Source organism: Stenotrophomonas chelatiphaga, from assembly GCF_001431535.1.
In the GTDB taxonomy this organism is placed as follows: domain Bacteria; phylum Pseudomonadota; class Gammaproteobacteria; order Xanthomonadales; family Xanthomonadaceae; genus Stenotrophomonas; species Stenotrophomonas chelatiphaga.
On record NZ_LDJK01000008.1, the window covers coordinates 57,023 to 114,693 of the forward strand.

47 protein-coding genes and 2 pseudogenes (2 of these 49 running past the window's edge) are annotated in these 57,671 nt (G+C 64.9%); 28 read left to right on the top strand and 21 right to left on the bottom strand.

All coding sequences use genetic code 11. From position 1 onward, the window contains the following. From ABB28_RS03090 to ABB28_RS03095, 3 genes and pseudogenes are all read left to right on the top strand, one after another. On the top strand, nt 1-506 hold the 3' portion of the coding sequence (locus ABB28_RS03090) for an FAD-containing oxidoreductase (RefSeq protein WP_245625259.1). It extends 913 nt beyond the left edge of the window; only the last 506 of its 1,419 coding nucleotides appear in the window; its start codon lies off the left edge, out of view; its stop codon occupies nt 504-506. Nucleotides 507-870: 364 nt separating this feature from the next. Then, a pseudogene (locus ABB28_RS18330) lies at nt 871-981 on the top strand (oxidoreductase); the annotation flags it as partial. Between the two features lie 120 nt (nt 982-1,101). After that, nucleotides 1,102-2,394, top strand: a complete 1,293-nt coding sequence (locus ABB28_RS03095; protein WP_152983369.1) for a retropepsin-like aspartic protease family protein — start codon at nt 1,102-1,104, stop codon at nt 2,392-2,394. A gap of 186 nt (nt 2,395-2,580) precedes the next feature. On the opposite strand, the gene ABB28_RS03100 is transcribed toward ABB28_RS03095, so the two are convergent. Both ABB28_RS03100 and ABB28_RS03105 read right to left on the bottom strand, forming a co-directional pair. Further along, the gene (locus ABB28_RS03100; protein WP_083491885.1) at nt 2,581-2,883 is read right to left on the bottom strand and encodes an EthD family reductase; all 303 of its coding nucleotides are present in this window, start codon (nt 2,881-2,883) and stop codon (nt 2,581-2,583) included. 84 nt (nt 2,884-2,967) lie between these two features. Then, the gene (locus ABB28_RS03105) at nt 2,968-3,720 is read right to left on the bottom strand and encodes an SDR family oxidoreductase (protein WP_057507217.1); all 753 of its coding nucleotides are present in this window, start codon (nt 3,718-3,720) and stop codon (nt 2,968-2,970) included. Nucleotides 3,721-3,831: 111 nt separating this feature from the next. Here ABB28_RS03105 and ABB28_RS03110 point away from each other — a divergent pair, with 111 nt between their 5' ends. The 8 genes from ABB28_RS03110 to ABB28_RS03135 all read left to right on the top strand — a co-directional run bounded on the left by ABB28_RS03110 (nt 3,832) and on the right by ABB28_RS03135 (nt 16,103). Beyond that, entirely contained in the window at nt 3,832-4,473 is a 642-nt protein-coding gene (locus tag ABB28_RS03110; protein WP_057507218.1) for a TetR/AcrR family transcriptional regulator, read from the top strand. Nucleotides 4,474-5,002: 529 nt separating this feature from the next. Further along, nucleotides 5,003-6,499 carry a recombinase family protein gene (locus tag ABB28_RS03115; RefSeq protein WP_275452886.1) on the top strand — a complete coding sequence of 499 codons (1,497 nt, stop codon included), beginning with the start codon at nt 5,003-5,005 and terminating at the stop codon, nt 6,497-6,499. After that, complete coding sequence (locus tag ABB28_RS03120) at nt 6,496-7,413, top strand: plasmid partitioning protein RepB C-terminal domain-containing protein (RefSeq protein ID WP_057507220.1); 918 nt, start codon at nt 6,496-6,498, stop codon at nt 7,411-7,413. Before ABB28_RS03115 ends, ABB28_RS03120 begins: the two co-directional genes overlap by 4 nt. Further along, a complete protein-coding gene (locus ABB28_RS03125; RefSeq protein WP_057507221.1) occupies nt 7,410-8,306 on the top strand; it encodes a plasmid partitioning protein RepB C-terminal domain-containing protein in 897 nt (298 codons plus the stop codon). Before ABB28_RS03120 ends, ABB28_RS03125 begins: the two co-directional genes overlap by 4 nt. Nucleotides 8,307-10,063: 1,757 nt before the next feature. Beyond that, nucleotides 10,064-11,836 (top strand): Mu transposase C-terminal domain-containing protein, encoded by a 1,773-nt coding sequence (locus tag ABB28_RS17655; RefSeq protein ID WP_083491888.1) that lies wholly within the window; start codon nt 10,064-10,066, stop codon nt 11,834-11,836. 9 nt (nt 11,837-11,845) lie between these two features. Continuing rightward, on the top strand, nt 11,846-12,760 hold the full coding sequence (locus tag ABB28_RS17660; RefSeq protein WP_083491889.1) for a TniB family NTP-binding protein: 915 nt from the start codon (nt 11,846-11,848) through the stop codon (nt 12,758-12,760). Next, entirely contained in the window at nt 12,757-13,638 is an 882-nt protein-coding gene (locus tag ABB28_RS18515; protein WP_425479502.1) for a TniQ family protein, read from the top strand. The genes ABB28_RS17660 and ABB28_RS18515 overlap by 4 nt, the downstream gene beginning before the upstream one ends. A gap of 596 nt (nt 13,639-14,234) precedes the next feature. Further along, nucleotides 14,235-16,103: a P-loop NTPase fold protein gene (locus tag ABB28_RS03135; RefSeq protein WP_057507223.1), complete on the top strand. Its 1,869-nt coding sequence runs from the start codon at nt 14,235-14,237 to the stop codon at nt 16,101-16,103. 175 nt (nt 16,104-16,278) lie between these two features. Here the strand turns inward: ABB28_RS03135 and ABB28_RS03140 are convergent, their stop codons facing one another. The 3 genes and pseudogenes from ABB28_RS03140 to ABB28_RS03150 all read right to left on the bottom strand — a co-directional run bounded on the left by ABB28_RS03140 (nt 16,279) and on the right by ABB28_RS03150 (nt 20,002). Beyond that, nucleotides 16,279-17,082, bottom strand: a complete 804-nt coding sequence (locus tag ABB28_RS03140) for an SDR family NAD(P)-dependent oxidoreductase (RefSeq protein WP_057507224.1) — start codon at nt 17,080-17,082, stop codon at nt 16,279-16,281. Nucleotides 17,083-17,132: 50 nt separating this feature from the next. After that, nucleotides 17,133-18,665 (bottom strand): annotated as a pseudogene (locus tag ABB28_RS03145) (GMC family oxidoreductase); the annotation flags it as partial. Next, a complete protein-coding gene (locus ABB28_RS03150) occupies nt 18,659-20,002 on the bottom strand; it encodes an alpha/beta hydrolase (protein ID WP_057507226.1) in 1,344 nt (447 codons plus the stop codon). The gene ABB28_RS03150 and the pseudogene ABB28_RS03145, both read right to left, overlap by 7 nt. A 221-nt stretch (nt 20,003-20,223) precedes the next feature. Here ABB28_RS03150 and ABB28_RS03155 point away from each other — a divergent pair, with 221 nt between their 5' ends. The 9 genes from ABB28_RS03155 to ABB28_RS03195 all read left to right on the top strand — a co-directional run bounded on the left by ABB28_RS03155 (nt 20,224) and on the right by ABB28_RS03195 (nt 30,763). Further along, on the top strand, nt 20,224-22,065 hold the full coding sequence (locus ABB28_RS03155; RefSeq protein WP_083491891.1) for a glycoside hydrolase family 15 protein: 1,842 nt from the start codon (nt 20,224-20,226) through the stop codon (nt 22,063-22,065). A gap of 39 nt (nt 22,066-22,104) precedes the next feature. After that, nucleotides 22,105-22,998 (top strand): SDR family oxidoreductase, encoded by an 894-nt coding sequence (locus tag ABB28_RS03160; protein WP_057507227.1) that lies wholly within the window; start codon nt 22,105-22,107, stop codon nt 22,996-22,998. Between the two features lie 370 nt (nt 22,999-23,368). Beyond that, nucleotides 23,369-24,010 (top strand): 2Fe-2S iron-sulfur cluster-binding protein, encoded by a 642-nt coding sequence (locus ABB28_RS03165; RefSeq protein WP_057507228.1) that lies wholly within the window; start codon nt 23,369-23,371, stop codon nt 24,008-24,010. A gap of 1 nt (nt 24,011) precedes the next feature. Beyond that, a complete protein-coding gene (locus ABB28_RS03170; protein WP_057507229.1) occupies nt 24,012-24,959 on the top strand; it encodes an FAD binding domain-containing protein in 948 nt (315 codons plus the stop codon). Between the two features lie 31 nt (nt 24,960-24,990). After that, nucleotides 24,991-27,177 carry a xanthine dehydrogenase family protein molybdopterin-binding subunit gene (locus ABB28_RS03175; RefSeq protein WP_057507230.1) on the top strand — a complete coding sequence of 729 codons (2,187 nt, stop codon included), beginning with the start codon at nt 24,991-24,993 and terminating at the stop codon, nt 27,175-27,177. A gap of 48 nt (nt 27,178-27,225) precedes the next feature. Continuing rightward, a complete protein-coding gene (locus ABB28_RS03180) occupies nt 27,226-28,308 on the top strand; it encodes an alpha/beta hydrolase (RefSeq protein ID WP_057507231.1) in 1,083 nt (360 codons plus the stop codon). Then, nucleotides 28,305-28,781: a (R)-mandelonitrile lyase gene (locus ABB28_RS03185; RefSeq protein ID WP_083491892.1), complete on the top strand. Its 477-nt coding sequence runs from the start codon at nt 28,305-28,307 to the stop codon at nt 28,779-28,781. The genes ABB28_RS03180 and ABB28_RS03185 overlap by 4 nt, the downstream gene beginning before the upstream one ends. A 94-nt stretch (nt 28,782-28,875) precedes the next feature. Then, a complete protein-coding gene (locus tag ABB28_RS03190) occupies nt 28,876-29,535 on the top strand; it encodes a carboxymuconolactone decarboxylase family protein (RefSeq protein ID WP_211260350.1) in 660 nt (219 codons plus the stop codon). Nucleotides 29,536-29,596: 61 nt separating this feature from the next. Next, entirely contained in the window at nt 29,597-30,763 is a 1,167-nt protein-coding gene (locus ABB28_RS03195; protein ID WP_057507233.1) for an aldo/keto reductase, read from the top strand. 31 nt (nt 30,764-30,794) lie between these two features. Here the strand turns inward: ABB28_RS03195 and ABB28_RS03200 are convergent, their stop codons facing one another. Beyond that, nucleotides 30,795-31,688 (bottom strand): LysR family transcriptional regulator, encoded by an 894-nt coding sequence (locus ABB28_RS03200; protein ID WP_057507234.1) that lies wholly within the window; start codon nt 31,686-31,688, stop codon nt 30,795-30,797. A 209-nt stretch (nt 31,689-31,897) separates the two neighbouring features. Between ABB28_RS03200 and ABB28_RS03205 the strand changes: the two genes are divergently transcribed. From ABB28_RS03205 to ABB28_RS03215, 3 genes are read left to right on the top strand one after another with little or no spacing between them, the layout of a single operon-like run. Next, on the top strand, nt 31,898-32,359 hold the full coding sequence (locus ABB28_RS03205) for a flavodoxin (RefSeq protein WP_245625260.1): 462 nt from the start codon (nt 31,898-31,900) through the stop codon (nt 32,357-32,359). 19 nt (nt 32,360-32,378) lie between these two features. Continuing rightward, complete coding sequence (locus ABB28_RS03210; protein ID WP_057507236.1) at nt 32,379-33,371, top strand: aldo/keto reductase; 993 nt, start codon at nt 32,379-32,381, stop codon at nt 33,369-33,371. A 20-nt stretch (nt 33,372-33,391) separates the two neighbouring features. Next, the gene (locus ABB28_RS03215; RefSeq protein WP_057507237.1) at nt 33,392-34,807 is read left to right on the top strand and encodes an MFS transporter; all 1,416 of its coding nucleotides are present in this window, start codon (nt 33,392-33,394) and stop codon (nt 34,805-34,807) included. A 27-nt stretch (nt 34,808-34,834) separates the two neighbouring features. On the opposite strand, the gene ABB28_RS03220 is transcribed toward ABB28_RS03215, so the two are convergent. Both ABB28_RS03220 and ABB28_RS03225 read right to left on the bottom strand, forming a co-directional pair. Further along, a complete protein-coding gene (locus ABB28_RS03220; RefSeq protein WP_057507238.1) occupies nt 34,835-35,383 on the bottom strand; it encodes a TetR/AcrR family transcriptional regulator in 549 nt (182 codons plus the stop codon). A gap of 4 nt (nt 35,384-35,387) precedes the next feature. After that, entirely contained in the window at nt 35,388-36,917 is a 1,530-nt protein-coding gene (locus ABB28_RS03225) for an MFS transporter (RefSeq protein ID WP_057507239.1), read from the bottom strand. Between the two features lie 159 nt (nt 36,918-37,076). Here ABB28_RS03225 and ABB28_RS03230 point away from each other — a divergent pair, with 159 nt between their 5' ends. Genes ABB28_RS03230 through ABB28_RS03245 form a run of 4 tightly spaced genes read left to right on the top strand, consistent with a single transcriptional unit; the run spans nt 37,077 to nt 40,863 of the window. Further along, nucleotides 37,077-37,799, top strand: a complete 723-nt coding sequence (locus tag ABB28_RS03230) for a DUF3348 family protein (RefSeq protein ID WP_083491893.1) — start codon at nt 37,077-37,079, stop codon at nt 37,797-37,799. Then, nucleotides 37,789-39,876 (top strand): hypothetical protein, encoded by a 2,088-nt coding sequence (locus ABB28_RS03235; protein ID WP_057507241.1) that lies wholly within the window; start codon nt 37,789-37,791, stop codon nt 39,874-39,876. The genes ABB28_RS03230 and ABB28_RS03235 overlap by 11 nt, the downstream gene beginning before the upstream one ends. Next, nucleotides 39,873-40,511 (top strand): OmpA family protein, encoded by a 639-nt coding sequence (locus ABB28_RS03240; protein ID WP_057507242.1) that lies wholly within the window; start codon nt 39,873-39,875, stop codon nt 40,509-40,511. Before ABB28_RS03235 ends, ABB28_RS03240 begins: the two co-directional genes overlap by 4 nt. After that, nucleotides 40,501-40,863 (top strand): DUF2894 domain-containing protein, encoded by a 363-nt coding sequence (locus ABB28_RS03245; RefSeq protein WP_057507243.1) that lies wholly within the window; start codon nt 40,501-40,503, stop codon nt 40,861-40,863. Before ABB28_RS03240 ends, ABB28_RS03245 begins: the two co-directional genes overlap by 11 nt. Before the next feature lie 97 nt (nt 40,864-40,960). Here ABB28_RS03245 and ABB28_RS03250 read toward each other — a convergent pair whose 3' ends face one another. Beyond that, nucleotides 40,961-41,704 carry a SapC family protein gene (locus ABB28_RS03250; protein ID WP_057507244.1) on the bottom strand — a complete coding sequence of 248 codons (744 nt, stop codon included), beginning with the start codon at nt 41,702-41,704 and terminating at the stop codon, nt 40,961-40,963. Between the two features lie 113 nt (nt 41,705-41,817). Then, nucleotides 41,818-42,090 carry a hypothetical protein gene (locus ABB28_RS03255; protein WP_057507245.1) on the bottom strand — a complete coding sequence of 91 codons (273 nt, stop codon included), beginning with the start codon at nt 42,088-42,090 and terminating at the stop codon, nt 41,818-41,820. Between the two features lie 274 nt (nt 42,091-42,364). On the opposite strand from ABB28_RS03255, the gene ABB28_RS03260 reads away from it, so the two are divergent. Then, nucleotides 42,365-44,566, top strand: coding sequence for a TonB-dependent siderophore receptor (locus ABB28_RS03260; RefSeq protein WP_083491894.1), 2,202 nt, complete (start codon nt 42,365-42,367; stop codon nt 44,564-44,566). 292 nt (nt 44,567-44,858) lie between these two features. Here the strand turns inward: ABB28_RS03260 and fusA are convergent, their stop codons facing one another. The 11 genes from fusA to ABB28_RS03315 all read right to left on the bottom strand — a co-directional run. Beyond that, complete coding sequence (gene fusA / locus ABB28_RS03265) at nt 44,859-46,886, bottom strand: elongation factor G (protein ID WP_057507246.1); 2,028 nt, start codon at nt 46,884-46,886, stop codon at nt 44,859-44,861. 379 nt (nt 46,887-47,265) lie between these two features. Then, a complete protein-coding gene (locus ABB28_RS03270; RefSeq protein WP_057507247.1) occupies nt 47,266-48,030 on the bottom strand; it encodes a heme ABC transporter ATP-binding protein in 765 nt (254 codons plus the stop codon). After that, nucleotides 48,027-49,031, bottom strand: a complete 1,005-nt coding sequence (locus ABB28_RS03275) for a FecCD family ABC transporter permease (RefSeq protein WP_057507281.1) — start codon at nt 49,029-49,031, stop codon at nt 48,027-48,029. The genes ABB28_RS03270 and ABB28_RS03275 overlap by 4 nt, the downstream gene beginning before the upstream one ends. 53 nt (nt 49,032-49,084) lie before the next feature. Next, the gene (locus tag ABB28_RS03280; RefSeq protein ID WP_057507248.1) at nt 49,085-50,143 is read right to left on the bottom strand and encodes a heme/hemin ABC transporter substrate-binding protein; all 1,059 of its coding nucleotides are present in this window, start codon (nt 50,141-50,143) and stop codon (nt 49,085-49,087) included. 56 nt (nt 50,144-50,199) lie between these two features. After that, the gene (locus ABB28_RS03285) at nt 50,200-51,576 is read right to left on the bottom strand and encodes a YncE family protein (RefSeq protein WP_057507249.1); all 1,377 of its coding nucleotides are present in this window, start codon (nt 51,574-51,576) and stop codon (nt 50,200-50,202) included. A 118-nt stretch (nt 51,577-51,694) separates the two neighbouring features. Then, entirely contained in the window at nt 51,695-52,669 is a 975-nt protein-coding gene (locus ABB28_RS03290; protein WP_245625261.1) for an alpha/beta hydrolase, read from the bottom strand. A gap of 115 nt (nt 52,670-52,784) precedes the next feature. Beyond that, entirely contained in the window at nt 52,785-53,177 is a 393-nt protein-coding gene (gene crcB / locus ABB28_RS03295; protein ID WP_057507251.1) for a fluoride efflux transporter CrcB, read from the bottom strand. Further along, nucleotides 53,177-54,466, bottom strand: a complete 1,290-nt coding sequence (locus ABB28_RS03300; protein WP_245625262.1) for a replication-associated recombination protein A — start codon at nt 54,464-54,466, stop codon at nt 53,177-53,179. The genes crcB and ABB28_RS03300 overlap by 1 nt, the downstream gene beginning before the upstream one ends. A 111-nt stretch (nt 54,467-54,577) precedes the next feature. Beyond that, nucleotides 54,578-55,216: an outer membrane lipoprotein periplasmic chaperone LolA gene (gene lolA / locus ABB28_RS03305; protein WP_057507253.1), complete on the bottom strand. Its 639-nt coding sequence runs from the start codon at nt 55,214-55,216 to the stop codon at nt 54,578-54,580. 87 nt (nt 55,217-55,303) lie between these two features. Continuing rightward, nucleotides 55,304-57,241, bottom strand: a complete 1,938-nt coding sequence (locus ABB28_RS03310) for a DUF3857 domain-containing protein (RefSeq protein WP_057507254.1) — start codon at nt 57,239-57,241, stop codon at nt 55,304-55,306. Between the two features lie 237 nt (nt 57,242-57,478). Continuing rightward, nucleotides 57,479-57,671: the 3' portion of a DNA translocase FtsK gene (locus ABB28_RS03315; protein ID WP_057507282.1), read on the bottom strand. The gene runs 2,162 nt beyond the window's last position; 193 of the gene's 2,355 nt are visible here — the last part of the coding sequence; its start codon lies off the right edge, out of view; it ends in the stop codon at nt 57,479-57,481.

The window sequence follows — 57,671 nt, forward strand, 5'->3', positions numbered from 1 at the left end:
AGCGACTTCAAACCACGGTCGACGGCGTCTACGCATTGGGAGACTGCAATGGCCAAGGCACGTTTACTCACACCGCTTATAACGACTTCGAGATCGTGGCTGCCAACTTGCTCGATGGCGACGATCGGCACGTCAGTAGCCGAGTGTCGAGCTACGCGCTATTTATCGACCCTCCCCTTGCACGCGTTGGCCTCACTCAGGCTCAGGCGGTCGCCACGGGCCGTCCCCTCCTCTACTCCAAGCGCGAGATGACCAGGGTCGGACGCGCCGTCGAAAAGGGGGAGACCAAGGGATTCATGACGGTGATCGCTGATGCCGAAACCAGGCAAGTCCTGGGCGCCGCAATCCTGGGAACGGGGGGCGACGAGGCGATCCACGGGTTGCTCAACATGATGAATGCAGAGCGGACCATCGATGAAATCCGCTGGGCGGTTCCAATTCATCCGACGGTTGCAGAGTTCTTCCCCACGATGATGCTTGATCTGAAAGCACAAGCCCAAGCTTGAGATCGCGAGCCGCGGCATTGGCCCTGGAAGCGCTGGGGAGATACGACCTGCTCGCCGCTCAAAGCAACGTTGCACTTGTTGCTGGCGCATTTTTTGAGGACTGGTTTGAAGCGGTCCATATTTGAACCGCCAGGGCTGGTCGCGTGGGAGAGGCAGAGGAACCTGCAGCTACCGCCGGCCGTGGGACTCGTCGCAAGACGATGGCTTTTCGATAGCGCATGGTTATTACGGTTGCCGTAGCTAGCAGGACGATCCGTGTCTGACCAGCCAAGAGCGCAAGTCAGCCCGATCCTTCGCCGGCTTGGCAAGCGATCGGGCAATTGCATCGCTTGCCAAACCGGCAGTCATCGACAGACCGAATCAAGGAGTACTCGACGTGCATGTGGTGGATGCTGGCATCGCAATCTCGGGTGACGCGCTCGAACAGGATCCCGACGAGATCGATCGCTTGCTGAGGATCAATATCCACGCGCCCTGCGCACACCATCGACGGGGCTTTCGGCGCCTGAGGTGATCTCGATGCCGGACGAATGAATCAGATCGCATTCGTCCGGCTCCGACGCTGATCTGCGTCATTTCCAGAAGGGTTCTACTCTTGAAAAGCCGTTATCACCTGCGTCTCCTGGCCATGCTGGCCTATGCGGGCTTTCCCGGCGCCATGGCGAGCCAGACCGATCCCGTCACCCATACCGGGGCGGCGCTGGACGCCTGGCGCATGGATGAGGCGATCGCAATGTTGCCGACGCTGCCTGGCACGGCCGAGGGCGACTATGTGCGGGGCCTCGTGGCCAATCGCCTGAACGATGTCGATGCCTCAACGCGCGCCCTTCTGCATGCGCTGCCCGAGCTGGAGCGACGGCATTCGCCGCGGGCGGCAGACGCCCTGCTGACTCTCTCCGATGATTACCAGAAAAGCTCGTTGTACGCGGATCAGGCCAAGGCGCTGCGCGAAGTGCTGCAGCATCACGCGAAAGACATAGATCCCGACGCCGTACGGGGTGTAAGAGATGTCCTGGCACTGGCAAGCGCTCTCAGCGGTTCGCCACCCCAGTCCATAAGCTTTGCGGGGCCGTCCCGATTGCCCATCCGACGCAATCCTCTCGGCACGCTGGACGTCGAGGCGGTGGCCAACGGCATCGGCGGATCATGGATGTTGGACTCTGGCGCCAATTATTCTGTCGTCAGCGAGAGCTTCGCCAAGCGTCTCGGCCTCTCGGTCAAGGATGGAACAGGGGGCATCGCTTCCAGTACTGGCGTGACGGTTCAGAGCAAAGTGGCGATCATCAAGGAGATTCACCTGGGCAGTGCCACGCTCCGCAATGTAGCCGTGCTAGTGGTCAGCGACGCGCTGTTGCACATTAGACTGCCCGCCAAGGAACACCAGATTTCCGCTGCATTGGGCTTCCCCGTATTCCAGGCGCTTGGCCGGATCCGCTTCCACGGCGACAAGGCCATCTCGATCGGACCCGCTTCCGGTCCGCTCGAAGGTGGCACGCAAATCTATATGGACGGCCTGACGCCGACTGTTATGGTTTCTACCGAAGGAGAGATGGTGCCTCTCGTACTGGACACCGGTGCCAGCGCCACCGGCCTGTCTTCTGCCTATTGGATCAAGGTCAAGGATCGCGCGGGCGCCTGGCCCCGCTCCCAACAGCTTTCAGCAGGCATGGGCGGTGCGCGAAGTTTCGACACGGTCAACCAGCCCGAATGGAAGTTCGTTCTAGGCAAGCAAGAAATCACGCTCAAGAACGTGCGGATTCAAACGACAAGCAGGCCTGGCCCGGGCGGTCCGCCCATGTTCGGCACGCTTGGCCAAGACGCGTGGTCCGATGCGGCCGGTTTCACCCTGGATTTCCGATCGATGCGTTTCCGGATCGACCGGGATTAGTGGATGCTTGCAAGAGCGATCCGGACCGCACGCATCACCGGTATGAGCCGCTTGCGCTGCCGGTCCCGTCGCCCATTGCTTAGGCGTCGAACGTCGAAATCGTCGATGGCGACTATGTGTCGTCGCGATAGCGCAAGCTTCGTCCGCTGATCTTCGGACTTCCCGGCGTGGCGAAGAGCTGCTCGCTCATGATTCTGTAAACAAGCTTCGGAGCACGACGGTGGCGTCGGTAAAGTTTTTCACATCGTCCATCACTTGCTGCGTCCTCGGGTTTGCCAGTGCGGCACGCATCGCCTGCTCCGACGAGAAAGTGTATACGCCTACTGATAGCCAGTTGCCGGTCTCCGCGTATGGGAAGAAGGCTTCGGCAGATTGAAGACCATGCTCCTCCCAGCACGCCTTCGCTAGTTTGAAGTGGTCGTTCGCGTAATAGTCCCGATCAAATCGCACGCCGGCGTCACCCGCGCAAACCACCATCATCTTCGTCATGTTCTCTCTCTTTGGATTCACTGTGCTGAGTGGGTCGCCATTGGAAGCGCGAGCCGGATAGCCAGCGCCTTCACCGGCGGTTACTCATGCGCTGATGCCGCCATCAACGAGTATGCCGGAGCCGGTCACATAGGCGGCGCCGGGTCCGGCGAGGAAGGCGACAGCTTCGGCGACTTCACGAGTTTTTCCGTAGCGGGCGATGGACAGGCTCGGGAGGATGGAAGACGCAAGCGGGCCGTCGGCAGGGTTCATGTCAGTATCGATTGGGCCCGGGCGGACCAGATTGACGGTGATGGCACGAGGCCCCAACTCACGCGCGAGCCCGCGGGTGAAGCTCTCCATCGCCGATTTGGTAGCCGCATATACCGCGATGCCGGCGAACGGAACGGCCAGCCCCGCATTGCTGCCGATCGTGACGATGCGTCCGCCGTTCGGGATGTGTTTCAGCGCCGCCTGGGTCGTCACGAAAACCCCGCGTACGTTGACGTTCAACTGCAGGTCCATCTCTTCCAGCGACTGGTCAGGGAAAGAGCCTGCAATAAGAACGCCCGCGTTATTCACCAGGATGTCCAGGCCACCCAGATCGGCGGCGGTACGTTCGACGGCCGCGATCGAGGCTTCAGGGCTAGCCGCGTCGGCCCGAATTGCAACAGCGTTGCGGCCTAGGTCGCGAATCTCCGCGGCCAGCGTCTCGGCCTTTTCTGCAGACTTCTCATAGGTAATGGCGACATCGGCGCCGTCTTCGGCCAATTTCAACGCGATTGCTGCCCCGATGCCGCGCGCGGCACCGGTAACCAGGGCTCGCTTACCCGCCAAGGGGAGGGACAGATGGTTCATGGCAATTCTCCTGCGAATTAGTTCTGTATTGATCGACACATAAAACATACCTGCTGCATTTCGTAGGCGCAAGCGATTTATGTAATGATTGGCAAAAAAAGGATCAGTGACATGTCGCTCCCGTCCACTCCGGCCGCTTCCAGGCGGGGCCGCCCAGTCGGCTTCAATCGATCAGAGGTGCTGGACCGCGCGATGCGCGTGTTCTGGGCGAAGGGCTTTGCCCCCACCTCGATGAACGATCTGATCGCCGCAATGGGGATCGCTTCGCCGAGCATCTATGCGGCTTTCGGTTCCAAGGCGAGCCTTTATCGTGAAGCCCTCGATCATTACGTGTCGCTTCACCAGGACATGGTCCTGCGCGCCATGCAGCTACCGACGGCGCGGCAGAGTATCGAGGGCCTGTTGCGCAACGCCGTGACCGTCTTCTCCCGCACCGATTTCCCGAGCGGTTGCATGGTCGAACAGACGGCAGGAGAAGCCGGCGACCTTTCTGTCGAGCTCGTGACGAGACTGTTCGACATGCGCAAGGCCAATAGCGAAAACTTTTCGACGCGCCTCCGCAAAGGCCTCGAAGATGGCGATGTCCCCGCAGGGACCGACATCGATGCCGTGGCCTCCTTCTATGCCACCGTTCACAAGGGCCTGAGTCTGGCCGCGCGGGGTGGGAGCGGGACGGGCGAACTGAATTCGGTCATCGCCTCAGCCATGGCCGCCTGGCCGGAACTTACGAGCTCCAAAAAGTCGCAGCCCTGAACTGGTCCGGATCGCTTCCCAATGCGTCTTCCCTGCTGCCTTCTGAGCGAAAAGCTCAATCGGGCAGAGTCGCCTTATAGAGGCGACCTCTGGACTCTTATTAAAGTCGCGATCCCTTGATCGGACGACTCGTACCAGCCGGAAGCGGTTATCGGTCGTACTCCTGATAACGATCCCTAATCTTAAACTGGATGGCGGCACCAATCCCTTATTTGCTAGGCCCGGGGCCGTTCCGGACAATTTTCGGACGTGGGCCAGGTCCGTGTTACCGCGATGACTACCGCCTGTACTTGGTTCCCACTCCTCCATCAATCCTAAGGTTTTCCATCTCGGTTCTGATGAGGGCGCCAACGCCTCACGAACATGATTTATTCAGACAGGAGTTCAAAAGGTCATGGGACCGTCAGAAGACGTCGATAGCGTCTGATGACCACTTCAAACTGACTGGGAACTCTCGGTGTTATCGGAGCGTGAAGTGCCAAGTAGCTCGGCATATAAGTCAGCGGCCGGCCTTCGCGCAGCGCAGTATGTGCGGATGTCGACGGAGCATCAGCGCTACTCGACCGAGAACCAAGCCTCAGCAATTGCCGATTACGCCAAAGCCCATGGCATTGAGATTGTTCGAACTTACGAGGATGCCGGCAAGAGTGGCCTAACCTTGAAGGGACGGCCCGGCTTGCAGCGGCTACTTAACGATGTCCAAGCCCCTGGCCAGGACTTCGAGCTCATCCTGGTCTATGACGTGAGCCGCTGGGGCCGTTTTCCTGACCCGGATGAGGCTGCCAGCTATGTCCATGCCTGTAAGCGTCGGGGCGTAGCCATCGTCTACTGCGCGGAGCCGTTCCAGAACGACGGCTCCCTACCCTCCTCCATCATGATCGGCCTCAAGCGGGGCATGGCTGCCGAATACAGCCGCGAACTCTCAGTAAAGGTCTTCCGAGGCGCCTGCACGATAGTCCAGCACGGCTTCCGTCAGGGCGGCACGGCCGGCTATGGCCTCCGTCGGCAGCTTCTGGACGAACAGCGCAACCCGAAAGGGATACTGGCTCGTGGGCAGCAGAAGAGCATACAAACCGATCGTGTCGTCTTAGTGCCGGGCCCCATCGATGAGCGGCACGTAGTGCAGCGGATCTACGAGCTTTTTCTCAGAGGGAGCCCGGAGCGGGTAATTGCTGCCGTCCTCAATCGAGAGAACATCGCCTCGGAAACCGGTCGGCCATGGTCACGCGGGGTGGTCCACCAGATCTTGACCAACGAAAAATACATTGGCAACAACGTATACAACCGAACCTCTTTTAAACTGAAAGCCCAGCACGTCAGAAATCCCCCGGAGGAGTGGGTACGAAGAGCTGACGCCTTTGAAGCCATCGTGCCAGTGGAACAGTTCCTTCAGGTCAGGCAGATCATTGCCGAGCGCTGCCGCCACTACGACGATGACCAGCTTTTGTCCATGCTCCGACTGCTTCTGTCCAGGCACGGCGCCCTGTCCGGATTGATGATTGATGAAGAGGAAGCCCTGCCCTCCAGCTCGGCTTACCGCTCTCGCTTTGGCAGCCTCCTAAGGGCCTATAAGCTGGTCGGCTACACCCCAGCCCGTGACTACGCCTACCTGGAGATCAATCGCGCATTGCGCGAGATGTACCCAACCATCGTTGAACATATGAGCCGACAGATCCAAGCAAGCGGCGGGCACGTGCAGCCCCATGGCAACACTGGCCTCTTGTTGGTCAACGGTGAGTTCACTGCATCGCTGGTGGTCGCTCCCTGCAAGCCCACCCCTGCTGGGGGCATGCGCTGGCGCATTCGCTTCGACGCCGGGCTCCAGCCTGACGTGACTTTGGTCACTAGGCTCGACGCAGACAATCGGGTGCCTTACGACTACTACGTGTTCCCTGCGTTGGACTTTAGTCAGTCGGAACAGCCGCGCCATACCAACAACGGCCTTTGGCTGGATTTGTATCGCACCGATGACCTCCACAACTTCTACTACATGGCCGGCCGAGCGCCGCTGAAGGAGAGTGCATGAAGAAGTCCCCGCCTTCCAACCATGCGACTTCTTCCAAAGTGGTCATGGTGGACATCGACGACATTGCCATAGCCAACCCCCGAGCCCGCAATGAGCGGGCCCACAAACTTATCGTCAAAAGCATCGAACAGGTCGGGCTTAAGCGGCCTATTACTGTCCGCCGAACACCCGATGCGACGACTGGCCAGCCCTTCGCCCTGGTGTGCGGTCAGGGGCGCATGGAAGCCTGCCGTCTTCTAGGACATCGGGAGATCGCGGCGTTCATTGTTGAAGTGGACGAAAGCACTGCGCACATCATGAGTATCGTGGAGAACGTCGCTCGTCGAACGCCTCGCGCCGCTGAGACGCTTGAGCATGTGCGCCTCCTCCGGGAGCGCGGCTACTCAGACTCTCAGGTGGCAGAGAAGCTGGGGTGCTCTCCGTCCTGGGTTAACAATGTGACCACCCTTCTTCAGAAAGGAGAGAAGCGTCTTTTGGCCGCAGCGGAAGCAGGTCATATTCCGTTGCACCTCGCCGTGGGCATCGCTCGTGCAAGCGACGTTGAGACGCAGCAGCTGCTGCAAGAGGCGTATGAGAAAGGTGACCTCAGAGGAAAGCAGGTCTTTCGAATCCGGCAGATCCTTGAGCACCGGAATCGAAGCGGCAAAAAGACCAACAATGGGTTCGTGAAGAGTGGTCATCGAAAACCCATGACAAGGGAGGAGTTGGCCAAGCTGTACAAGCGAGACGTGGAGGCCCATCAACGCATCCAGATGAAGTCGGAGTATGTGCAGCAGTCCTTGCTTGTCGCAAGGCAGGTCTTCAAGGAACTCTATGCCGACGAAGAGTTCGTGGCGCTGCTCAGATCGCAGAAACTGACCTCCATTCCTCGGCCGCTCGCAGACCTGGTACCGCCTAAGGGGGCGCGCCGATGAGTAACAAATCAGCCGGACCGAGACTGGCCTTTGAGAAGAATTGTATCGACGTAGATGTTTCCCTCTTGGCAGCCACGGTTTCCTTGCCAGCCGGTGCAAGAACGTCTGTCAAGTATCGACAGATCCTCAAGTCGATCGAAACCATAGGCATCGTCGAGCCGATCATCGTGACGCTGGACCAAGATCAGCCCGGGCGTTTCCTCGTCCTAGATGGCCAGATGCGGCTGGAAGCCCTCAAGGACCTAGGGGTGGGCAAAGCGTTGTGCCTGATCTCGACAGACGACGAGGGCTATACCTACAACAAGCGGGTTAACGGCCTCTCAGTCATCCAAGCGCACAAGATGATCCTGAGGGCAGCAGAAGGAGGCGTTTCAGTCGCGCAGCTTGCCGACGCCTTGGACTTGTCGGCCAACACTATCCGGGCCAAGTTCAAGCTTCTGGATGGGATCTGCCCCGAGGCCGTCGTGCTACTGGCCGAGAAGCCAGCGACTTCAGGCATGTTCAAGGTCCTGCGACAGATGAAGCCGTTGCGGCAGGTTGACGTGGCCCAGACCATGGTCAACTTAAATACCTATTCAACTAGACTGGCCGTGGCCCTGTTGCGCAACAGCTCCCCGGATCAGTTGATTCCTGAGGTTGCTCAGCGATCCTCAGACGTAACGCCTAACGAAGCACTCAAGCGATTGGAGCAGGAGTTGGCTGCACTGCAGGCCGATACGGAGACCCTGCAGGAAGGCTTCGGCCCAGCCAGTCTGCAACTTGAAATCATAAAGACACACGTCGGGACGGCCTTGCTTAACAATGCCGCGATCGTTCGATGGCTAGCTAAACGACGGCCCGATCATCTCCAGCAGTTGCAGAAGCTATCCGAGATAAAACAGCTACCGGGTTAGCGCTCTCTCGCGTCATTTATGCGCTAAAGCACCAGTATCACGTTGAGAACGTCCAAGGCGCCGAGGCCAGGCCCGATCTCACTGTTCGTTCACGTACCGCCGGAAGCCAATGTCAACCCTGTCGTAATCGCCGGCCCAAACTACGCGCTGACCCAGTACTGCGCAGCGACGTTCAATCAGCCGCGCCGTGTAGTACGGAATTCACCGCTCAACCGGCTAACATCAACTTGATGATGACAGCGGTCCCTCGGAGGGTGCAATGGACACAGACTACGACAGTGGCAGCATCGTCTCACTGCCGGGCTTGGAGCCTTCGGGATACAGGAAGCTCATTTTGAAGCGGCCGACTGAATGGTCACAAGACGACTGGTACCGCGCTGTCTTCTACGCTGATGATTCAGTGGCGTGCCGTCACGAACTGATAACTGTCTTGACTCAATCCTACCCTCAAGCCCCCTACCACGTTTCCAGCGTATTGGAGTACTTTGCGTGGGTCGTAAGCCGATACCACGTGATACAGGATCCGCCGACGTTAACGTAGATCCACCATAGTCAGCAGATGTGAGCGCCTGCCGACGCTTCAAGCGACAATTACCGTTCGAGCGCAGCTGCCGCAGCGAGAAATCGGGCGGAAGAGCATTAGCTTCGTCCACTATCGCTTCGCGGAAAGGACATCTTTCGGCGTCTTCGTCACCGCAAGTGGCCCGAAGTGGTCATCTTTGGGGGGCACGCATATAAGTGTTCCTGCGACCATAAGTTGTCCGCTCAGAGAGCCGAACTCCTGCCCGAAGACGTGTATATAGGTCTGACCTACTGCGAGGATTGCGCTATGTCAGAGAAGGCTGCTGCAGCTCCAGCGGCGAAGGACCGATTGAGCGTCCTCGCCACCGCCGTACACGTGCCTGATTCACCCATCCTTTCGGCCGCCGATACGGCACGGCTCATGGGTTTCCCGACACGCGAGGCGCTTGCAAAGGCACGTAGAACCGGGCGCCTGCCGATCGAAATGTTCCTTCTGGAAGGGCGCCGCGGTTGGTTCGCTCGGCGAGACGACGTGATCTCCTGGCTCGAAAGCGCCTTGAGTCATCCTGCTTCACCTCAATAGTGGACAACTTATGGTCGGAATCGGCGGACAACTTATGGCTGTGCGATCAATAAGACGGACTGCCTGTCGATCTATCCAGAAACAACTGCGATATATAAATATCATTCATATCAATAGCTTATGCGGCATGTGCGCTTGCGCTCGCGCTTAACCTATGCCAGCTTGTCGGCGAAGGTCTGCCTTCCATGTATGCGCGGAGTACGCAGGGCACTGGCTGCTTGCCAGTCCAACTGGACGCGGACTTGGTCTGAAAATTGCTCAAGCCTCCGAAACACGCCTCTCGAGCCACGATTGACACAACCACAGACGAGGAATTCACTATGAGCGGATGAGTTCGCTATTGCTCAGAACGAACTAAGCCCCGCACGGCAATGCAGGGCCTAGTAGGTGAATGTGACCGGTTTTAGCGCCGTCGCAGCCATGTTCCGGGCACCCCCTACGAATGTCAAGTGCTCCTGCCCTATTCACTTACGGCGGGCTATCTGTGATTACGCCTAGCGAGCCGTAAAGGCCGCTGGTAGGACGACCCAATGACTGCAAAACACCCTATCACTACCCAACTGTCGCTCGCGCCGAGCTTCATCGAAGCTTTGTGCGCGCGAACCTGTCGCCAGCACGATGCGAGCAATTCAGGAAGAAAAGGAGGTGCGAAATGAGCATCGTCTTGAGTCCAGGCACGGTATGCGTCGCAAAGGGGCGCTTGATCGAGATTGATGGTGCCGACTCGCTTACGCATGTATGCGCACGAGATATGGCAACGGGTGAAATGGTTCGTGTCGCTGTCACACATATCGAAGCAGCTCCGACGAGGCCCGTGGCTCTCGACCTCGGCGCGATACCTGAGCTGGAGTGGAAGCGAAGCGTTGCGCTAGCTAAAGAACTGGACTCGCTTGCCAAGACGGAACACTGCACCGGCCACGATCTGGAACAAGTGGCTAGAAGATATGGCATCGGGAAAAGACAGCTTCAGCGTATCCGGGCGAAGTACATCAACAATCCGAGAACAACGACGCTGGCTCGGATTCCTGCCGGGCCACCAGTGGGCTTAAATCGACTTGATCCACGCGTAGACGCATTGATTCGGCACGCTATCGCTAAGCATTACATGCGTCGCGAAAAGCCTCCAAAAGAGTATGTTGTCTTACGTGCCCAAGCAATGGCACGGCGACTAGGACTGGCAACTCCGTCCCGAAAGGCAGTGCTGATCCGGTTGAACAGAGAGATCGGCAGGGCTACCGACCTCGCCCGCGAGGGAGGCATTGCAGCAAGGCGCATGTGGCAAGCGCGCCCCGGCGGCCTCTTTGCGAGTCGGCCGTTGGATTTAGTACAAATCGACCATACGCCAGCCGACGTGATGATTCTGAGCGATGACCGTCTGACCGTACGTGGACGACCTTGGGTTACCGTTGCTATCGATGTAGCAACTCGGTGCGTCGTAGGAATGTATATCGCAATGCACGCACCGTCGGCAGTTTCGGTGTCGCTTTGCATCGAACATCTCGCGCTACCAAAGCCTGATACGTCGAACGAAGAAGGCATCTGGCCCATGTACGGAAAGCCCAAGACAATCCTTGTAGACAACGGCAAAGATTTCCGCAGCATGGCGCTAACGCGGGGGTGTGAGGAACATCAGATCGAGCTGAGGTGGCGCCCAGTCAGGACGCCCGAGTACGGAGGGCATATCGAACGACTAATTGGCACTCTCATGAAGATCGCCCATCTGCTTCCTGGCACGACCTTTAGCAATATCAAGGAGCGTGGCAGCTATGACAGCGAAGGGAAGGCTCGATTAACGCTATCTGAATTCCAGAGTTGGATGGCTCAGAAGGTTTGCAGATTCTATCATCAGAGGAAGCACAGAGCCTTGGGCATGCCTCCGATAATAGCGTGGGAGCGCGCCTTTACCGACTCAGCTGGAAACTACGTGAGTCCACCGTTGATCGCGAAACCGTTGGAGTTCCGAATCGACTTCTTGCCATTTGAAATACGACGTGTGCGCCGAACAGGGATAGAGCTGAACTCTTCGCGCTACTGGCATGAAGATCTCTCATCAATGCTTCGGAGCGACACACCAGTCCGTGTTAAGTACGACCCACGCGACCCAAGTGCAGTTTGGGTTCGCCGTGACGATGGGCTACTCATCACCGTTCCTTTGATTGGCGGACGGGCAACAGGCACGTCGTGTGTCTTGCATCGTCTCGACGCGGCTACGCAAGCCAGACTTGATGCTGAGACTGACAGAGGGTTGGAGCTAACTGATTCAATCGAAGAGGGCGCGCAGGTCAGCACACTACGAGCGCGCGGGCGAGCGCGGCCTAAGAAGACTAAAGAAGCCAGTGACCAGGGCCATCCCGAACCACTCTCAACGATCCATCACGCCCCATATAAAAAACCGCCTTCGGCAAAAATCGAAGAATGGACTTGAGGACTCGAGATGACTGGCGTTTCCCATTTGGAACCGAGCATTCGATCTCAACTGGAGCTGTCCAACGACGAGCGTGCGGGCCGAATGCTTGTTGAGCGCTTCATTGCGCACGAGCGACTTCAACCGATAATTGATCACATAGAATTCCTAATCCGAATGCCTAGTCAGACTCGCGCCAACGGACTGGTGGTATCTGGAAAGCCGGGGTCAGGGAAGACGATGCTCTCCAGAGCGATAATACGCAGACACCCACCAGTAAGTGCTGAAAACGAAAAAACAGCATCGCTGCCCGTCCTAGCGATTAGCATGACAAACGCCAGGGAAGCGAGGACTCTATACAATCGAATTCTTGGTGCATTCGGCGTGCCCGATCCGACGCGGTATTCTGGCGGTGACCGCGAACGCATGGTGCTAAAGCTTTGTGCCGCTGCAAAGCTAAGATTATTGATCGTCGACGAAATTCAGGACATCTTGACCACAACTCCGCGCCAGCAGCGGATTGCTCTCGATACTGTAAAGTTTCTAATGAACGAGCTATCACTCCCTATTCTCATATTAGGCACATCTGCCGCGCCTGCGGCAATGCAAGTAGACGAACACCTCAACGCTCGCTTTAAATACCGGGAACTTCCGCTCTGGAAGCGGGACGCCCGTTTGACGGAATTCCTAGACGTCCTCGAGCGCGCGCTTCCGCTGAGACATCCATCCTATCTTTCATCACCAACGATCTCGACGGAGCTAGTTCGTCTTTCGGGCGGCGTGCTTCAGACCATCATGCAGCTGGTAACCCATGCGGCGGCACATGCCGTCGAAACAGGGGAAGAACAGATCACGATCAAGCTACTTGAAAGGGCAAGGGTCGAACCTCCCTTGGCCGCTGCAGTACAAGCCCAATTGCAAGCAAGTTCGCGCTTCCCAACGTGAGGACAGCTCCCACGGGCCAACGATGGTGGATCTCTCCACCAAGGCCAGATGAGTCGTTGCGCTCACTCGTGCTTCGTGTCGCTGCACTGTACGAGTGCTCGGCGTCTACCATTTGGGAGTGTTTGAATAAGGACGAGGCATGCCCATCTGGTGACATGGATTTGCCTTCATGCATTGCGTTACGCAGGATGGGGGCTGCCATCGGTATTCGGCCATCCACGCTGCTTGCTCATCGACAGGCTGATTCCCAGTGGCTTCTCGCACCTTCCGCTCGCAATATCTACTGCCCCTCCTGCTGGAGTGAGGATCAGCAGCGTGGATTTCCCTACTCGATACGACGAAGTTGGAACTGGGTGCTGCGCACGACCTGTCCTGAGCATGGCCAGCCTCTCCGCTTGGCCCCTGATGATTGGAATATTTCCTCCACCTTCGTAGTTAGATCTATTCCCTCACTCACCAATCGCGAAGAGGGTGTGCTGGACCTGATAGAGCGCTTTGGTGAAAGCCTGGAGCAAAGCCTGTACTTCGGAGCAGCTTGGCCGGCCGCTTGGGGGATAGGTGCACACTCGGCACGTCAGCTGCTGCTTGAAATGAGTTTCAATGTGAACACGGTTCGAGACTACCCGCAGACCAATTTCGTTCGCGCCAGCGGGAACCTTCAAGAGCTAATTCGAGGACCTAAGCATCAAGAGGAACCTGCCGCCAAGCCACTGACTTGGGACCGCTATCGTCATATAACCGATCCGGCGATAAGGCGCGCTGGGCTGTGGTCTGCAGCATGGGCGCTAGTCCCCGACCTGCCGGAAGAGCTTTCGCCAGGCTGGGCCACGCTCCCATCTCACATAGAGCTGTATCGAAGGCGGGCACGTCGCGACTGACCGTGGAAATGGGTACGGACGTGACAGAAATCATGCGTGGCCACCCCGCTAATCGTGTCACCTTCCTGCGACGACCCCTCTAATTATGTCACCACCTTTCGACGAGCTGTGAGGTCGTTAAATGTAAGGTCGCGAAAACGCCTTGAAAACATGGACATACGAGCGCATGAATGAAGATGACAGGATTAGGGTGGTACCGACAGTTGCGCGGCGCGAATTCGACAGCGGTCGTCTATCGCCCACCCAACCATGCAGGACACCGATATCGCCGTACGATGCGCCTCCTCCCGCTAGCCTTCGTCCGAACGTAGCGCACCAACCCTCCATCCATCGGTCCAGATTCGCAAATCTTGAGGGTCCAGCACGTGTCTCTACGCACGCTTCGGGACACCCAGCAATTACCCTAAGTTCCACCTATACCCACGCTGCCCCAGCCATTATTATTGGTACGCATTGCCATAGCGGGCCGCTTCTACAACGCACATGGCAAGCAAAGGAACTGCAGTCGAGCGGGCTCCTCACCCCTTGGCGTGGCGATGGCTCAACGGCCCGCGTGGCACCTTTAGCCGGCGGGTACTGTCGTATGGAGATGGAGCATGAAAGATAGAATCCACAGCTATCTGGCCGATTACATCAACGGCGAGGTCGACCCTGGTACCGCGGTGTTGATCACTGGGCCATGGGGATGCGGAAAAACTCGATTCATCCAGGATTACTTTGGGGTCGACTCGAAGGCAAACGCAACAGACGAGAGATCCCGTAGTAGCAAGGATCCCAAGGCACTGTTCGCCAGCTTCTTCGGCTCTCAGACGGAGATGGACCTCCTCAGCCAGTTCGCTGCACAGCTCCATCCGAAGCTCACCTCTCGTCCCGCGCAGGCAGTCGGCGCCATGTTGATGACTGCACTTCGCTTCGCAGACGACAAGTTTGCGGGAGGCGCGGTTCTTGGCGATTCTGACGGCAGCGGGCTCTTGAAGTGGCTGGCCTCGCCGGACGGACATGTGCTTGTTTTCGATGACCTGGAAAGGTCGAGCATGTCCTTGATTGAGCGGTTGGCTACCATCAATCGGTACGTCGATGTGATGGGCTTGAAAGTCATAGTTATCGCCAACGAAGACGAGTTGGGCGAAGACGACTACTTGCGCTGGAAGGAGAAAGTCATTGGCAAGACGCTACGCGTTGATGCCGACCCTGGCTCCGTGCTCAAGGAACTGGCAAATCAACTCACCGATGCCGCACTGAAGCGATGCGTACTGGACAATCTGGATTCACTGTCCGGCGTTCTCAAGCAACTGGATACCATCAACTACAGAAGCGTTCGCTCGCTTATCTTCGATGTACAGCGGCTCGTCAGTGCAGCGCCCGCGCTGCGTGGCTCAGACGAAGCCATGCTCTCTATTCTGAACTTCTCACTGGCCGTGGGCTCCCTGCTTCGCGCGGACTTGATTGACGAGAGCCAGGTTGATCTCGCCGCCATCACCAACAAGACAACGGTGCAATCAGGCAAAGCGACGTCTGAATTCCTTGCTGAGATGCATCGGCGTTTCCGCGCCGTGGGAGCCGTGCAGCCAATCGTTTCACCCACCATGATGGCGCGCTTGTGGTGCGATGGGGAGATCGATGAGCGCTACCTTGACCAAGTCACTTCCACGCACCGCTGGATCGTAGGCGACGCAGCACAGCCGGCGTGGCTATGGTTGCGCGAGCCAGGGCAACTGACCGTTACCCGGTATCAGGAGCAGAAAAAGAGGTTGCTTCAGGAGATCGATAGCGGCAAAGTCCTGGAAGCAGGCGTTCTCCTGCATGTCATTGATATTCACCTGCAGCTTACAGCCATGGATGACGGCGTTCTGCCCAAGGGCACTAACGTAGGCTTATGGGTAAGCCACTACCTTGACCATCATGACGTCGGCGGGCCTGAGCTTGGGCAGGAGGAGTTTTCAGCACATCAGCACGGCGGCTATCGGTATCGCTCAGCCGATGATGAATTCAAGGAGGCTGCAGAACAGATCCGCGATCACCTTGGTAACAGACAAGCGAATTCGCTTCGCGGTAAAGCGGTCGAGTGGGTTGAGGACATTCGCAACGGAGACCTTGGCACGCTTGCTTTCGAAGAAGAGAACCTGCCGGGCCGTAGGGCATGGCTGCATCTGGTAGATGCCGGTGCCTTTGCCCGAATTCTGCTCATCGATGGCACCGTTACACGCTCCGTCGCCGACGCACTGGAAAGTCGCTATGCCGGCGACGGAGAAGGAAAGCTGGAGCCGGAATGGACATGGCTTGGTCAGCTCAAGGTGGCGATTGATGCTGAGGCGGCCCTCCTGCCCTATCCGCATCGGCAGATTGTGTCCGAATATTGCTCGAAGACATTTGCTTACATCGAGACGCAGGTTGAGTACGGCAAGCATTACCTGCGACGTTTCCGCGAGTTCGAGGCCAAGCTACTGGGCGTAGGCGAGGCTTGATTCGAGGTTTATTTTAAAGGGTAGTGGAGATGTGCCGCCCTGATGCGCTGGGGCGGCATACTCGGTGGTTCAGCTCGACTGGCTACTGCGTTGAATATGGGGATGTTCTTAGGCATCATCGCCCTTCGATGGCGTTGCCGGCCAGGGGCCGGCACTACCCTGCTGCCACCCCGCCCTACCCGGCCAGCGTGAACACCGAGCCCGAGTCGACCCGGATGTTGGCGCCGTTGATGAAGCTGGCGCGCTCAGAGCACAGCAGCAGCACCGCGGCGGCAACCTCTTCCGGCCGCCCGCGGCGCTTGAGCACCATGCCGGGGCGCTCTTCGTCCAGGAAGCTGCGCACCGCCTCGTCGAACGACACGCCCTTTTCCTTGGCGCGCTTGTGCATCATCGCGTCGGTCATCGGCGTATGGATGAAGGCCGGTGACACGGTATTGATCATGACGTTGTCCTTGCCGTACTGCTTGGACAGACCCTTGGCCAGGCTCAGCACGCCCGCCTTGGAGGCGCAGTACGGCAGCTCGTCGGTATAGGGCTGGACGGCATCTTCCGAGGCGAACAGCACGATCCGCCCCCAGCCCTTTGCGCGCATCGCGGGAATGGCCTGGCGGCACATGCGCACGGCGCCCATCAGGTTGATGTCCAGCGTGCGCAGCCAGCCCGCATCGTCCACATCGAGAAAATCGCCGGTGGCACCGGTGACGCCCGCCGCGTTGACGTAGATGTCGGGGTCGCCCAGCCTGCTGCGCACCGTGGCCCAGATCCGCTCGACATCGTTGGCATCGGTGACATCACCGGCAACGGCCATCACCTCGCCCAGCGGCGTCAGCTCCTGCAGGGCCTCATCAAGCGTGCCGTCAGCCACGTCGGTGATCGCAACGCGCACGCCCGCCTGCAGCAGTTCGCGTGCGCTCTGTTTGCCCATGCCCGAATCAGCGCCGCTGACCAGCGCAATGCGCCCTTCTATTCCGAGATCCATGATGTGTCCTTGTTGGGGGAGGAAGTGGTGCCCCGGGGCGGCCGCGCCTGCAGGAAGCGCTCGGCCGTACGCAGGCCCAGCGCCATCTGGGTCAGCGCCGGATTGGCGGCCAGCGCGCTGGGGAAGATGGAGTTGTCGCAGATGTACAGATTGGGGATGTCGAAGCTGCGCCCGTCGGCGTCCACCACGGCCGTGTCGGCCGAACCGCCCATCCGGCAGGTGCCCAAGGTGTGTGCCGAGCGCGCGGCGGCGAAGATGCCCGTCGCACCTGCGGCTTCCCAGATGCGGCCCAACTGGGCCTGCGCGTGCGCGTCCAGCGCCTTCTCGTTGGGTCCATAACTGAAGTCGACCCGCGCACGGCGCATGCCGAATGCATCCTGTTCATCGCTGAGGGTCAACCGGTTCCCGTCCTGCGGCAGGCACTCGCCGTTGATGCCGATACCGGCCAGGTGCCGGTAGGAGGACAGGGCATCCACCAGCGGCTGGCCCCACAGTCCTGCGCCGCGGGCAAAGGTGTTGGCGAGTGTCGCCGGCTGCACGCCCAGGCTCTGTACCAGGTAGCCGCCAACGAAAGAGGCGTCCTGCGGGCGAACGAAATCCTCCGTGATGAGCGAGGACGGGTAGCCGCGGTTCATGCACATGTCCGCGTCGAACGCCCCCCACACTTGGGTGGCCACGTGGGCCATGAAGTTGCGCCCGACCTGGCCGCTGCTGTTGGCCAGCCCCAGGTTGAGCAGCAGGCGCGGTGTCTCCACGCCGCCTGCGCACAGGAAAGCGGCCGAGCACTTCACCCGGTGCAGGCGATGCTCGCGCTGGTAGACCACCGCGCTGATGCGGCCACGGGTGTCGCGCTCAAGGTCCACGACCCGGCTTTCATCGCGGACGGTGGCGCCGTGTGCCCTCGCCCACGGCAACCAGGAGGTATCCGTGCTGGCCTTGGCGCCATTGCTGCAGCCCTGATGGCACGCACCACAGTTGTTGCAGGCGTGGCGCAGGCCCCAGTGCGCCTGCTGCCGGGCCTGGCTGACCAGCGCGGCCGGCGCATCGGTGGCGCGCACGCCCAGCGCATTGCAACCGCGCTGCATGGCCTGCGCCGAGGCATTGCGCGGCACGGGCGGGTAGTTGTACTGGCGGGCCGTGTCCCATGGGTAGTGCGCCGGGCCGGATACGCCGATGAACGCCTCGACCCGTTGTAGGTAAGCCAGCAACTCTGCTGCTGCGATGGGCCAATCTGCCCCCTGCCCTGTCAGCGAGCGCAGGCGCAGGTCGCGCGGGTCAGGGCGTGGACAGAACGCGCCCCAGTGCAGCGTAGACCCGCCCACACCCTGGCCGGAATTGTTGGCGCCGAAGGCGGTAGGGGTCTGGCCGCCACTGAGGCGCTCCTCCATCCAGTAGATGTCGGTGGCCAGTTCGTCGGCAAGGTGATCATCCGGGCTGAAGGTGCGGCCCGCTTCCAGCACCAGCACCGATACCCCTGCCTCCGCCAGGCGGGCTGCCAGCGGCGCGCCGCCGGCACCGCTACCGATGATGACCGCATCGACCGACCCGGCCGGTGCGCGGCCCTGCTCAGCACCCCTCAGCATCGGAGTTGCCACGCATCGATCGTGCCCGCTTCGGTGTGCTCGTAGCCTTGACTGTGCGCACCCTTGCCGCCGACGGCAAAGCCGTCGTAGCCGATGCTGGCCCAGGTGGAGGGAAGGCTCATCCATGTCCTGGCAAACAGCGCCCGCGCATCTTCGAACCACTGGGCCCACTGCGCCGGATCCAAGGCGCCGCCCGGCGGCGCAATGGCACTCTGCCGTTGCACCTGGTCAAGCAGGGCGTGCTGCGCGGCAGCGTCCAGCGTGGTGAATCCATTGGCGGCCGCATCCAGTTGATCCAGCGCCTGCGCCCATGCGTCCGCATCGGCGGGCAGGTCGGCAAAACGCCAGCCGTCGCTTTCCTGGTTCACCAATGCGTGGCCGACGCGCAGCGCCAGGTCGGCGGCATCGGCGCCGGGCACAAGGCGCGCCGCCAAGGCGGTGAGCACGGCCAGATGGCGAGCGGGCAGCGCCGATTCCTGCAGCGGCAGCGGCGTGGCATGGCGGGCCAGCAAGCGGGCTCGCATGCGCGGGGCGACGCGCTCGGCGTCCAGCAGTTGGACGAACGCTGCGGGCAACGCGGACGCAGCCAGCGGCAGTGCCCACGCTGCGATGCGCTGGGCAAGCCAGTCGGGCTGCTCGAGCGGAATCAGATGCGCGGCGTCTGGCACGACGTCGACCGACGCGTGCAGATAGTGCGGTACGTTCAGTGCGCGTTGCCCCGCTTCGCCGAGGTCGCCGTCCTCGGCGCCGGCGATTATCAGCGCCGGTACGCGTAGATGTGCGGCCTGGTGCTGGCGATGCTCGCGGCTGCCGCGTTCCAGCCAGGCACGCCAGGCGATGGGATCGGTTCGCAGCACATCCACGATGGCCCCTTCGCGGGCAGCGCCGGCCAGCGGACGGTGCGTGTTGGCGTCGATGAATTCTTCAGCATGGGCCCGGGTAGGCGCGCCCGTGGCGAACCAGTCCAGCATCTTCGCGCGTCGCGCCTCCTGCATGGGTTCCGGGCACGGCGGCGATGCCGCCACCAGCACCACGCCGCTCAGGCCTGCCAGCCCCTGCACGCCGTCGCGACTGCGTGCGGCAAGCAGCGTGGCGATCTTGCCGCCCATGCTGTGGCCGACGGCGAACCAGCAGGTGGGTGCACGCGCGGTCACTTCCTGCTGGAACCAGTCCACCAGGGCATCGATGTCTGTCGCGTTGCCCGCGGCAGTGCCGCCAAAGCCAGGAATATCCAGTGCGACACACTCGAACTGCTCGCCCAGGGCGCGCTGTACGGCACGCCATTCGCGATGACTGGCGCCGAGGCTGTGCAGGAGAAAAAGAACGGGACGTTGCATGAAAACCTCGTCGTGTAGCGAGGCGAGCATGGTCGCCGGCGTGTCCACGCCGCGTGCAAACAGGTGTCAACGCAGTGCAGTGATCACATGGCGTTGAGCCCTGCCTCACCCTGCCTGCGCGTGCGGCTGTCTAGCTTCAATGCACCCCACGTCTGGACATCCACCATGTGCTTCCCCCGTGCTGTTTCGGCAGCCATGCACGCTTGCCGGAAGGTGCGTTGATGTCGACGCTGCCCGAGGCCACCCACCCCGCTGGCACCCCACACCGCGAAGCGCCGATTGCCATTGACCGCAGGCAGGACGGCGCGCTGCCGATCGAACAGTACTCGGCGCTGGGCGAAGGGCGCTCGGTCGCATTGACCGGCTGCGACGGTTCCATCGACTGGTGGTGTGCGCCGAACATGGACAGCCCGCCGCTGTTTGATCGCCTGCTGGATGCCACCAACGGTGGCTACTTCAGTATTGCGCCCACCGAGCCCTGCACCGTCGAACGGCGCTACCGGGCGGAGAGTAATGTGCTGGAAACCGTGTTCACCACGGCATCTGGCCGTGCGTCGTTGACCGAATCGCTGAACAGCGGCAACGCGGGCCGACTGCCGTGGTGCGAGCTGGCGCGGCGCATCGAGGGCCTGGAGGGCGAAGTACGTTTCGCCGTGCGGATGTGCCCCGGTACGCGCGCGCAATCGGCCAGCCCCTACTGCTCTTCCATCGGTGAACACGTGGTCTTCCATGTGCAGCGGCTGCTGGGCGTGATGATCCATCATCCGGCGCTGCAGCTGCAGTGGACCGACGAAGGCGCAAGCGGTGAATGCACCGTCAGCGCCGGTGGGCGCGTGACCGTGGCGCTGGTGGTGGGCGAGGATGAGCCGCTGGTGGCACCTTCGGTGGAGGAAGTGGATGGCCGCATCGACCTGACCGACCGTGAATGGAAAGCGTGGGCCCGCAACGTGTCCTACGGCGGGTGGGACCGCGCCACGTTCGTTCGCAGCACACTGGCGCTGAAGCTGCTGCTGTACTCGCCCTCCGGTGCCATTGCCGCTGCCGCCACTACCTCTTTGCCCGAGCGCATTGGCGGCGACAAGAATTTCGATTATCGCTACGCGTGGGTGCGCGACGCCGGATACACCATCCAGGCGTTCCTCGCCGCAGGCCTGGAAGCAGAATCCAAGGCGGCTTTCACCTGGCTGCTGCGCCAGCTGCGCCGCCATGGGCCGAAGGTGGTCTTCACCCTGGATGGCGAGAAGGTGGAGCCGGTGCAGGAGCTGCCCATGCATGGCTACCGCAATTCGCAGCCGGTGGTGAAAGGAAATCTTGCCGGCGAACAGCACCAGCACGGCATCTACGGCGATATCTTCGAGACCGCATTCTGCTTCGTGGCCGCGGGCAACATCCTGGATGGCGCCAGCGCAGAGCTGCTTTCCCGGATCGCGGACCTGTGTGCTGACCACTGGCGCGCGAAAGATTCCGGTATCTGGGAACTGCCGGAGCTGGAGCATTACACGATGTCCAAGATCAGCTGCTGGCAGGCGCTGGCGCGGGCGGTCGAGTTGGCCGACCAAGGCCAGCTGCCGACCACCTGCCGTGACCGCTGGCAGCGCGAACGTGACCGCATCAGTGAATGGATCGAAACCAACTGCTGGTCCGACTCCCTGCAGGCCTACGAAATGTATCCCGGCAGCGGCAGGCTGGACGCAGCACTGGCGTTGGCCGTGCGCTTCCGTTTCGACGGCAGGGACCGCCTGCTGGCCACCCTGCGTGCCATCGACCGTGAGCTGGGCCAGTCGGGCTTCCACTACCGCTACTCGGGCATGGCCGAGGAGGAAGGCTGCTTCATCGCCTGCTCCTACTGGATGGCCGAGGCCTACGCACGACTGGGCTTCGTCGCGGACGCGCGCGACCGCGTGGATGCGTTGAACGGCGCCCTCGGCCGCTGCCAGGGCGTGCTCAGCGAAATGGTGGACCCCGCCACGGGCCACTACCTCGGCAATACCCCGCAAGGCTTGAGCCATCTGGCCCAGGTGATGGCCATGGCCACCATTGCAGACGCCCTGGGCTGCCCATGAGCCGCCTACTCTCCCCCCGCTCCACAACAAGGATCGACAATGAATGATCGCCTGAAAATGCAGGACCCGCGCAGCCAGTACCCGCAGCCGCCCTTCCCCGCCCAGCCGCAGGCGGTGCCGGGCAAGGCCGCGGCAATGGATCCGGTGCCGGACCACGGTGAAACGAGCTACCAGGGCTCGGGCAAGCTGAGCGGACGCCGCGCACTGATCACCGGCGCCGACAGCGGCATCGGCCGGGCAGCCGCCATTGCCTACGCCCGCGAGGGTGCTGATGTGGCCCTGTCCTACCTGCCCTCCGAAGCATCGGATGCAGAGGAAGTCTTTGCCCTGATCGAAGCCGAGGGCCGCAAGGCGCTGGCACTGCCGGGTGACATCACCGATCCGGAATGGTGCAGGACGATGGTGGAGCGCACGGTGGAAGCGTTCGGCGGCCTGGATATCCTGGTGGTCAATGCGGCCCGCCAGCAGTACCGCGACAGCATCGCCGAGCTGAGCGCGGAGGACTTCGACAGGACGATGAAGACCAACCTCTACGCCATGCACTGGATCTGCCAGGCGGCCGTTCCGCACCTGCCGCCGGGTGCGGCGGTCATCACTACCGCCTCGGTGCAGGCGTATGACCCCTCCGCCATCCTGCTCGACTACGCCACCACAAAGGCCGGCATCGTGGCCTATACCAAGGCGCTGTCGGCGCAGCTTGTGGAGAAAGGCATCCGTGCCAACGTGGTGGCGCCCGGCCCGTTCTGGACGGCGTTGCAGCCATCCGGTGGGCAGCCGACCGATGCGGTGACGAAGTTCGGCACGCAGGTCCCGATGAAGCGCCCGGGGCAGCCGGTGGAAATCGCGCCGGTCTACGTGCTGCTGGCCAGCCAGGAAGGCAGCTACCTGACCGGTGAAGTCTTCGGCGTGACCGGTGGTGCGGGCATCGCCTGACCGACAGCATTGGCGCAGGTGGATGCCTGCGCCAATCTGGGCGCTCCAGCTCGGCAGGTCCTCACGGTCCGCCCTCGTCATACCGCCGCCTGCATGCCGCAGCGCCGGCGCCGGCCTCGCAGCGTCGTTGCATTGATGCACTGGGCACATAAGAGCATTCGCGAATCGTGCGGTTTTCGATACCACTGCCTCGGCTAGGATCGTTGCAGTGAGCTTGACCACGCGTCCGATTCGTTGCGCCCCTTCCACGGCGAGTCGGTGCCAGCACCTTCCTGCCAGCTGAGAGGCCCAGCATCATGACCCTGCTTGCCCGGGCGTACGCACGCCCTGATACCTGCGTGACCGGAAACCATCCCGAGGCGCTTCGCCCATGACGGATGTTCGATTGACCCGAAGAGAGCTGCTGGCGATGGGCGCTACGACTACGGCCGGCGCCGTGGCAGTGCTCAGTCCCTTGCCTGCGCGTGCGACTGCAAACGAAGGTCAGTCGAGAACGTCGCCGGTCAATGAATCCACGGTCTCGCTCGAGGTCAACGGGCGGCCCGTGGTGCTGCAGGTCGACAACCGCAGCAGCCTGCTTGACGTGCTGCGCGAGCAGCTGCGCCTGACCGGCACCAAAAAGGGCTGCGACCAGGGGCAGTGCGGCGCCTGCACGATCCTCGTCGATGGTCGCCGGATCAATTCCTGCCTGACCCTGGCGATCATGTTCGACGGTGCATCCATCACCACCATCGAAGGTATTGTAACGGCGGGACAGACTCACCCGCTGCAACGGGCATTCGTGAAGCACGACGGCTACCAGTGCGGCTACTGCACTCCGGGACAGATCTGCTCGGCGATTGGCGCCCTGGATGAGATCGAGCGCGGCGTTCCCAGCTTCGCCAGTGACGATCCCGCCGCCATGCCGAAGCGGACGGAACATGAAATCCGCGAGCGGATGAGCGGCAACCTGTGCCGCTGTGGCGCGTACCCCAACATCGTCGCGGCGATCATCGAAAGCGCGGAGTCCTGAGATGAAACAGTTCACGTTCGAGCGGGCGACGTCGCCTGCCGATGCCGTCGAGAAAGCTGCCCGAACACCGGGGGCGCGCTTCATCGCAGGCGGCACGAACCTGCTGGATCTGATGAAGCTGCAGATCGAGTCTCCTGCCCACCTGATCGACATCAATGCCATCGGCCTGGACACCGTGGAATCAACGCAGGACGGCGGGCTGCGGATCGGCGCACTGGTCCGCAATGCGGACCTGGCCGCGCACCCGCGCGTGCGCAAAGAATACGGCGTGTTGTCCTCGGCCCTGGTATCAGGCGCATCCGGCCAGCTTCGAAACCGGGCTACGACCGGGGGTAACCTGCTGCAACGCACGCGCTGCCCCTACTTCTACGACACCAACCAGCCGTGCAACAAGCGCATGCCCGGGTCAGGCTGCGCCGCCCTCGGCGGTTACAGCCGCCAGCTGGCCGTCGTGGGGGCCAGCACGGAGTGCATCGCCACCCATCCCAGTGACATGGCCGTGGCGCTGCAGGCGTTGGGCGCGGTGGTGGAAACACAGCAGCCGGGTGGATCGAGCGGCCAACACACGCTGGAGGCGCTGTATCGGGCGCCTGGTACCACCCCGCACCTGGAGACGGCGCTGGTGCCAGGTGAACTGATCACCGGGGTCCGCCTGCCTTCGCCCCCTGCAGGCCGGCAGGTCTACCGCAAATTGCGCGACCGCGCGTCCTACGCCTTTGCGCTCGTATCGGTCGCGGCAATCGTCGAAGACCAGCAGATGCGCGTGGCCGTGGGCGGTGTATCCCACCGGCCATGGTCGCCCCCCGGCGGTGGCAGACAGGCGGCTCCGGCGATCATCTCCGCCCTGCGTGCCGAGGCGGCGAACTCCGCGATTGCCACCGAACAGAACCGCTTCAAGCTGGATCTCGTCGAGCGCAGTCTGGCGTCGATCCTCAACCGCACGACGTGATGCGCCATCTTCGGATGGAAGGAGCAACAACGTGAAGTTTGACCAACCCGCAGGCGAAAATCCGATCGATCGGCAAACCGTGGTCGGGCAGCCCGTGGACCGCATCGACGGTCCGCTCAAGACCGCCGGCCAGGCCCGCTATGCGTACGAACAACATGACGTGGCGGCAGGCCAGCTCTACGGGGTGATCGTTGGCGCCGCCATTGGCCATGGGCGCCTGCTTGACATCAATACGGAGGGTGCGCGCTCTGCGCCCGGCGTTGTCGCCGTGCTGACCGCGCGCAACGCAGGATCTCTCGGAAAGGGGGAGTTCTATGCCGCGACCGCGTTGGTGTCCGATGCGGTATCGCATTACCACCAGGCGGTTGCCGTGGTGGTGGCCAGCACGTTCGAGCAGGCCCGCGCCGCCGCGCACCTTGTCCACCCCCGTTACGAAAGAGTGCGCGGCGCCTTTGATCTTTCGTCCGCGGTATTCCCCGAGGAGCCGCCGGCCAACAGCCCCGACGTGCACATCGGCGATTTCGACGCCGCCTTCGCAGCCAGTGCCGTGACGGTCGATGAGACCTACCAGACACCCGACCAGTCCCACGCCATGATGGAGCCGCATGCCACGGTAGCCACCTGGAATGATGGCAAGCTGACGATCTGGACTGCGATCCAGATTGTTTCGTGGGGCATGCGTGATCTGTCGAAGATTTTCGGCATCCCGCAGTCCGACATCCGGATCATTTCGCCCTACATCGGTGGGGGCTTCGGTGGCAAGGCCAGCGTTCTCAGTGATGCTGTGCTGGCGGCAGCGGCATCACGTCTCTGCGGCCGCCCGGTCAAGATCACGCTCGAGCGCAACCTGATGTTCAACAACACCTCGCACCGACCGGCCACCCGACAGCGCGTACGGATCGGCGCGGACAGGATGGGGCGGCTGCAGGCGATCGGCCATGAGACCTGGTCCGGCAACCTGGTCGGCGGGCCCGCGGAGCGCTCCACGATCCCCACCGCATCCCTGTACGCCGGGGCGAACCGGCTGCTGCGTACACGGCTGGCACGGCTGGACCTGCCCGAAGGCAATGCGATGCGCGCACCGGGTGAAGCCCCCGGCCTGATGGCCTTCGAGGTGGCGATGGATGAGCTGGCGGAAAAGCTGCAGCTCGACCCGCTTGAGCTGCGACTGCGCAACGATACGGACGTCGACCCAAGCCTGGGCAAACCGTTCAGTACACGTCGTTTCGCCGATTGCCTGCGGATCGGTGCGGAGCGCTTCGGCTGGCACCGCCGCGCGCGCGTGCCCGGCTCGGTCCGCGACGGGGATGAGCTGGTGGGGCTTGGCCTGGCCAGCGCCATCCGCGGCAACAACGTGACCAACTCAGCGGTGCGTGTCCGCCTGCAGGCCAGCGGCAGGCTCATCGTTGAAACGGACATGACCGACATCGGCACCGGCAGCTATACGATCATCGGCCAGACCGCAGCGGAGATGCTCGGGCTGCCGCTTGAGCGCGTGGATGTGCGACTGGGGGATTCCACCTTCCCCAGGGCATCGGGCTCGCTCGGCCAGCGCGGTGCCAACAGTTCAACGTCAGGCGCCTTCGCGGCATGCCAGAAGCTGCGGGAGATGCTGTGCGCGGCCGCCGGCGCGGATCCTGCCGACTGCGGGTTCCAGGGCGGTGATCTGCTTCAGGAGGGCAGGCGCACGCCGCTGCAGCAGTTGGTGGTGGGGCGCGAACTCGTCGCCGAGGATGGCATCGACTTCGACACGGCACGGGGCGGCCTGGCCCACCAGACGTTCGGCGCGCATTTCTGCGAGGTGCGGGTCAACCGTTTCACCGGCGAACTGCGCGTTACGCGGATGCTGGCGGTATGTGCGGCAGGCCGCATCCTCAATCCGAAGACGGCGCGCAGCCAGGTCATCGGGGCGATGACGATGGGCCTGGGCGGCGCATTGATGGAATCGCTCGCGGTGGATCGGCGCCTGGGCTACTTCGTCAACCATGACTTGGCAAGTTACGAGGTCCCGGTGCATGCGGACATCGTTGACCAGCAGGTGATTTTCATCGATGAACTCGATCCCCATTCCTCGCCGATGAAAGCCAAGGGCGTGAGCGAACTCGGCATCTCCGGAGTGGCAGCGGCCGTTGCCAATGCGGTCTACAACGCGACCGGCGCACGCGTACGGAGCTACCCGATCACGATCGAGAAGATCTACCCGCACCTGCCTGCCTGAGACGCAGGCAGGCCCGCGCAGATCACACCCCTGGCTGAAAGGAACACCATGACCCGAACCCTCCTGCGCGTCGCCGTTCTTGCGGCGACGACGAGTCTGATGGCAGGCAATGCCGCAGCTGCAGACTATCGCCTCAATCCGTACTCGCTGGCTTACGAGGGGGCCCTGACCACCAATGCGGCCGGACAGGTCAACATCTATCCGGTGGTCTACCCGCTCAACGGGCTGGAGATCGCGGCGAACATCTATACCCCGGCGGGGTATCCGTCGGCTCGCCCCTACCCTGCGGTGGTCGTGGCGCATCCCAACGGCGGGGTGAAGGAACAGGTTGCCGGGCTGTACGCCCAGCGTCTGGCCGAACAGGGTTACATCGCCATTGTCGCCGATGCAGCCTACCAGGGCGCCAGTGGAGGGACACCACGCAACGTGGACAAGCCAGCCTTCCGCATCGAAGACATCCATGGCATGGCGGACTTCATCGCGCGTTACCCGGGCGTGGATGGCGCGCGCCTGGGCCTGCTCGTCCTCTGCGGTGGCGGCGGCTACTCACTGGCCGCTGCGGCGACCGACAAGCGCTTCAAGGCGGTGGCCACCATCAGCATGTTCAATTCCGGGCGCGTGCGCCGGAATGGGTACGCCGATTCTCAGCTGCAGACCATCGCGCAACGGCTCCGGCAAGCGTCCGACGCGCGATCCCGGGAAGCGTCCGGCAACGCAGTGCCCTATTCCGGCGATGCCGACCTTTCCGACGAGCAGATCGCTGCACTTCCTTTCGATCTTTACCGGCAGGGATACGCGTACTACTGGAAGACCCATGCGCACCCCCGCTCCACCTTCCGCTACACCACCAGCAGCCTGATGGATCTCATGCGCTGGGATGCGACCGACCAGATCGCACTGGTCGACCAACCGCTGCTGATGATTGCCGGCAGCAAAGCCGACAGCCTGTACATGTCAGAGGATGCGTTCGCCAAAGCGACCGGCAACGCAGACAAGGAGTTGTTCAGGCTGGAGGGTGCGACCCACATTGAGACCTACTGGATGCCGCGTTACGTCAATGCTGCCGTCAGCAAGCTGGCGAGCTTCTACGTACGCACCCTGGCGCCGGCAGCCACCGGAGCGCGCTCATGATCAGGCTGGTGGTGGGCATCGCCCTGGCCATGACCGCCCCCTTTGCACAGGCCGATACAGCGGTGGCCGACGAACAGACCATCATCCGCAAAGGCACCCGGCCGGCCGTGAGCGGACCGGCGGATCGGTTCACCGGCAACGTGCGGGTGGAGCCGCTTTTTGCTGCTGACCGGGAGATCCCGGCAAGCGCGGCCTACGTGACCTTCGAGCCGGGGGCACGCTCGGCATGGCACGTGCACCCTGCCGGGCAACGGCTGGTTGTCGTCGCCGGTGTGGGCCTTACCCAGCAGTGGGGAAAGGCCGTGCAGGAAATCCATCCCGGCGATGTGGTGGTATGCCCGGCAGGTGTGAAGCACTGGCATGGAGCAGCGCCCGACAGCCCGATGACCCACCTGGCAGTGGGCGGCGGGTCCGAAGGAAAACCCGTTCAGTGGATGGAGGCCGTCACCGATGACCAGTACCACGCGCGCTAAGCCCCGCTGGCTGTGCATGGCCGTTGCCTGCGCCGTAGCGACCTTGTCCGCCCCCTCTGCGCAGGCAAGCGACAACCCCGCGGAATCTTCGAACATGACCGTATCCCAGCCAACCTCGCAGCATCTGACCGTGCGTCAGCAGTCGATTCCCCTCATCACCGCTGCTGGCGCCACCGGCAACCTGCCGCAACTGGACATCGCACTGAATCGCGGCCTCGATGGCGGCCTGTCCATCAGCGAGACGAAGGAAATCCTGGTGCAGCTGTATGCCTACGCAGGCTTCCCGCGCAGCCTCAACGCACTGGGCGAATTGATGAAGGTGGTCCAGGCGCGCCGGCAGCAAGGCATCGCAGATGCTCCAGGCCGCGAGCCATCCCGCGTGGTGCCTGTCGGCGATGCGTTGCTGGCCGTCGGCACGGCCAACCAGACCCGTATTTCCGGTGCACCGGTCAAGGGCCCGGTCATGGAATTCGTACCCGTGATCAACCAGTACCTCCAGGCGCACCTGTTCGGAGACATCTTCGAGCGTGACAACCTGGACTGGCAGAGCCGCGAACTGGCGACCGTCGGCGCGCTGGCGGCGATGCCGGGCGTGGAGGCCCAGTTGCGCTCGCACATGGCAGCCAGCACCCGCGTGGGGTTGTCCATCGCCCAGCTGCGGAAGGTCGTGCAACTGCTGGAAGACGCCGGTGACGCGCCGGCAGCAGCACGGGCGCGCGATGCCCTGGACCAGCATGTCGCCGCCTCGCGCTGACCCGCCGCACCGCCGCACTGCCCAGGCAGACGCGCCCCGCCAACCTGACGTGGAGTCCACGATGACAAACCAACCAACCGATTCAAACCGACGCAGGCTGCTGATCGGTGCAGCCACACTGGCCGCCGCCCCGATGGCCGCCTCGCTGGTGCCCGGACACGCCTCTGCCACGCAGCGCACCGCGCGCAATGCTGGCACCGCGGCGGCGCCCGCTGTCCTGACCCGGCGAAGGAAGCTGGGCGCGCTGGAGGTTTCCGCCGTGGGCCTTGGCGTGCAGAACATGAGCCGTACCTACCAGACCACCGTGCCGTCGCGCAGCGAAATGCACAACATCATCCGCACCGCGTTCGACCGCGGCCTCACCTTCTATGACGCGGCGGAAGCTTACGGTCCGCACGAGGTGGAGCGGATCCTTGGCGAGGGCGTCGCGCCGTTCCGCGACGAGATCGTGATCGCCACGAAATTCGGCTGGAACATCGACCTGCAGACCGGTGCGCGGGGGCCGGGCCTGATCAGCCGGCCCGACCATATCAAACAGGTGGTGGACGGCATGCTGACCCGCCTGCGCACCGACCGTATCGATCTGCTGTACCAGCACCGCGTCGATCCGCAGGTGCCGATCGAGGATGTGGCCGGGGCGATCAAGGACCTGATGGATGCCGGCAAGGTGCTTCACTGGGGGCTGTGCGAAATGGGGCCGCAGACCCTGCGTCGGGCCCACGCCGCGCTTCCGGTGACGGCCGTGCAGAGTGAGTACTCGCTGCTGTGGCGCGGGCCGGAGCAGCAGGTGCTGGGCATCTGCGAGGAACTGGGCATTGGCTTCGTGCCGTGGAGTCCGTTGGGCGTGGGCTTCCTGACTGGCGCCATCGACGAGAAAACCCGTTTCGCGCAGGGCGACATCCGCGGCAATGAAACGCGGTTCACCCCGGAAAACATCACCCACAACCTCGCCCTGGTACGCGTCCTGCAGGCCTGGGCCGAACGCAAGGGCGCTACGCCAGCGCGCATCGCATTGGCCTGGCTGTTGGCACGCAGGCCGTGGGTCGTGCCGATCCCCGGCACCACCCAGATGGCCCACATGCTGGACAACATCGGCGCGGCAGACGTGGTGCTCAGCAGCGGCGAACTGCTGGCGCTGGACGCGGCCGTTGCCCAGGTCACGGTGCAGGGCGAACGCCTGCCGCCTGCGGTGCAGGTCTTCAGTGACGTGGAGGCACCAACCCGGTAACGCCACTGCCAACCGACCGCATGCGATGGCCTCAGCCTTCGTACCGCAGGGCATCGCGCAGCAGCGTAAATGCGGGCGACGACTGCCGGCGGCTGGGGTAGTAGAGGTGGTAACCCGGGAACGGGGGGCACCAGTCCGCCAGCACCCGCACCAGTGCGCCGGATTCGATGTGGGCATGCACCAGGTCCTCGGGCATGTAGGCCAGCCCGAGGCCTTCCAACGCTGCTGACAGGCGCATGGCGATGTTGTTGAACACCAGCTGCCCCTCGACCCTGACCTTGAGCTCCTGCCCCTTCTTCTCGAACTCCCAGGCGAAAATTCCGCCATGCGTCGGCAGCCGGATCGTGATGCAGTTGTGCTGGGTAAGCTCATGCGGCGATTTCGGCCTGGCGTGCCGCCCGAAGTAACCGGGCGAGCCGACCACCGCCATCCGCAGCTCGGGGCCGACCCGCATCGCGATCATGTCCTTGGCCACCTGCTCGCCCAGGCGTATGCCAGCGTCATACCCTTCGGCGACGATGTCGGTCAGCCCGTAATCGACGATCACCTCGATGTTCAGATCCGGATGGTCGGGCAACAGGCGCCCGAGCACGGGCTGCATGATGGAGATCGCCGCATGTTCACCCGCGGTGATGCGCAGGCGTCCGGCCGGCTTGTCACGGAACGCGTTGAGCTGGGCCAGCTCAGTGTCGATCTCTTCGAATCGTGGAGCGATCACCCGCAGCAGCTGTTCACCCGCTTCGGTCGGCGACACGCTGCGGGTGGTGCGTGACAGCAGCCGCACGCCAAGGCGCTCTTCCAACTGGCGCATGGAGCGGCTCAATGCCGGCTGGGACATACCCAGCTGCGCGGCCGCACGGGTGAAGCTGCGCTCGCGCGCCACCAGCGCGAACATCGCCAACTGGTCGTAGTTCTCGACACCCATTGATGCAGCCCCGATATAAGCGATATCCGATTATGCCACTACAAGCCGAAGTCCGGCGGGCGTAGATTGGCTGCATGACGACTTCATCGCACAATGCAGGCCGCAGAACGGTCATCGCCGCCATGGCAGCGCTTCCGTTGGGGTGCACTGCCGCGACGTCGGACTCACCCGGTGCTGCAGCCACCCTGCCCCGCAGCGGCGCGCGCACGTTGGTTGCTTACTTTTCGCGCTCGGGCAACACCCGGGTCATCGCTGGCCTGATCCATCGTAGTCAGCCCAGTGACCTGTTTGAAATCCAGCCTGCCGCGGCTTACCCGGATGATTATCTGGAGACGGTCGCACAGGCCCGCCGCGAACGCGACGAGGGCGAAGAGCCCGCCTTGCAGGCCCTGATTCCCGGCATCGCCGACTACGACACGGTGTACCTGGGCTTCCCCATCTGGGGCGAGACTGCGCCGCCGATCATCCGCTCGCTGTTGTCGCGGCACGACCTGCGTGGCAAGACGCTCATACCGTTCATCACCCATGGCGGCTTCGGCGTCGGCAGCAGCCTGCGCGTGCTGGGCGAGCACGCACCCGGTGCGCGTATCCAGGACCCCTTCACGATGGAGGCCGACCAGGAGCGCAGGACCATGGAAACCGTCAACCGCTGGTTGCAGAAATCAGCATGAACATAACCCGGAGCGAACGATGAAAATGCGTACACTCGGCCAGGGCCTGCAAGTGTCGGCCCTCGGCCTCGGCTGCATGGGCATGAGCGCGAATTATGGCCCGGCCGCGGACAAGCACGAGATGATCGCGCTGATCCGCAGCGCCGTGGAACGCGGCGTCACTCACTTCGACACGGCCGAGGTCTATGGGCCGTACGTCAACGAAGAGCTGCTCGGCGAGGCGCTGCAGCCAGTGCGCGAGCAGGTGGTCATCGCCACCAAATTCGGTTTCGATCTGGATCCTGTCACGCGTGCCCGCAGCGGCGGTACCAACAGTCGTCCCGAGCAGATCAAGGCGGTCGCCGAGGCAAGCCTGAAACGCCTCCGTACTGACCGCATCGATCTTTTCTACCAGCATCGCGTTGACCCGGCGGTGCCGATCGAAGAGGTCGCTGGCGCCGTCAAGGACCTGATCCAGGCTGGCAAGGTGAAGCACTTCGGGCTGTCCGAGGCCGGCGTGCAGACCATCCGCCGCGCCCACGCGGTGCAGCCGGTGACCGCGCTGCAGAGCGAGTTCTCGCTGTTCTGGACCGAGCCACGGCAATCGCTGCTACCGGTGCTGGAGGAACTCGGCATCGGCTTCGTGCCGTTCAGCCCACTGGGTGCTGGATTCCTGACCGGCAAGATCGATGCGACAACGCAGTTCGACGCGAGTGATTTCCGCAATGCGGTTCCGCGCTTTTCAGCCGAGGCGCGTCGCGCCAACATGACGCTGGTGGATGTGGTCAAGGCGCTCGCAGCCGACAAGGGAGCGACGCCTGCCCAGGTCGCGCTTGCGTGGCTGCTCGCGCAGAAGCCCTGGATCGCCCCGATTCCGGGCACCACCAAGCTGCACCGGCTGGAAGAAAACCTGGGCGCGGTGGACCTGGTGCTGGACCCCGCTGACCTGCAGCGCATCGACCAGCAGCTGGCCAGGATCCGTATCAGCGGTGATCGACTGCCCGAAGCGGCCATGAAGATGACCGGCCGCTGATCGCGTTGGCACAGGACCCCATGAACGCTGAAGAAAATCGGTCCGCGCACCAGGCTGCGGTGCTTGGCATCATCCTGACCAGCTACCTGCTGATCATCCTGGACGTATCGATCGTCATCACCGGCCTTCCGCGCATCCAGCAGGAGCTCGCTTTCTCACACGCCCAGCTGGCCTGGGTGCAGAGTATCTATACCCTGGTGTTTGGCGGATTCCTGTTGTTGGGCGCACGCGCCGGGGACATCCTTGGCCGCCGTCGCATGTTCCAGACCGGCCTGGCCGTCTTTACGCTTGCTTCGCTGGGAGTCGGCATGGCGACCAGCGCGGGCTGGTTGGTGGCAGCGCGTGGCATCCAGGGGCTTGGAGCCGCGATCCTTGCACCGTCCTCGCTTGCGTTGCTGGCCATCCACTTTCCGGAAGGGCCGCAACGTCGGCGGGCGACCTCGCTGTATGGCGCGGTCGCCGGCATCGGGGCCAGCGTGGGACTGGTCATGGGCGGTCTGCTTGCAGACCTGTGGAGCTGGCGCGTTGGCTTCTTCGTCAACGTGCCGGTGGGAATCGCGCTTGCCTTGGCCGGCGCGCGCTACATCGAAGAATCCGAACGCCGCGTGGGCCACTTCGACCTGCTCGGGGCGCTGCTGTCCACCGCTGGATTCGGCGCGCTGATCTGGGGCATCGTCAACGTGGGTGATGTCGGCTGGCAGGACACCCCTTCCCGCATTGCCATCGGTGCGGGAATCACCGCTATCCTGGTGTTCGTGTTGCACGAAGCGCGCGCATCCCAGCCGATCATGCCGCTGCACCTGTTCCGCCACCGGGCGCGTCTTGCCGCTTACCTGGCGCGGTTCCTGCTGCTGGGCGGCATGGTGACGTTCTTCTTCTACTCCACACAATTCATGCAAGGCGTGCTCGGCTTTTCGGCGCTGCAGGCGGGCCTGGGTTTTCTGCCCATGACGCTGGTCAACTTCGCCGCCGCGCTGCACGGCCCCAGGTTGTTGCCCAGGTCCAGCCCCACTGCGCAGATGGTGGCCGGACTCGTGCTGATCGTGGCCGGCATGGCGTGGCTGGCGCAGGTGGATGCCAGCGCCACCTACCTGATGGATGTCGGGCTGCCGATGGTGTTGATCGGTGCCGGACAGGGCCTGTGCTTCGGGCCGTTGACCGCCGCCGGCGTTGCCGGAACAACACCGCAGGATGCCGGTGCAGCGTCGGGCGTGATCAACGTGGCCCACCAACTGGGCAGTTCGACCGGACTGGGCGCGATGGCGGCATTGGCGACCGCCGCGCAGGCCGGCGACAGCGGCCCGGACGCCGTCGCGCGCGGAGTCTCGACGGCCCTGCAAGGTGCCACGGTGCTGCTCGCGATGGCGGCGACGGTCGCCCTGTTGCTGTTGGCTTCGACGCGCGCACCGGTTCACGTGGCATCTGGCGCAGAGTAAGCGCGACGCGGCAGCTCGCAGGAGCGCTTATTCCGCCTGCGCCCGCAGCATCGCCATCAGCCGCTGCGCGATGCCGGCACGCACGTCCTCGTCGATCCTGCCGTTGTACATGCCCTCGTATACCCATAGTCCATCGGCCGCCAACCGTGCGATGAAGTTGTCCCAGACCGCCGGATCGGCTTCGCCCGAACGCGGTGGGGGCGGTGCCCAGCGCGCCATGGCTTCGCTCCAGGGGGCGACATCGCTGTCGGGCTGCACCGATTCCAGCATGAAGATCAGCTCGGCGCGGGTCGCGCTGTGAGCCGATACGCGCATGTAGGCCGCATGCCGTTCGACGGCGCTGGCCTGCCCCGCAGGCACGTCGAGCAGTTGCTGCATGGACGCTTCCCACGCCTGCACCAGGTGTTCGTCGATGCCGCGCAGCAAGGCCTCGCGCGAGGGGAAGTGATACAGCAACCCGCCGCGCGTCAGGCCTGATTCGCTGGACACCGATTCGAAGGTCACCGCACGCACGCCATCGCGGTTGATGACCCGCACCGCGGCGTCGAGGATCTTCGTTTTATTGCTGGTTCTCATGCGTTCAATCTACGGCAATCGGTGCGCCGACGCGGCCACCGTGCACGCCGCGCAGCAGCAATGCAGTGAGCAGTGCGCCGATCGCCAGGGCCGCCGCAACCACTCCCAGCACCAGCTGGTATCCGCGGTCGTAAGCGGCATGCACGTCACCCAGCCAGACAGGCGCGCCATCGCCAGCCAGCTGCAGTGCCTGGCCGATGCCTTCGCGCGCGGCAGCCGGCAACGCGGCGTCAGCCGGCAGGAAGGCGCTGTACAGCGCGGCCGCCAGGCTGCCGAGGATCGCCACGGCCAGCAGGCCGCCGAATTCGTAGGCCACCTCTTCCACCGACGAGGCCATACCGGCGCGGTCGGCGGGCGCATTGCCGATGATGGCGGTGGAGGCTACGGAGATGGTCGCGCCCATGCCCACGCCGGTCAGCGCCATGCCGGCGATGACCCAGCCCAGCCCATGCGGGAAACCCAGCGCAACGACCGTCACGCCCACCGCACCACACGCCAGCCCGCCGCTGATCAGCGGACGCAGTCCAACCCGATGCAGGAAGCTGCCGCCCAGCAGCGCACTGGGCAGGCTGCCCATCGCCGCGACGGACACCAGCAGGCCCGCCTGCAGTGGACTGAAGCCGGCCACCAGCTGGAAGCGCTGGGTGGTCACCAGTTGCAGGCCCGCCAGCGCGAACAAGGTGAACACCGCCGCCAGCGTGCCGGACAGGAAGGCCGGGTTACGGAAGATGGCGAAGTCCAGCAAGGGGTACGGCAGCACGCGCTGGCGGCGTACGAAAGCGGCAGCGGCGATCAGCGCCACGGTGGTAGCGATGGCGGCCGTGGCCCACGCAGGCGGTGCGGCAATCACGGATTTGATGCCCAGTACCAGGCATGACAGCGCGCCCAGCGCCAGCAACGAAGACAACAGATCCCAGCGCCGGCTGGAATTCGGCACGCCTTTCGGCGCCAGCACGAGCGTGGCGATGAACGCCAGCACGACCACCGGCACGTTGACCAGGAACACCGAACCCCACCAGAAGCGCGCCAGCAACAGTCCGCCGATGATCGGGCCGAGCGCGGCACCGATGATGGCCACCGAACCCCAGATGGCGATGGCGATGTTGCGTTCGCGTTCTTCGTGGAAGGTCAGCCCGATCAGCGCCAGCGTCGCCGGCATCATCGCAGCGGCGCCCACCGCCAGCGCCGCGCGCGCGGCGATCAACTGCCCGGCGGACTGCGCGAAGGCCGCTGCCAGCGAGGCCGCGCCGAAGGCAAGCAGGCCGATCAGGAACATGCGGCGGTGGCCGATGCGATCGCCCAGGGTGCCGGCCCCGAGCAGCAGTCCGGCCATCACCAGCGGATAGGCATTGATGATCCACAGCTGCTGGCTGTCGCTGGCGGCCAGTTCACTGGCCAGCGTCGGCAGCGCGGTGTACAGCACCGAATTGTCCAGGGTGACCAGCAGCAGGCCGGCGGCCACGGTGAACAGCAGGCTCCAGCGGCGCGCGGGCGACAGCGCGGGAGTGGCGGGGGCGGAAGCGGTCAGCGACATGGATGATCAACAGGGTTGTGTCGGGATGCCGGTACTATACCGGATGTCCGGTACAGTTATGACGCGGCCAGCGCGTGGCCGTTCACGTGCCGGAAGGCGAACCGGCTCAGGCAGCCACCGTGGCAAGCGTGTAAAATCTCGTCTTTTGGCCTCCTGACAATGGCGAAACCGTCACCTCGGCCGCCCGTTGCAGGGCCGCCCCTGATCCGCGCACTGCAGCGGCTTGGCCCTCACGCCGGCCCGGCCGAAAGCCCTGCCCTGCCTGCGGTGTTGGGCAGCTGGGTGGACTGGAACCGCGCCGTTGCCCTCGCACGGGCACTGGATGGCAGCCTTCCCGAGCTGCCGGAACAGCCGGCGGACATCGACGTGGACCGCCTTGTCGAAGAGTGCGCGCGTGCACGCAGCACCCACGCCGAGGCGATCCACGCGCTGGTGGCCGAACTGCAGCAGCCCATGGCACCGGTTGAATTCGAACGCAGGCATGCCGCGCTGCAGCGGGCCCAGCTGACCAGCACCGGCCGCCTGCGTGGGCGCCTGCGTGACACGCTGGCGAGAACGGACGACCACGGCGCACGCCTGGCGGAGATCGATGCGGTGATGGAGCAGGTGCTGGCACCGCGCGAGTACCGGCTGCTGAACCGCCTGCCCCCGCACCTCGCCGCCTGCCTGCCCACCGCGATCAGTGCCGACTCCCCTGCCGTGGACGCCGACGCGGCATCGCCTGCCGCCATGCCCGACCCCCTTCCCGAGCCGTCCTGGCCGCCCGCGCTGCGCGATACCGTGCGCGACCTGCTGCTGGCCGAACTCGACCTTCGTTTCCACCCGATCGACGGGCTGTCCGCCGCCGTCCATCCGCACCGAGCACCGCCCCATGCTGCGTAATGCCCTGCACCTGATCGTTTTCCTCTTCGGACTTGCCGCTGCGGTCTGGATAGGGATCGGTTACATCGGCCACAACACGCTTGGCGCCGCCGTCGCCCTGCTCATTGCCGCGTGCTACTGCGTCGGCGGGTGGGAGCTGCTGCAGTTCCGCCGCGCGACCGACGCGCTGCGTGGTGCCACTGGCAACGCCAGTGAGAGGGAAGACCTGGACAACTGGCTGAAGCGCGTGCCATCCGCCTTGCGCGGCGCAGTGCGGCTGCGCGTGGAAGGCAACCGCAGCGCCCTGCCCGGCCCCGCGCTGACCCCGTACCTGGTCGGCCTGCTGGTGCTGCTGGGCATGCTCGGCACCCTGCTGGGCATGATGGCGACGCTGCGCGGCACCGGCATGGCGCTGCAGAGCGCCACCGACCTGCAGGCCATCCGCGGCTCGCTGGCATCGCCGGTGGAAGGCTTGGCGGTAGCGTTCGGCACCTCCATCGCCGGTGTCGCCGCATCGGCAATGCTCGGCCTGCTCTCGGCCCTGCTGCGTCGCGAGCGCTCGGCTGCGGTGCAGTTGCTCGACCAGCACATCCGCACCGATCTGTCGGTGCATGGCCACGCCTGGCAGCGTGCTGAAGGCCTGCGCCTGATGCAGGACCAGGCGGCCGTGCTGCCCACCCTGGTGCAGCAACTGCAGCAGATGGTGGACGGCGTGCAGCAGGCAGCGGCAGCCAGCCACGCACAGCTGGAGGCACGCCAGGAGGCGTTCATCGCGCGCCACGATGCGGCGCAGGAGCTTCTGGCTGCACGCCTGGAACAGTCCCTGCAGCGCGGCGTACAGACCGGCACTGAAGCCATCGGCACGACGCTGCAGCCGCTGTTGCGCGATGCCCTGCGGAACCTTGAAGCGACCGCCGCGCGTACCCAGTCCAGCGTGACCGATGCGGTCCAGCGCCAGCTGGATGCGCTGCAGGCATCGACGCAGACGGTATCCAGCGACCTGCGCGCCCAGTTCGAAGGTGCGCTCAGCGCGCAGCAGGCCGCCAACGCGGCGCTGGTCACGGCCCTTGGCAGCGCGCTGTCCGGCGTCATCGCCAGCCAGCAGGACGGCACTGATCGCCTGTTGGGCGAGATCGATGGCCGCCTGCGCAGCCAGGTCGAACAGCTTGGGGCCCATTGGGCGACGCTGGCCGAACAGCAGCAGACCGCAGGCAACGCAGCCACTGAACGCGATGCGCTCGCACGTGCGGCAGCGCTGGAGGCGCAGCAAGCCGATGCGCGTGCGCTGCTGGCCCAGCTGCAGGACACCCACCAGGCGCTGCTGGAGCGGACCGAACAAAGCGACCAGGCGCGCCTGCAGCAGTGGTCGCAGGCGTTCACCGCGCTGGCCGAACAGGCGGGTGCGCAGTGGGTCACGCACAGTGAACGGGCCACGGCACAGCAGCAGCACATCAGCGAAACGCTGCAGCAGACCGCCAGCAGCATCGGCGAAGAAGCGCGGCGACAGTCCACCGCCACCCTCGCCGAAATCACCCGCCTGCTGGATGCCGCCAGCGAAGCGCCGCGCGCCGCCGCCGAAGTGGTCGCCGAGCTGCGCCAACGGCTGTCCGAAAGCCTGGTGCGCGATACCGCCCTGCTGGACGAACGCGCCCAGTTGATGGGTACGGTCGGCAGCCTGATGGAGTCGATCCAGGCCACGTCCAGTGCGCAGCGCGTTGCGGTGGACCAGCTGATCGAAAACGCCGCCGGGCTGATGCAGCGCACCGGCGAGCGTTTTGCCGAACAGGTCGACGCCCAGGCGGGCACCCTGCAGCAACTGGTGGGCAGCGTTGCCGACGCCGCCACCGGCAGCCGCGAACTGGCCGCCGGACTGGAAGGCGCCGTGACCGCCTTTACCGCGACCAGCAGCGGCCTGTCGAGCCATCTGGAACAGCTGTCCGGCGCGCTTGACGCTTCGCTGGCGCGCAGCGATGAGCAGCTGGCCTACTACGTGGCGCAGGCGCGTGAAGTGGTCGACCTGAGCCTGCTGTCGCAGAAGCAGATCACCGAAGAGCTGCGCCAGCTCGGCAAGGGCCGCGCGCCGGCAGGGGCCGCATGAGCGATTACGACGAACTGGATGGCGACAGCGGCACGCCCATCTGGGCCGCGTTCGGCGACCTGATGTCGGTGCTGCTGGGTGCCTTCGTGCTGATCCTGGTCGGCGTGGTCGCCATGCAGCTGGAACTGAGCGGGCGGCTGGATGCGGAAACCAAGCAGCGCCAGGCCGCCGAACAGACCCTGGAGCAGGCCTTGGCCGGACCTTTGGCCGGCGGCCGGGTCACGCTGGTGGACGGGCGCATCGGCATCAGCGGCAATGTCCTGTTCGCCCTGAACTCCGACCAGTTGCAGCCGGAAGGACGCGAGGTCCTGCGCAGCCTGGCCGGCCCGTTGAAGGGCTGGCTGGCGCAACGCCAGGACATCCTGATGGTCAGCGGCTTCACCGACGACCAGCCGGTGCACGCGCACAACCGGCAGTTCGCCGACAACTGGGAACTGTCCGCGCAGCGATCGCTGACCGTCACCCGTACCTTGATCGCCGAGGGCCTGCCCTCGTCTTCGGTGTTTGCCGCCGCCTTTGGGGCCGAGCAACCGGTGAGCTCCAACGCCGATGAAGCCGGGCGCGCGCGCAATCGACGCGTGGAAATCGCGCCGATGCCGCGTCCGGGCACGAAGGATTCCGATGATGCGCGATGACCGCGCCGTCACCGGGCTGGCGGGGCTGGTGCGGCAGCTGGAAGCGGGCTCGGCCTCGCTGCCGCATTATCCGCAGCTGCCATCACTGCAACCGATGCGCGATGCCTGGCAGCAGCTGCACGCCGACAGCCGCCTGCGCATCGCCCTGCAGCAGACACCGGCCGAAGGTGGACCGTTGAATTCGGCTGTGCTGGTGCATCGCATGCTCGATGCGATGCAGGCACTCTCGCCAGACTATCTGCGGCATTTCGTTGCCTACGCCGACACGCTGGCGTGGCTGGAACAGCAGCCCCAGCCGACAACGAGCGTGCCGAAGCGCGCACCGCGCAAGCGTACGCCGAAAGCCCGGTAGCGCCGGGCCAGGAACGGCGGAAATCCTCCGCCGCCACAGCGCCAGGACGCCACCCGTGGCGATGCCGGTCGTCCTGACCGGCACCCCTGCGGGCCGGTCAGGCGTCGCGCTGCGCCTGCTTGCGGGTCAGGTCGCCGAAACGCGACAGCGACATCAGGTGCTGGTGCACCAGGCCCAGCCAGCCGTTGCGGTGCCATGCCAGCACCACGTCATCGGGCAGCTTCTGGAACTTCTCCACGTCCACCACGTTGAAGCCCTGCAGGGTGAGTTCGCGGCCGTTCGGCAGGCGCACGTTGGCGTTGCGCATCACCAGCAGGTCCTGCTCGATCAGCGCCTTGGAGAACGCCTGGGTGTGGTTGTGGTCGGCGGTGAAGCGGCCGCAGAATTCCATCGCCTGCTGCAGCAGCTCGCTCGGCTTGCCGTCGACGAACAGCGCCTCGCCTTCGGTGCCGCCCTTGACGATGCGCTCGGTGCCTTCGTCGAAGCCCAGCACGTAGTTCTGGCTGCCGTCGGTATCGATGAAGATGAAGGGGTGGCGGCGCACGTAGGCCGGCACGTAGGTATCCGGCTCCCACTGGCCGTCAGTGACGAACAGGTTGTCCTCGGTCACGCCGAGGGCGGCCATCGGCACCGCGTCCGGGCCGGCGAACAGGATCGGGAAATGGTGCAGCGCCAGCGAGAACTCGTTGACGATCAACGGAATCGCGTTGGTCTTGGCAGCGAAGCCCAGCTTGCCCGGCAGGATGCGCAGGTCGCCGTGGATATCCGACTGCAGCGGCACCGGGCGGCTGTAGAACAAAGGGGAGCCTGCTGCAGGCGCGGTGTCGTTGCCGTTGGTCATCAGAAAGCCATCTCTACTGAACGCGCCAGCCATCCCGGGCGCGAATGCGGGTGGAACATGAAGCCCGCATTATCAACAAGCCACGTTGCAATCACCACCCCGCCGCTGCGGCCTTACTTTAGCTGCAACGGATAGCGCTGCCACAGCACGTGCACCAGGAAGCCGGTCAGCTCGGGATCCTTGCCGCGGATGGCGCCACGGATCTTGTCCAGCAGCACCATGTCCGAGCATTTGCGCACATCGGAATGGTTGGCCTGGCCTGCGCGGCGCGCACGATAGCGGGCAGCACGCTGCGCATCGCTCATCGCATACCCGAATTTCGGCGGCCTGCCCCGCTTGCGCGGCAGAGCCAGTTCGAAGGTCCCGGGGTCTTTGTCGTCGCGCATGGGAATGGGGAGGGAAAACGGCCGCGCACTTTATCGTGAGGCATCACTTTAATCCAGTCTTTTTTCACGGAAACTGCTGTTTTTCCGGCTCGCGCGCCACGATCGGCCGCACCCGGCAAACGGCACTGCCCGCCTTGCAATCCCTCTGTTTGCGAATGGGTCGCAATTGCGTTTCAACAGGGTCGACAGTAGACTGTGATCCACCTCTCTCATAGCGCTGTCGGCCGCCTCCGGATCTTGCATCCACGGCGTGCAGGCACGCCCGCGCACGCCCATGACACGACCCATCGCCTCACGACGCTCCCCCTTCCGTTTCCGCCCGCTGGCCATTGCCTGCGCGCTCGTCTGCGTCGCACCTGCAGTCCACGCGCAGCCGTCCGCCACTGAGCTGGACGCGGTGCGGGTCAACGCCTACCGCGCGGCCAACAGTGTCAGCAGCGCGACCAAGACCAGCACCTCGGTAGCCGAAACGCCGCAGTCGGTGTCGGTGATCGAACGCGCCGAACTGGATGCGCGCGGCGTGCAGTCGCTCAACGATGCGATGCGTTACGTGGCCGGCGTAAGCCTGGAAAGTTCGGGCATCGACAACCGCGTGGATGACTTCCGCATCCGTGGCTTCGATGCCGGCAGCTGGGCCAACAACGTGACCCTGGATGGCATGCGCGCGCCGCAGGGCAGCCAGTGGAACCGCAGCATGTTCGACAGCTGGAACCTGGAACGCGTGGAGGTGCTGAAGGGTCCCTCGGCGGTGATGTACGGACAGGTGGCACCGGGCGGCATGGTCAACCAGGTCAGCAAGACCCCGCAGCCGGGCCAGTTGCAACAGCTGCGACTCGGCCTGGATGCGCATGGCCAGTACAGCGCGGCGTTCGACGTGGGCACCGGCAGCGACGACGACGCGCACCTGGTGCGCCTGGTCGGCCTGTACCGCGATGGCGCAACCCAGATCAAGCACACCGAGCAGGAACACTGGTTCCTCGCCCCCAGCTACACCTGGCAGATGGCCGAGCGCACCCGCCTCACCCTGCTCGGCATGTACCAGAAAGACGATGGCGGATCGACCTACCAGTTCCTGCCGATGGACGGCACGCTGCGCGCCACGCCGTACGGTCACATGAAGAACACCACCTTCATCGGCGAGCCGTCCTGGAACACGTTCAATCGCACGCTGTGGACCGCGGGCTGGATGTTCGAGCACGCCTTCAACGACCACCTGACCTTCAGCCAGAGCGCGCGCCGCACGCATGTGGATTCGCTGTACCGCGGCGTGGTCACCAACGGCGCGCTCAATGCCGATGGCCGCACGCAGGCACGCCGCGCCACCTACGGCACCGGTGATTCGGATGGCGATACCTTCGACACCCGCCTGCAGGCACGTTTCAGCACCGGCGGCGTGGACCATGTCGCGCTGCTGGGGTGGGACTGGCAGCGTGCCGACTGGGAAGGCGTGCGCGGTGCGATGAGCAGTCCGCGGCCGATCGACATCTTCAACCCGGTGTACAGCGGTTACCTGCCACAGGTCACCAGCCTGAGCCCCACCGAGGGCAGCAACCGGCAGAGCGGTATTTACCTGCAGGACCAGCTGGCGCTGGGGCAGTGGCGCCTGACCGTGGGTGGACGCTACGACTGGACCAAGGACGATGCCTCCAGCGCGACCCGCAACCCGGTCACCGGCGCGACCGTGACCCAGCCGCGCAGCGTGATCAAGAACGAGGCCTTTACCGGCCGCGCCGGCGTGCTGTATGTGTTCGACAATGGCCTCACCCCGTATGTCAGCTATGCCGAATCGTTCCAGCCTTCGTCCACCAGTCCGCTGAACAATTTCGACGGCACCGCGTTCGACCCGGTCACCGGCACCCAGTGGGAAGCCGGCGTCAAATACCAGCCGGCCCGCATCGACGGCCTGGTCACGCTGTCGGCATACGAGCTGCGTCAGCAGAACCTGTTGACCCAGGATCCCGATCCGACCCACACCACCTGCGGTGCAACCGCCAATGCACGCTGTTCGATCCAGGACGGCGAAGGCCGCGTGCGCGGCGTGGAACTGGAAGGCCGTGTCACCCCGTTCGAAGGCTTCAGCCTGATCGGTGCGGCAAGCTGGATGGACTCGGAGATGACCCGTTCGGACCAGTACCAGGGCAAGCAGCTGATCATGGTGCCCGACTACACCGCCTCGTTCTGGGCCGATTACACCTTCGCCGGCGGCGCACTGGAAGGACTGAGCCTGGCGGCGGGTGCGCGCTACAACGGCCGCAGCTACGGCGACAGCGCGAACCTGTACCGGATCCCGGGTTACACCCTGTTCGATGCGGCGATCCGCTACGACGTCGGCCGGGTTGGCAACAGCGACCTGCAGTTGGCGCTGAACCTGAGCAACCTGGCTGATCGTCGTTATGTGTCGACCTGCACGACGGTGTCGTCGTGCTACTACGGCAGCGGCCGCACGGTGATGGCAACCGCACGGCTGGGATGGTGACACCGACCCACGCCCGGTAGTGACGGCCGCTGGCCGTCAGGTTCCTGCCGCGGTGGGTGACGACCGTTGGTCGTCACGCTCCTGCCTTCCGCTCCGCTCGCCGACCATGGGTCGGCGCTACCCGGTAGAGACGGCCGCTGGCCGTCAGGTTCCTGCCGCGGTGGGTGACGACCGTTGGTCGTCACGCTCCTGCCTTCCGCTACGCTCGCCGACCATGGGTCGGCGCTACCGTCGTTTCGTTCCTGCGGCGGGCAAAAAAAGGGGCGGCCGAAGCCGCCCCTTACCCGTCTACTCATTGCGCCGGCGCATAGCCGTGCAACTGCATGGTGCTGCTTGCCCGGCCCTGGCTCATCGAACGCAGCGCCGTGCTGTAACCCTGCAGCTGCGCCAGTGGTGCAAACCCGCTGACCTGCGAACGCCCTTCGCGCTCGTCGATCGCCTGCACCCGTCCATGGCGCCGCTGCAGGTCACCCACCACGTCACCGACATGGGCTGCGGGCGACAGCACCTGCAGCGACATCACCGGCTCCAGCAACTGGGTGCCCACCTGGGCCAGCGCTGCCTTCACCGCCTCCATCCCGGCGCGATGGAATGCCTGCTCGGACGAATCCTTCGCATGCGTCTGCCCATCCACCAGCACCACGTCCAGCCCGACCACCGGATGACCCTGCGGGCCGTCCTGCAGCGCGGCGCGCACGCCCTGCTCCACCGCGCGGATGAAGCTGCGCGGCACCACGCCGCCAACGATGCGGTCGCTGAACTCCACCGCATCATCATCGCGTGGACGCACGTCCAGTACCACGTGCGCGAACTGGCCCTGCCCCCCACTCTGCTTGACCACCCGGCCGACCACGCCGGGTGCTTCGCTGCGGGGTTTTTCCAGGTACGCCACGCGTGGCTGGCCGACCTGTACCTCGACCTTCCACTCGCTGCGCAGGCGCTCGACCATCACTTCCAGGTGCAGCTCGCCCATGCCCCACACCAGGGTTTCGCCGGTCTCTGCATCCGCCTCGACGCGGAACGACGGGTCTTCCTGGACCAGGCTTGCCAGCCCCTGGCTGATGCGGATCAGGTCACCGGCGCGGCCAGCCTGCAGCCGCCACGCCAGCACCGCCGGCTGCGACTGGATGGCTTCCAGCAGCAACGGCTGCTGCAGCGAGGACAGCGTTTCCCCGCTGATCGCATCCTTCCAGCCCATCACCGCGACGATGTCGCCGGCCTCGGCCTGTTCGATGTCATGCACCTGATCGGCCTGCACCCGCACCAGCCGTCCAACCCGACGCGCGTCGTGCCGCGAACTGGCGATGCGATCGCCCACCCGCAGCGTGCCCGAGTACACCCGCACGAAGGCCAGCGCACCCTGCTGCATGTGGGTGACCTTGAACAGCAGCGCGGCCAGCGGACCTTCTGCATCGGGCGGCAACTGCACCGTGTCCTCGCCGGAGGCCGCCGTCACCGCCGGCCGGTCCAGTGGCGACGGCAGGTAATCGACGATGGCATCCAGCAACGATTCCACGCCCTTGCCCTTGAACGCAGCGCCGGCCAGCACCGGCACGCCGGCACCGCTGACCGTGATGCGCCGCACCGCCGCGCGCAGCGCTTCGGCGTCCACCGGCGAACCCGCCAGCCAGGCATCGGCCAGCGCGTCGTCCAGCTCAGCCGCGGCCTGCACCAGCGCATTACGCTGCGGCTGCCACTGCAGCGCCTCCGCGTCGGTCCAGGCCCGTCGTTGCAGCGAACCGCTGGCATCCCAGTGCAGCACCTGCCGGTCCACCAGATCGACCCAGCCATCGAACGCGGCTTCGCTGCCCAGCGGCAGGCCCAACGCGAGCGGGCGCGCCTGCAGGCGATCGGCAAGCTGGGCGACGACGCGGTCGAACGAGGCGCCGATGCGGTCCATCTTGTTGACGAAGGCGAGCAGCGGCACGCCATGCCTGCGCGCCTGGTGCCAGACGGTCTCTGATTGCGGCTGCACCCCGTCGACCGCGGAAAACACCGCGACCGCGCCATCCAGCACGCGCAGCGAGCGCTCCACTTCGATCGCGAAATCGATGTGCCCGGGGGTGTCGATGAGCGTCAGCCGGTGCGCAGCGAGGTCGCGCGGCGCCCACTGCGCCTGCACGGCCGCCGCACCGATGGTGATGCCGCGTTCGCGCTCGATCGCCGAAAAGTCAGTGGTCGCCGCGCCGTCGTGCACTTCACCGACGCGATGAATCTGGCCGGTTTTCCACAGCAACCGTTCGGTCAGCGTGGTCTTGCCCGCATCGATATGGGCAATGATGCCGAGATTGCGACGCAGCGAAAGGGTCTGGGTGTTCATGGACTACTCCTGCAATGCCAACATCGGGAAACCGCGCGTCCCGGTTGGCTGCAGGGCGCGCGGTCAGGTCTGGGTGTCGTCGAGCGGGTGCATGGCACGTTCTCCTTCGCTTCTCAGATGAATCGGGTAAATCGGAATAAAAAAAGCGCCCGGTTGGGCGCTCTGCTGGGGGTCCAAGGCAACCGCGATGCGGTCAGCCGCCTTGTCTTCCGCCGGGCAGACGCACCCGTTCCGCGCAGGCGCGGAGCAGGATCTGAAACGTCAGCAGCGGAAAAGCGTTCATCGGACTCACCACGGATTGGAGGCGCTAGTGTGCGCTCGCTGCGGGCAGATACAAGAGGTCTTTGCCATCAAAAATGGAACACTGAAGGGGTCAGAGTCAGGTCACCACCACCAGTGGCACCGGGCGGCGCGGGTGCTGCAGCACCAGCACGTCCTGCTGGTAGACGCGGCGCAGCGTGTCTTCGGTGAGCACCTCACGCGGGGTGCCATCGGCGGCCACCCGGCCGCGCTCCAGCAGCACGATGCGATCGGCATGGCCGGCGGCCAGGTTGAGGTCATGCAGCACCACGATCACGCACGCGCCCTGGTCGGCCAGCGTGCGCACGCTGCGCAGCGTGCGTTCCTGGTGGCGCAGGTCCAGCGCGGCGGTCGGTTCATCCAGGAACAGCAGCGGCGTGTCCTGCGCCAGTACGCGCGCGAAGGTGGTGCGCGCCGATTCGCCGCCCGAAAGCTGCTGCACTTCGCGCTGGCGCAGGGCCTGGAGTTCGGCCGCGTCCAGCGCCGCTTCGACGCGACGCGCATCCTCGGCAGGTGCTGGCGGATGCGGCAGGCGCCCCATCGCCACCACTTCTTCCACGCTGAAGGCGAAGCGCACTGCATGCTCCTGCGGCATCACCGCGCGCTGGCGCGCCAATGCCCCGGCACGCAGCGCCGACAGCGGCGTGCCGGCCAGCAGTACCTCACCACTGTCCGGTTGAAGGTCGCCGCAGGCCACGCCCAGCAGCGTGGACTTACCCGCCCCGTTCGGGCCGACCAGCGCGGTGACCGTGCCCGGTGCGAAGGCCAGCTCGACATCGGCCAGGATCGGCCGCTGCTGCCGCACCACGCCGACCTGCCGCAACGACAGCAGTGCACTGTTCATGCGGCTCCCTTGCTGCGGCGCTGCATCACCAGCCACAGGAAGAACGGCGCGCCAAGCGCTGCCGAAAACAGCCCCAGCGGAATCTCCGACGGCGGATCCAGCGTGCGCGCGGCCGTGTCCGCCACCACGATCAACAGCGCGCCCAGCAGCCCGGACAGCGGCAGCAGCCAGCGATGGCCCGGCCCGACCAGCAGCCGCGCCACGTGCGGCACCACCAGCCCGACGAACCCGATCGACCCGGCGAACGCCACCGCCGCGCCCACCAGCAGCGCGCTGAAGGCCACCAGCCTCCGCCGCGTACGCGTGACATCCAGCCCGAGGTGCTGCGCCTGGCGCTCGCCCAGCGCCAGCATGTCCAGCGGCGTCGCCAGGCGCAGCAGGCAGAACGTGCCCACCGCGAACAGCGGGGTGACCGCGGCGACATCGCGCCAATCGGCGCTGGCCAGCGAGCCCAGCTGCCAGAACACCAGCGACTGCAGCTGCGCTTCGGTGGCGATATAGGTGAAGAAGCCGATCAGCGCCGAACAGAAGGCCGCCATCGCGATACCGACCAGCAACAGGGTGGCGTTGCCATCGCCGCGCCCGGGACGTGCCAGCAGGTAGGTGATGCTGATCGCCGCCGCACCGCCGGCGAAGGCCGCCAGCGGGATCACCCAGCCGCCCAGTGCCGCCGCACCCAGCACGATCGCCGCGACCGCACCCAGCGCTGCGCCCTGGCTGACCCCGACGATGCCGGGGTCGGCCAGCGGATTGCCGAACAGCCCCTGCAGGCTGGCACCGGCCATCGCCAGCGATGCACCCACGATGGCACCCAGCAGTACGCGCGGGATGCGCAGCTGCCAGACCACCGCGACGTCACGCGCGCTGGCCTGCGCGGCATCCAGCACGCCCAGCTTGACCCCGATGGCCTGCAGCACCGACAGCGGCGGCAGCCGCAGCGGCCCCACCGCGAACGACGCCAGCACCGCCAGCAGCAACGCGCCCAGCACCAACAGCAGCATCAGCTGGCCGCGGCGTCGGCGCCGGTCACCCGGCATCCCGTGCGGCACTGCACTCATGCCGGCGGCAGCGCCGCCAACGCGCGCGCCAGCGCCAATGCACCGGCACCGGAACCCACGCTGGTGTACTTCAGTTGCAGGTCCGGCATCACCCAGACCCGGCCGGCCTGGCCGGCAGGGGTCTGCTTCAGCGTCGGATAGGCCTTCCACAGCCCATCGGCACCGCCGAACAGCTGCAGGTCGTGCGCGGTGACCAGAATCACTTCGGGGGCCGCTGCCACCACGCCTTCATTGCTGAGCGCGGAGAAATTGGCGACGCCCGCTTCGGTGCCGATGTTGAGGCCACCCGCCAGCGCGATCAGCTTGCCCGACGCACTGTCGGCGCCGGCCACGGTCGGGTTGCCGCCCGCGCCGGTGGCCGACACATGGATCACCCGCGGTTTGCGCGTGGTTGCCGCGGCGATCGCGGCGGCCTCGTCCAACTGCTTCTGCACGGCATCGGCAAGCGCCGCGCCTGCCTCGGCACGGCCGATCGCCGTGGCGACCTTGCGCACCTTGTCCGGTGCCGGCTGCAGGTCATCGATGATCACCGCGTCCTGGCCCACCGCACGCAGTTTCTCGGCCAGGTCACTGTGGCGACGCAGGCTGTTGCCCAGGAACAGCGAGCCGCCCAGGCTGAGCACGCCTTCCACGCCGGTGGTGCGATTGAACAGGAACTGATGCGGCGCGGCGCGTCCGGCGTCGGTGGTGGCGTTGGTGGGTGCAGCGAACACCTGGCTGCCCTGCCCCAGTGCTTCGATCACCGCGATGATGTCATCGCCACCGGCGACGATCCGGCTGGCATCGTCGACCTGCACGTCCACGCCATCATCGGAATGCACGGTGGCCGGCAAGGTGGCCGCGCCCGCCGCAACCGACGGGACGGTCTCGCCGCCGACGACCTGCCAGCCTGCCGGCAGCGCGCCCTGCCCGGCCGCAGCACTCGGCGCGGGCGATGTCGCCGCGTCCGGGACCGGCGCGGCGGGCTCGCCACTTCCGGAACACGCGGCAAGCGCGAAGGTCAGTGCGAACGCCAATTGCAGCGTCCGGGCAGGCAGGATCCGATTCGAATTCATGGGAAAGCTCCTCCTGGACGGGGCGGCGTCAGCCGCCCCGCATCCAAGTCAACGTATCAAGGCTGGCGCAGTGCGATGCGGGTGATGCGGTCGCCTTCCGGGTCTTCGGCACCCTTGGACTTGTTCACCGCGAACACGTTGCCCTTGCCATCGGCGCGCACATGGTTGGGGAAGGTGCCGCCGGCGAGATTGCCGACCACCTTGCCATCGGGATCCAGCACGGTCACCGTGCCGGCACCGCGGTTGCTGACATAGGCCAGCCCGGCGACCGGGTCGAAGGCCACGTTCAACGCACCGGCACCGACCGGCACGTCATGCAGAACGGTGCCGGTGGCCACGTCGACGATCAGCACGTTGTCGCTGCCCTGCGAGGCGACGAACAGGCGACCACGCGTTGCGTCGTAGGCCACGCCGGAGGCACTGCTGGCGTTGCCCAGCGCGATGACCTTGTCGACCTTGCCGCTGGCCACATCGATCACCGCCGCTTCGGGCGTGCCGATGCTCACGGTGAACAGTTTGCCGGCCTGCTCATCCAGCACCAGGCTCATCGGCACGAACTTTCCGTCATCCACGCCGGAGGCCAGGGTGATCGCGTCCAGCGGCTCGAGGGTCCTGGCATCGAACACCGACAGATGGTCCTCGCCGGTTGCTGACGCGAAGACTTTGCCGTGCACGCTGTCGACCACCACGTCGCGCGCGTGCGGCACGCTGCCGACGTCGAACTGGCGCACCAGCGACAGGTCCGACTGGCGGTACACCGCCACGGTGTCCTGGCGCGTGTTGGTCACCCAGACGTTGCCGTTGGCATCGTCCACGCCCACCCCGTACACGGCGAACACGCTGTCCCCCTTGCCGCCGGGCACCTTGGCCGGGGTGATCGCCTTGACCACCTGCAGCGAGGCCGGGTCCACCTTCAGCAGCTGCGACTGGGTGACCGGCGGGCGGCCCACCGCCGAGGTCACGAACACCGCGTCGCTGGCCGCGCTGTAGGCACTCTGGTACAGCCCCTGCACCAGCTTGTTGGAGCTGCTGCTGAAGCGGTCCTGGCCGCTGAGCGCCAGCTGCGGCGAAACCCGCAGGGTGGTTACCGCCGCCGCTGCCGGGCTGCTGGCGCGCGCCACCAGGGGATGCTGGCCGGGCACCGCATCGGCCGGAATGGCCAGTTCGGTCTTGAACTGGCCGTTGCCATCCACGGTCAGCGGCGCGGCGGTCAGCACGGTGTCGCCGCGCAGCAGTTCGACCTTCTGGCCGGGCACGAAATCGCTGCCGATGATCTCGGCCTTGCCGCCGGCGACCGGGTTTTCGCTGCGTGCGCTCAGCTTGCCCTTGAAGCCGTTGGCCGGTGCGTCGAACACCGGTTGTGCATGGACGGCGACGGCGATCAGGATGCCGGCGGCGAGGCTGCCGAGCCGAAGCGGGGTACGGAAGGTCATGACATGCTCCTTGCATGGGATGCGCTGCAACAGCGCAGGGTGTCATTGCCTGGGCACATGCGTACGCGACGCGGGCGGCCTGGGTAAGGGAACGCGTGGCGATGGCCGCGCGCGGGATTCACGGCGTGGCGGCCTCGCCGCTGCGGTCGCTGATGCCGTACAGCGCCGACAGGGTCGCCTTGAACGACGCCGGCAACATCGGCCCGTGGCCAAGCCCGGGGAACTCGCGGTACTGCACCTGCAGGCCGGGCAGCGCGCCCAGGCGATCGCTCAGTGCATGCGCGGCATCCGGTGCGGCACCGCCGATGCGGCGCAGGTGCGCGACCACGCGCGGGTTGGCCATGTCACGCACGCCGCGGTTGCCGCTGCGCTCATCGCCCCCGAGCATCACCCACAGCTGGGCCGGCTGGCCGGCGCGGTTTTCGATGAATTGTTTTTCCAGGTCGCCCAGCGGCGCGCCCTGGCTCCACCACAGCGACGGACTGGCCGCCACGTACTGCTGGAAAGCAGCCGGACGGGTGTACAGGCTGCTGAGCACGAACAGCCCGCCCAGCGAATGGCCCCACAGCGCCTGGCGCCGGGTGTCCACGTTGGCGCGACGCGCCACTTCCGGTTTGATCTGCCGCTCGATCACCTCCTGGAAGGCGAACGCGCCGCCGCCGACAACCTGCCGGGTGCCACGTTCATCATCGGCACGGTCGATCCAGGCCGTGTAGTCGCGTGTGCGTTGCGCCGAATCGATGCGACGCTCGTTGTCATAGCCGATCAGCACCAGCACCGGCGGCGCCGGGCTCGCGGCCAGTTCGTCCAGCATCGGCCGGTCCAGCACCATCGCCGCGGCGTTGCCATCCAGCGCGTACAGCACCGGCGAAGGAGCGTTGGCGGCCTTGCCGGGAACCAGCAGATTGACCCGCCACTGGCGCTGGCCGTCGGGGCTGCCGACCACGAAACGTTCAACCCGGTAACTGCCGGCGGGCTGGTCCAGCACCGTCTGGCCCATCATCTGGTCCGGGTTGCGCTGCTGCGCATGGCTGCAGAAGGAGGCGCCGGCCAGCGCCAACAGCGCGGCAAGGCCGAAGAGACGGTGATGCATGGGGGGCATGGCTCACAGCGGGATCGCTGGCCAGTCTACCAAACGCGAATGGTTCTCGCTTTCGATGCGCGTGTCAAAGTGTGTCGCCCCTGCCCAGGCACCCTGCCGCCGTGTGTCAGCGCGCCGCCTCGGCCAGCCGCGCACCCAGCCATACCAGCAGCAGGCCACCGACCAGGCTGACGCCCAGGTACAGCGGCACCATGCCGCCGCGATCGCTGCGCGCGAACACCAGGGTCTCCAGCATCAGCGAAGAAAAGGTGGTCAGCCCGCCCAGCAGCCCGACCACCAGGAACGCGCGCAACAGGGTTACGTTGCCGCCCCGCTGCTGCAGCCACACCAGCAGGTAACCTGCCGCGAAAGCGCCGATGAAGTTGGCGCTCAGCGTTCCCCACGGGAAGCCCTGGCCGAACCGCTGCAGCATCGCGTCGCCGATGACGAAGCGCAGTGCCGAGCCCAGTGCGCCGCCGGCCATCACCAGCCCGAGCTGCTGCCACCAGCTGCCGCCCATCACTCGCCTGCCCCGTCCCGCTTGGCTGCGCGCGCCTGTTCGCGCTGGGCACGCAGGCGGTCCAGTTTTTCCTTCAGCTTGATCTCCAGCCCGCGCGCCACCGGCTGGTAATACACCTGTTCGCCCATCGCATCCGGGAAGCCGGTCTGGTCCAGCGCGATGCCGCCTTCCATGTCGTGGTCGTACTGGTAGTCCGCGCCGTAGCCGAGGTTCTTCATCAGCTTGGTCGGCGCATTGCGCAGGTGCAGCGGCACCTCCAGCGTGCCGGAGGCGCGCACCTCGGCCTTGGCCTGGTTGTAGGCGGCATAGCCGGCATTGGATTTCGCGGTGCTTGCCAGGTACAGCACCAGCTGGGCGAAGGCGAGCTCGCCTTCCGGGCTGCCCAGCCGCTCGTAGATGTCCCAGGCCTCCAGCGCCATCGACTGCGCGCGTGGATCGGCCAGGCCGATGTCCTCGATCGCCATGCGGGTCAGCCGGCGGGCCAGGTAGGATGGATCGCAGCCGCCATCGAGCATCCGCGTCAGCCAGTACAGCGCCGCATCGGGGTTGGAACTGCGCACGGACTTATGCAGCGCGGAGATCTGGTCGTAGAACTGCTCGCCGCCCTTGTCGAAGCGGCGGGTGCGGTCGGCCAGCACCTGGGTGAGCGTCTGCGGGGTGATCCGGCCGCCTTCGTCGACGGCCAGTTCGGCGGCGATTTCCAGCAGGGTAAGCGCGCGACGGACATCACCATCGGCGGCGCTGGCGATCTGCAGCAGCAGCGCGTCGTCCACCTGCACGCCCTCCGCGCCCAGCCCGCGTTCGCTGTCGGCCAACGCGCGCTGCAATGCTTCGACGATGTCCTGCGGCGATACCCCTTCCAGCACGTGCACGCGGCAGCGCGACAACAGGGCGGAGTTCAGTTCGAAGGACGGGTTTTCGGTGGTGGCACCGACGAACACGATGGTCCCGCGTTCGATGTGCGGCAGGAAGGCATCCTGCTGGGTCTTGTTGAAACGGTGCACCTCGTCGACGAACAGCACCGTGCGCCGGCCTTCGGCAAAACGCTGGGCCGCTTCGGCCAGCACCTGGCGTACTTCCGGCAGGCCGGACAACACGGCCGAGATCGCGCGGAACTCCGCGTCGGCATATTCGGCGAGCAGCAATGCCAGGGTGGTCTTGCCACAGCCCGGCGGACCCCACAGGATCATCGAATGCACGCGCCCGGATTCGACCGCGCGGCGCAACGCACTCTCCGCGGCGAGCAGGCGTTTCTGCCCGACCATTTCGTCGAGGGTACGCGGCCGCATGCGCTCGGCAAGCGGCCGCAGGTGATCCCGATCCACGCTCAGCAGATCAGGGCCGGGGAATGAAGAAGTACGTTGTCTGGCCACGCGGCATTGTACCGCGCGGCCACGCGGTCATTCGCCGATGACGTCGGTACCGGCCGGCGGGGTGAAGCGGAACGTGCCGGCGGCGAAGGACGGATTGCGCTTCCAGCCGGTGAAGGCGATCACCGTGCGCTGGCCCACCGCGTCGGTGATTTCCATCTTCGCCAGGCCGCTGGCGTTGAAGCCCAGCGCGGCGTACTGGAAGCTGGCTTCGGTCTCGCGCTTGGGGGTCAGCGACAGCCACTGCAGGCCATCGCGCGGCGCGGCTTCTTCGCTCAGGTCGTACTGCTGTTCAAGCAGGGCCGGATTGATCAGCGCGGTCAGCGGGCTGTTCTGTTCTTCCTTGCCCTGCGCACGCACGGTGGCCTGCTCCAGGTCCGGTTCGTACATCCAGACCTTGCTGCCATCGGCCACGATCTGCTGCACATGGGGGCGCTGGTACTCCCAGCGGAACAGGCGCGGCGCCGACAGCGCAACACGGCCACTGGTGGTTTCCTTGACCTTGCCACGGGTATCGAACACCTGCTGGCTGAACTGCCCATCCAGGCCCTTCAGGCCGGCGGTGAAGGTCTTCAGGTCATCACGCGCGCCGGCCCAGGCACTGGTCGAAACCAGGCACGCGGCGGCGAGCACGGAAGTAGCGAGGGTGCGGCGGAAGCTGGCGTGCATGCGGGTATCCAGAAGGAACGTGGAAGGATGGAATGAAGTGTGCCCAAAGCATCCTGAATGGGCGATCCACTGCAGCGGGCGCAGGGTTCAGCCGCCGCTTTGCGCAGGGACCCGACCGTACACGATCTGCCCGCGGAAGCCGCGTCGCACCTGCTGGAACAGTTCGCGGAAGGCGGCATAGTCGCCGGGCTGGCACAGCGCATCATCGCCGCGCACCGCGTTCTGGCGCAGCCGATGACGGGCGATGACCTGCTGGCCGTCGCGCTCCCAGCGCACCGAATACTGGCCGGCGGCGTTGCTGAACTGCTGGTCGTGCGGCACCGCGATCAGCGGCACGCCCTGCGGCAGGGTCACCCGGTAGGTTTCCTGGCGCAGGCTGGCATCGCACTGGAACGGGGTGGCATTGTCCGGCGCCGAGGTCGCCGCGTAGGCGTCACGGAACGATTCCGCACCGGGCGGATCGGGCAGCTGCATGCCGCCGACCAGGTTGAAATCCACGTAATCGGACGCGCTGAAATCAAAGGTGTAATTGAAGGGCTGCTGCAGCTCCTGCGGGTCGCCCTGCAGCTTCAGGCTGCCCTGGCCGTCGAAGCCGGAGGCCGCGACCATCGAGGCCTCGGCGCGGGCGCGGTTCTGCGCGTTCAAGCGTGCAAACGATGCGCGCATACCAATTTCCGCGCTGTCACCGGGCTGCAAGCGGGTGCTGCCTTCCAGGTTGCCGGCGGCATCGAACACGAAATCGGCTTCGAAGCCCATGCCATTGCGCTGGTCGTCGTTGGCCGGCGTCCGTGCCAGCGTCGCCGGGCCGGTCAGCAGCACCGGTGCGCCGAGGTCGCCGTCGGGCAGCTGGCCAGGACGCGCCCAGGCGCTGGTGGAATCCAGGTACAGATCGAATTCCGGCACGTAGGTGATGGCGTGGTTGAAGCGCCCCAGCGTCGGCACCGCCGGCAGGGTCGGTCCACCGCCGGCGCCGATCAGCACCGCCGTACTGTCGATGCCCTTGGCCGCCAGCAGCGCCTCCAGGATCACCACGTGGTCCTTGCAGTCGCCATAGTGGTTGTCCAGCACGCTCTGCGCCGGGTTCGGTTCCAGCCCGCCGTTGCCGAGGTAAACCGCCACGTAGCGGATGTTGCGCGCCACCCAGCGGTACAGGGCATCCACCTGCCCGCGACGGTCGGCGATGCCGTCGGTGACTTCGTCGGCCAATGCCTTCAGCTGCGGGGTCACCGTGGCGGCCTGCCCGGCCTTGAGCTGGTACGCACGCGCCATCTGCGGCCACTCCGCGTAGGTGCTGGCCATGATGGTCGGGCTGAACTCCCACGGCGCGGCGGTCCAGTTCTGCGCCGGCAGCGGCGTGCCGCGGCGGTACGTCCAGCTCCAGTGGGCGCGCCCGGCGCGGACGGTGGGCGCATCACTGCCCTGCACGCCCCTGCTCAGCACCTTCATCGACAGGCTGGCCGGCGCGCTCAGGGTGACCTGCGCGTCGTCGTACTGGTTGAACACACTGAAGGTTTCCCACAGCCCGAAATACCCCGGGAAGTACGGCTGCCGCTGGGTGCGGCGGGTGGCGTAGACCACGCGCGTGCCCGGCGCCAGGTTGGGAAACACGATCACCCGCACCTTGCGGTCGGCGTACATCGCCGCCGAGGCACTGGAATAACTTTCCTGGGTGTAGATGCGGTCGGCCGGTACGTCACGGCGCTGGCCATCGGCGGTGAGCGTGTAGGCCTCCAGCACCTCCAGCGTTTCCATTTTTTCGCTGTAGCTCAACCGTACCTGGCTGAACTGGTCCACCGCGCTGCGGGTCTTGAGCAGGATGTCGTAGTGCTCGGCCTGGGTATTGCCGGCATCGGCGTCAACCACGTAATCGGCGCGGTAGCGGGCGAAGCTGAAGTTGTTGCTGGCCTCGGCCGGCGCCGCGCCCTGCATCGGGGGTGCGGCGGGCGCGGCAGGTACCTCAACCGCGAGGGCGGACCCGAGGGGCAGCAGCAGGGCGGCCAGCAATCCGTTGCGCAGGGGTGCCATGGGGAGGGTTCCGGTTGGTCTGTGGGAGGGCGGCGGAGCGGGATCAAAAGCGTGACGACCAACGGTCGTCACCCACCAGGTCGGGTCGTCACCCACCAGGTCGGGTCATCACCCACCGAGGCGGGTCGTCACCCACCGGGTCGGGTCATCACCCACCGGGTCGGGTCAACCACCCACCGGGTCGGGTCATCACCCACCGCGTCGGGTCGTCACCCGAGCGGTCAGGGACGTGCGGCATCACTTCGGCGGTGGCGGGGCCAGCACGGTGCGGTCGCCGTTGTGCTCGGGCGAGCTGACCACGCCGGCCGCTTCCATCGCCTCGATCAGGCGCGCCGCCCGGTTGTAGCCGATCTTCAGCCGGCGCTGCACGCCGGAAATCGACGCGCGGCGGGTTTCAGTCACCACCCGCAGCGCTTCGTCATACAGCGGA

Excerpts from the sequence above, each read along its gene's own strand:
- ABB28_RS03110 (WP_057507218.1), top strand. The coding sequence starts at position 3,832 with ATGTCGCTCCCGTCCACTCCGGCCGCTTCCAGGCGGGGCCGCCCAGTC.
- ABB28_RS03280 (WP_057507248.1), bottom strand. The coding sequence starts at position 50,143 with ATGAATTCGAATCGGATCCTGCCTGCCCGGACGCTGCAATTGGCGTTC.
- ABB28_RS03275 (WP_057507281.1), bottom strand. The coding sequence starts at position 49,031 with ATGCTGCTGTTGGTGCTGGGCGCGTTGCTGCTGGCGGTGCTGGCGTCG.
- lolA (WP_057507253.1), bottom strand. The coding sequence starts at position 55,216 with ATGCACGCCAGCTTCCGCCGCACCCTCGCTACTTCCGTGCTCGCCGCC.
- ABB28_RS03220 (WP_057507238.1), bottom strand. The coding sequence starts at position 35,383 with ATGAGAACCAGCAATAAAACGAAGATCCTCGACGCCGCGGTGCGGGTC.
- ABB28_RS17660 (WP_083491889.1), top strand. The coding sequence starts at position 11,846 with ATGACTGGCGTTTCCCATTTGGAACCGAGCATTCGATCTCAACTGGAG.
- ABB28_RS03240 (WP_057507242.1), top strand. The coding sequence starts at position 39,873 with ATGAGCGATTACGACGAACTGGATGGCGACAGCGGCACGCCCATCTGG.
- ABB28_RS17655 (WP_083491888.1), top strand. The coding sequence starts at position 10,064 with ATGAGCATCGTCTTGAGTCCAGGCACGGTATGCGTCGCAAAGGGGCGC.
- ABB28_RS03185 (WP_083491892.1), top strand. The coding sequence starts at position 28,305 with ATGATCAGGCTGGTGGTGGGCATCGCCCTGGCCATGACCGCCCCCTTT.
- ABB28_RS03190 (WP_211260350.1), top strand. The coding sequence starts at position 28,876 with ATGACCGTATCCCAGCCAACCTCGCAGCATCTGACCGTGCGTCAGCAG.
- ABB28_RS03150 (WP_057507226.1), bottom strand. The coding sequence starts at position 20,002 with ATGCAACGTCCCGTTCTTTTTCTCCTGCACAGCCTCGGCGCCAGTCAT.
- ABB28_RS03195 (WP_057507233.1), top strand. The coding sequence starts at position 29,597 with ATGACAAACCAACCAACCGATTCAAACCGACGCAGGCTGCTGATCGGT.
- ABB28_RS03135 (WP_057507223.1), top strand. The coding sequence starts at position 14,235 with ATGAAAGATAGAATCCACAGCTATCTGGCCGATTACATCAACGGCGAG.
- ABB28_RS03260 (WP_083491894.1), top strand. The coding sequence starts at position 42,365 with ATGACACGACCCATCGCCTCACGACGCTCCCCCTTCCGTTTCCGCCCG.
- ABB28_RS03125 (WP_057507221.1), top strand. The coding sequence starts at position 7,410 with ATGAGTAACAAATCAGCCGGACCGAGACTGGCCTTTGAGAAGAATTGT.
- ABB28_RS03215 (WP_057507237.1), top strand. The coding sequence starts at position 33,392 with ATGAACGCTGAAGAAAATCGGTCCGCGCACCAGGCTGCGGTGCTTGGC.
- ABB28_RS03160 (WP_057507227.1), top strand. The coding sequence starts at position 22,105 with ATGAATGATCGCCTGAAAATGCAGGACCCGCGCAGCCAGTACCCGCAG.
- ABB28_RS03140 (WP_057507224.1), bottom strand. The coding sequence starts at position 17,082 with ATGGATCTCGGAATAGAAGGGCGCATTGCGCTGGTCAGCGGCGCTGAT.
- crcB (WP_057507251.1), bottom strand. The coding sequence starts at position 53,177 with ATGGGCGGCAGCTGGTGGCAGCAGCTCGGGCTGGTGATGGCCGGCGGC.
- ABB28_RS03210 (WP_057507236.1), top strand. The coding sequence starts at position 32,379 with ATGAAAATGCGTACACTCGGCCAGGGCCTGCAAGTGTCGGCCCTCGGC.
- ABB28_RS03120 (WP_057507220.1), top strand. The coding sequence starts at position 6,496 with ATGAAGAAGTCCCCGCCTTCCAACCATGCGACTTCTTCCAAAGTGGTC.
- ABB28_RS03165 (WP_057507228.1), top strand. The coding sequence starts at position 23,369 with ATGACGGATGTTCGATTGACCCGAAGAGAGCTGCTGGCGATGGGCGCT.
- ABB28_RS03250 (WP_057507244.1), bottom strand. The coding sequence starts at position 41,704 with ATGACCAACGGCAACGACACCGCGCCTGCAGCAGGCTCCCCTTTGTTC.
- ABB28_RS03180 (WP_057507231.1), top strand. The coding sequence starts at position 27,226 with ATGACCCGAACCCTCCTGCGCGTCGCCGTTCTTGCGGCGACGACGAGT.
- ABB28_RS03300 (WP_245625262.1), bottom strand. The coding sequence starts at position 54,466 with ATGCGGCCGCGTACCCTCGACGAAATGGTCGGGCAGAAACGCCTGCTC.
- ABB28_RS03270 (WP_057507247.1), bottom strand. The coding sequence starts at position 48,030 with ATGAACAGTGCACTGCTGTCGTTGCGGCAGGTCGGCGTGGTGCGGCAG.
- ABB28_RS03255 (WP_057507245.1), bottom strand. The coding sequence starts at position 42,090 with ATGCGCGACGACAAAGACCCCGGGACCTTCGAACTGGCTCTGCCGCGC.
- ABB28_RS03245 (WP_057507243.1), top strand. The coding sequence starts at position 40,501 with ATGCGCGATGACCGCGCCGTCACCGGGCTGGCGGGGCTGGTGCGGCAG.
- ABB28_RS03100 (WP_083491885.1), bottom strand. The coding sequence starts at position 2,883 with ATGACGAAGATGATGGTGGTTTGCGCGGGTGACGCCGGCGTGCGATTT.
- ABB28_RS03225 (WP_057507239.1), bottom strand. The coding sequence starts at position 36,917 with ATGTCGCTGACCGCTTCCGCCCCCGCCACTCCCGCGCTGTCGCCCGCG.
- ABB28_RS03200 (WP_057507234.1), bottom strand. The coding sequence starts at position 31,688 with ATGGGTGTCGAGAACTACGACCAGTTGGCGATGTTCGCGCTGGTGGCG.
- ABB28_RS03155 (WP_083491891.1), top strand. The coding sequence starts at position 20,224 with ATGTCGACGCTGCCCGAGGCCACCCACCCCGCTGGCACCCCACACCGC.
- ABB28_RS03290 (WP_245625261.1), bottom strand. The coding sequence starts at position 52,669 with ATGCATCACCGTCTCTTCGGCCTTGCCGCGCTGTTGGCGCTGGCCGGC.
- ABB28_RS03230 (WP_083491893.1), top strand. The coding sequence starts at position 37,077 with ATGGCGAAACCGTCACCTCGGCCGCCCGTTGCAGGGCCGCCCCTGATC.
- ABB28_RS03170 (WP_057507229.1), top strand. The coding sequence starts at position 24,012 with ATGAAACAGTTCACGTTCGAGCGGGCGACGTCGCCTGCCGATGCCGTC.
- ABB28_RS03105 (WP_057507217.1), bottom strand. The coding sequence starts at position 3,720 with ATGAACCATCTGTCCCTCCCCTTGGCGGGTAAGCGAGCCCTGGTTACC.
- fusA (WP_057507246.1), bottom strand. The coding sequence starts at position 46,886 with ATGAACACCCAGACCCTTTCGCTGCGTCGCAATCTCGGCATCATTGCC.
- ABB28_RS03310 (WP_057507254.1), bottom strand. The coding sequence starts at position 57,241 with ATGGCACCCCTGCGCAACGGATTGCTGGCCGCCCTGCTGCTGCCCCTC.
- ABB28_RS03285 (WP_057507249.1), bottom strand. The coding sequence starts at position 51,576 with ATGACCTTCCGTACCCCGCTTCGGCTCGGCAGCCTCGCCGCCGGCATC.
- ABB28_RS03235 (WP_057507241.1), top strand. The coding sequence starts at position 37,789 with ATGCTGCGTAATGCCCTGCACCTGATCGTTTTCCTCTTCGGACTTGCC.